Here is a 57,542-nt window from a genome sequence, read left to right on the forward strand (position 1 = left end):
CCCGGGCGCACGCCAATCGATGTCGAACCAGCCGGCATGGCGGCTGCGCCGGCCATGGGTGAGCACGTCCCACCACCACGGATTGCTCGGGTGGGTGGCCATGTGGTTGGGCACGATGTCCAGGATCAGGCCCATGCAGTGGCTGCGCGCGCGCTCGGACAGATGCAGCAGCGCCGGCTCGCCGCCGAGCTCGGGATTGACCTGGCGCGGGTCGGTGACGTCGTAGCCGTGGGTGGAACCGGGCACGGCGGTGCCGATCGGCGACAGGTACAGGTGGCTGACGCCCAGCCCGGCGTAGTACGGCACCTGCGCGGAGGCGTCGAGCAGGGTGAAACCGGCATGCAATTGCAGGCGGGCGGTGGCGCGCAGGGGAATCATGCGCATGCGTCGGCTCCTTGCGCGGCGGTGGCGGTGGTCTGGCGGGTCTGGGCGAAGGCGTCCAGGCGCGTGGCGAGGGTGGCGGCGGATGCGGCCGCATCGGGCGCGGGCAGGCGCCGGCGCCAGTTCGGATGGCCGTCGACGGTGCCGGGCAGGTTGGGTTGCTGGTCCAGGCCCAGCGCGTCCTCGGCCGGCAGCAGCGCCAGCGGCGACGGCGTGGCGGCGACGAAGCGCAGCGCGCCCAGTTCCGGGTCGGCGGCCTCGGCGGGCGGCAGCGCCGCGGCCACCGCCTGGTCCATGCGCGCGACGTCGTCGGTGCGTGCCTGGTGATCGGCACGTTGCTGCGTGGCGTCGCTCAGCTGCAGGCGCCGGCGCCAGTCGATGTCCTCGCCGCGGCGCCAGCCGCGCAGGGTCGGCAGGTCGTGGGTGGTGGTGGTGGCGAGGGCGTCGGGGCGCCACTGCGCCGGCGGCAGGAACGCGCCATCGCGGTCGCGGGTGAACAGCAGCACGTCGATGCCCATCACCCCGCGGCGCGACAGCTCGGCACGGATGCCGTCCGGCACCACGCCCAGGTCTTCGCCGATCACGATCGCGCGGTGCCGCCAGGATTCCAGCGCCAGCAGGCGCAGCAGGTCGTGCAGCGGATAGCGCAGGTACACGCCGGTAGACGAGGACGCGCCGCGCGGGATCACCCACAGCCGCAGCAGGCCGAGGATGTGGTCGATGCGCACGCCGCCGCGATCGCGCATCACCGCGCGCAGCAGTTCGATGAACGGCGCAAAGCCGCTGGCGCGCAGCGCGGTCGGTGCGTAGCCGCAGATGCCCCAGGCCTGGCCGTCGCCGTTGAACGCGTCCGGCGGCGCGCCCAGTTCCAGCCCCTGCAGCACCGCCTGCGGCCAGGCAGCGGCCTCGGCGCCCTGCGCGTCGAAGCCTACCGCCAGGTCGGCGATCAGGCCGATGCCCATGCCGTCGGCACGCGCCTGGCGTTGCACGTCGGCCCAACTGCGCGCGGCCAGCCACTGCGCGAACCGGTGCAGGCCTGGATCGGCATCGCCGAAATCCTGCGCGGCGAATGCGGCATGCGCATGCAGGGTGCTGCCGCCGTCGCGTTCGAACGCGGCCAGGTCGGCGCGCAGCGCCGCGTCGGCCTGGTCGAAATCGGCGTGCAGCTGCCGCAGCCACTGCCACTTCAGGGCGGCCGAGGCCGGCCAGTCGATCAGCGGCCGCGCCTGCGCCTCGGCGAAGGCCTGCGCCAGCCCGGCCGCGTCCAGTGCGCGCTGCGCGGCGTCGGCGCCGAGCACGCGCGCCGGCGCCGCCTGCAGCGGATCGAGGAAACGACGGTCGCTGGGCGAGTAGGGGCTGTAGTGCGCGCCGATCGGCCGCGCCGCATGCACGGGGCTCAGCGCGATGGCGTCGCCGCCGGCCGCGGCGATGCGCGTGGCCCAGGCAGCGGTGCCGTCGGCGTCGCCGATGCCGACATCGTAGGCGCCCGGCGCCGAATACACCTGCAGCGACAGGCCCCAGCGCCGCGGCTGCGCCGCGCCCACCGCGTCGGCGACGCCGTAGCAGCGCGGCGGCGCCACCGCCAGGGTGGTGCGGCGGTCGCCGTGCTGCAAGGTCCAGTAGCCGGCGGCCTCCGGCGCGACGAGGCGGCCCTGCGCGTCGCAGTGGCCGTGCAGCGCGCGGCCGTCTTCGCTGTCGAGCCGGTACGCCGCACCGGGTGCGGCGCCGATCTCGACCGGCGCGCCGGCGTCGGCGGTCAGCAGCGGCGGCAGTGCCGCGTCGGCCTGCAGCCGGCGCAGGCTGTCGCGGCAGGCGGCGGGGTCGCGCGCGTCCAGGCCCAGCGCGCCGAGCACGTGACGCAGGGTGTCGTCGCCGACGGTGCGCGGGGTGTCGCTGGCGTCGATCCAGTCGACCAGCAGGCCGGCGGCGTCGGCCAGGGTGTGCAAGGAAGTGTCGGTCATGGGCAGGGCGAACCGGGCTGCAAAGCGGAGGAAGTGGCGTCCGCCGCGCTCCCGCTCGCGCGCGCCGTCGGCGCGTGCGCGGCGGTGGGCAGCGAACGAGGCGGCCAGCGTGCCGGCTGCGCTGTCGCGATGGCGTCGCGACAGCGGGTGCTCATGCGGCGTTGCCGGGTCGGTAGCGCGCGACGAAGGCGTTGGGCGGCAACTGCGCGGCATCGCCGCCGGCGCTCTCCGCGTGCACGGTGCTGCCGGGCAGGTCCAGCGCCACCGGCGCGTCGCCGAAGTTGGCGGCCACGTGCCATTCGCCATCGCCCAGGCGCCAGCCCGCGGCGACCGCCCGCGGGCCGAGTACCCGCGCGCCCAGCGCACTGGCCTGGGTCAGCGCCGGCACCAGGTGCTCGCGGCGCAGCGCCAGTAGCGCCGCGAACCAGTCGCGCCAGCGCGCGCCCTCGCCATGGGTGGCATCGCTGATGTCGGCGATCGAGGCCTGGAAGGTGCTGGGCGCGTTGGGATCGGGGATGGTGGCGCGCTGCTCTGGATCGGCGAAGGCGGCGAAGTGCGCGAACTCGCGGCGCCGGCCCTCGCGCACCGCCTCGTCCAGCGGCGGCGCGAAATCGGTGAAGAACTGGAACGGGGCGCGGCTGCCCCACGGCTCGCCCATGAAGAACAGCGGGATCATCGGGGTCAGCGCGGTCAACGCCAGCGCCGCGCGCAGCGCTGGCTCGGTCACCTGGGTGATCAGCCGGTCGCCGCGGGCGCGGTTGCCGATCTGGTCGTGGTTCTGCGCGAAGATCACGAACTTGTGCGGCGGCAGGTGGCCGCTGGGCTCGCCGCGCGCGTGGCCGCGGTGGTCGGCCTGGCCCTGGAAGGCGAAGCCTTCGCCGAGTACCCGCGCCAGGTGCTGCGCCGGCGCATCGGCGAAGCCGGCGTAGTAGCCCTCGTGTTCGCCGGTCAGCAGCACGTGCAGGCTGTTGTGGAAGTCGTCGTCCCACTGCGCGCTGTAGCCGCGCTCCAGCACGCCGGCCTGGTTGGCCTCGTTCTCCAGCACCAGGTGCACGTGGCGCCCGTTGGCGACGCTGGCCATGATCGCCTCGCGCAAGGTGTCGAGGAAGGCGTTGGGCACGATCGCGTGCACCGCATCCAGGCGCAGGCCGTCGAAGCGATACTCGTGCAGCCACATCAGCGCGTTGTCGATGAAGTAGCGCTGCACCGGCGGCAAGCGGAAATCGATCGCCGCGCCCCACGGCGTCGGCGCATCCTCGCGGAAGAAGGTCGAGGCGTACTGGCCCAGGTAATTGCCATCCGGGCCGAAATGGTTGTAGACCACGTCCAGGAACACGCTCAGGCCCAGACCGTGGGCCTCGTCGATCAGCGCCTTGAGTTCGTCGGGATGGCCATAGGCCGAGGCCGGCGCGTATGGCAGCACGCCGTCGTAGCCCCAGTTGTGGCGGCCGGGGAATTCGGCCAGCGGCATCAGTTCGATCGCGGTGACGCCGAGCGCGGCCAGCGTCGGCAACTGCGCGCGCAGCCCGGCATAGCCGCCGCAGGTGCCCACGTGCAGTTCGTAGAACACGGTCTCGGCCCAGGGCCGGCCACGCCAGTCGCCGTGGCGCCAGGCATAGCCGTCGGTGGCCAGCACCGCGCTTGGGCCATGGACGCCGTCGGGTTGCCAGCGCGAGGCCGGGTCCGGCACCGGCGTGCCTCCGTCGATGGCGTAGCGGTAGCGGGTGCCGGGCGCGCACGCAAGGGTGGCGGCGAAGTAGCCGTCGCCGATCGCCTCCAGCGGCTGCCGCCGATCGTCGCCGAACACCAGCTCCACGCGCTCGGCATCCGGCGCCCACAGCGCGAAGGCGACCTCGCCGTTGGCGCCGGGCCAGGCGCCGGGGCGCAGCGCCGCGCGCGGTGCGGCGGAGGAATCGGTCGATACAGCAGTCGTGGCCATGGTCAAAGGTCCGGTTGCAGCCAAAGGGTGGACAGCGGCGGCAGGGTCAGCGCCAGCGATTGCGCATGCCCGTGCATCGGCTGCGGCAGGGTCGACAGCACGCCGCCGTTGCCTTGGTTGGAACCGCCGTAATAGCCGCTGTCGCTGTTGAGAAGCTCGCGCCAGCGTCCGCCACGCGGTACCCCCACGCGGTATTGGTGGTGTACGTTCGGCGTGAAATTGCTCACCGCCAGCAGCGGCGGCGCGGCGCCGTCGCGGTCGTGGCGGACGAAGGCGAACACGCTGTTGCGGGAGTCGTCGGCGATGCTCCATTCGAAGCCGTCGCTGCTGCGGTCGCTGCGGTACAGCGCCGGCAACGCGCGCAACTGCCGGTTGAGGTCGGCGACCAGCCGGGCAACGCCGCGGTGCTCGGGCTGTTGCGCCTGCGCCCAGTCCAGCGGCCGGTCGTGGTCCCAGTCCTGCCACTGCCCGAACTCGCAGCCCATGAACAGCAACTTGCGCCCGGGATGCGCCCACATGAAGGCCAGGTAGGCGCGCAGGTTGGCGAAGCGCTGCCAGGCGTCGCCGGGCATGCGCGCCAGCAACGAGCCCTTGCCGCGGGCCACCTCGTCGTGCGACAGCGGCAGCACGAAGTGCTCGGAGAACGCATACACCAGGCCGAAGGTCATCTCGCTGTGGTGGTGCTGCCGGTACAGCGGATCGCGCTGCAGGTAGCGCAGCGTGTCGTGCGCCCAGCCCATGTTCCACTTGTGGCTGAAGCCCAGCCCGCCCTGCTGCGTGGGCGCGGTGGCGCCCGGCCAGGCGGTGGATTCCTCGGCGATGGTGCGCACGCCGGGGAAGCGCTGCGCGATCTCGTCGTTGAGGCGGCGCAGGAAGGCGATCGCCTCCAGGTTCTCACGGCCACCGTGGGCGTTGGGGATCCACTCGCCGGCGTTGCGGCCGTAGTCGCGGTACAGCATCGCCGCCACCGCATCCACGCGCAGGCCGTCGACATGGAAGCGCTCGATCCACTCCAGCGCGCTGCCGATCAGGTAGGCCACCACTTCCGGGCGGCCGTAGTTGTAGACCAGCGTATTCCACTCGCGGTGCACGCCTTCGCGCGGGTCGGCGTGTTCGTACAGGGCGCTGCCGTCGAAGCGGTGCAGGCCGTGTGGGTCGTCGGGGAAGTGCGCGCCCACCCAGTCCAGCAGCACGCCGATACCGGCCTGGTGACAGGCGTCGACGAAGCGTGCGAAGCCGTCGGCGTCGCCGTGGCGCGCGGTCGGCGCGTACAGCCCCAGTGGCTGGTAGCCCCAGGAGCCGCCGAACGGATACTCGGCGATCGGCAGCAGTTCGATGTGGGTGAAGCCGAGCCCGCGCACGTAGGGAATCAGCTCGGCGGCCAGCGCATCCCAGTGCAGCGGCTGGCCGTGGCGGTCGTGGCGCCAGGAGCCGACGTGCAGTTCGTAGATGCTCAGCGGCTGCGCGCTGCCGGCCTGCGCCTCGCGTTGTGCCAGCCAGGCCGCGTCATTCCATGTATGGGTGTCGGTGGACGGCACCACCGAGGCGGTGGACGGCGCCAGCGCGCTGCAGCGCGCGACCGGATCGGCCTTGCGCGGCAGCACGCTGCCGTCGGCAGCCTGCAATTCGTAATGATAGTGCTCGCCGCCGTGCAGCCCGGGCACGAACAGTTCCCATACCCCGGATTCCGCATGAAGGCGCAGCGGATGCCGGCGCGCGTCCCAGCCATTGAAGTCGCCGACCAGCGCCACGCGCCTGGCCTGCGGTGCCCACACCGCGAAGCGCACGCCGTCCACCTCGCCGACACGGATGTGGTGCGCCCCGAGCGCGGTGCGCAGCGCGGCGCCGTCGCCGGCGGCCAGGTCCTGTAGCCAGGCCGGATCGAGCGTCGGCCCGAACGCATAGGGGTCGTCGCACTCCTGCACCGCGTCCGGCCACACGATGCGCAGCCGGTAGCGCATGGGCTGCTTCAGCTCGCCCTCGAACACACCCGCCGCCTGCGCATGCGCGCGCATGCGTGCGACCAGCTTGCCCTGCGCATCGAGCAGGCCCAGCGCCTCGGCGCCCGGCGCCAGCACGCGGACCCGGACCGTGCCGTCGGCCTGCGGATGCGGGCCGAGCCAGGCGAACGCATCGCCGGCCTCGCCGCGCGCCAGCGCCTGCAGCGCAAGGCCGTCGCCGTCGTCCTCCGTGTCCGCCGCCGGGTCCCGGCCGGCGGCCGGGTCCACGACGTGTTCCCGATCGCTCATGCGGCAGCCGTGGCGCCCGCCGCGGCCGGCGGCGTGGCGCCGGCCATCGCCGACACATGGCCGCTCGCCGCCACCGGGCCGGCGGTGCGCTCGTACAGCGCCATGTACTTGCGCCCGGCCAGTTCCCAGCCGCTGGGCCGCAGCATCGCCGCGCGGCGCATCGCCTGCAGCAGGCCCGGCAGGCGGAAGGTACGGAACACCCGCTGCAGGCAGCGGCGCAGGCCGTCGGCCGAGGCTTCCTCGAACAGGAAGCCGGTGACGCCGTCGTCCACCGTGTCGATCAGGCCGCCGGTGGCGTGGGCGATCGGCAGGCTGCCGAAGCGCTGCGCGTACATCTGGCTCAACCCGCAGGGCTCGAAGCGCGAGGGCATCAGCAGGAAGTCGGAGCCGGCGAACATGCGCCGCGCCAGCCGCTCCTCGAAGCCGATGTGCGCGCCGACATGGCCCGGGTAGCGCCGCGCCAGCGCCGCCACCGCCTGCTCGATCTGCGGCTCGCCGCCGCCGATGATCACGATCTGGCCGCCGGCCGCGACGATCTGCGGCGCCACCTCGCAGATCAGGTCCAGGCCCTTCTGGTGCACCAGCCGCGAGACCACCGCGAACAGCGGGCCGTCGCTGTCGAGCAGGCCGAACGCCTGGCGCACCTGCGCCGCGTTCTCGCGCTTGCCCTGGATCTGGCCGATCCCGAAGTGGGCCGGCAGGTGCGCGTCGGTGCGCGGGTCCCAGCTGGCGTCGATGCCGTTGACGATGCCGCTCAGGCGGCCGCTGGCGGCGCGTCGCGCCAGCAGCGTGTCCAGGCCGCAGCCCTGGGCCGGGCCGGTGATCTGCGCGGCGTAGCTGACGCTGACCGTGTTGACGTGGTCGGCGTGGACGATGCCCGCGCGCAGGAACGACATCTGCCCGTAGAACTCCAGGTCCTGCAGGCCCTCGGCGGGGATGCCGAGGGCACCGGCCATCGCGTACGGGAACAGGCCCTGGTAGGCCAGGTTGTGGATGGTCAGCAGGCACGGTGTGCGCCCGCCGGACCAGCGCACGTAGGCGGCGGCCAGCGCGCACGGCCAGTCGTTGAGGTGCAGCAGCTCCGGGGTCCAGTCCAGCCCCGCGCGGCCACCGGCGATCTGCGCGGCGGCATGGGACAGGGTGGCGAAGCGCAGTGCGTTGTCTTCCCAGTCGCGGCCTTCGCTGCTCACGTAAGGCGAGCCCTGCCGCTCGAACAGCTGCGGGCACAGCAGCACGTACACGCACAGGCCGTCCGGGCGCTCGGCCCGGCCCAGCGCGCAATCCGGCAACCCGGCGTGCGCGGCGATGTGGCCGACGATCTCCAGCGGCCCGGTCTTGCGCAGCACCGCCGGGTAGCCCGGGATCAGCACGCGAATGTCGCAGCTGCCGCGCAGCGCGCGCGGCAAGGCCGCGGCCACGTCGCCCAGGCCGCCGGCCTTGATGAAGTCGGCCATTTCCGAGGTCACGAACAGGCTGGTCCGGCGCGGCGCCGGGTTCAGCTTGACGGTCACCTCGGCATTGCGGACGAAGCGGCCGCGCGCGTCGCGGTAGCGGCGGCGCGGCGCATGCAGCACCGGATGGGTATCGCGTTGTCTATCGGTCAGGTCGGCGGGAGTGGGGGGCGACATGGCGGTTCCGTCTGGGAAGGGGGAGGACGGGGCACACGGAAAGCGACTGCCGCCGCGCGTCCTGGCGGGCGCGCGACGTGAAGCAAGGAAAGAGGCACAGCAGCGTCGAAACGGGACAGCGTTGTTGCAATGCGATAATGCAGGAGCAAAGTACGAATGGCGCGATAAAAGAGGCGTGAAGCGCGCGCTTGTCTACAGCGAAATTGCGAGAGCGGCGCATAGTGGATTCGCCGAACGTCAGGCGCCGCAGGCCTGCATCGCGGCCTGGGCGCCAATGAACCGTTTAGCTTTCATTGCCGCATGCGTGCCGCGCTTCGGTGCGACCGCGGCGGCCACCTCCGTTGTGCGAGCTTCATGCGGTCTATGGTGCAGTGTGCTCATGACAGTCCTGAAACCGCAGATGCGTCGCGAATTGGACGGCTTCGTCCTCGACGGCTTGCTGCGCGCGTGCCCGGATGGCGTGCTCGAGCCGCAGATCCGGATCACCGGCGACGATGGCGTGGTGCGCGGTCGGCACGCATTCGACGGGGTGTACTTCCGTGATGCGCACGCCGGCGCGTACTTCGTCGCCGAGCGCCTGGCGGCGATCCGTTCGGCACGGTACGGCAAGCTGGTCTTCGCCTGACCCCCCCCCATGTCGGGCATGCCGCGTGCGAGCGCCGCGGCAACGCATGCCGGCGCGTGCGCCAATCAGCTTCCGGTCTGCAGACGGTCCAACGCCGCCAACAGGTCGGTGCGGCGGTATGGCTTGGGCAGGAAGCCGGTGCGTGCAGGCAGCATCCAGGGTTCTGGCGCATGCATGCCGGACGTGAGCAGGGCGGGGATGACGATGCCGCGGCGGCGCAATTGACGCACCATGCTCAGGCCGTCGCAGCGGGGCATCTGCACGTCGCTGAAGATCAACTCCACGTCCGGGTGCCGCTCCAGCACCTCCAGCGCTTCCTGTGCGGTCGCCGCCGACAGCACCCGGTATCCATCGGCGGCCAGCATGGCGGCGGCTAACTCCCGTATCGTCTGGTCGTCCTCCACCAAAAGAATGGCGGTGGAGACGGATGTCGCGCGCATAATGCCGTTATCGCCCCGTGAGTGATCGTTGTCAGATTCACGATTCGGCAGTGAAGCGCTGGTGACGTTGTGTGAATCCCGATATTCTCGACCTTACTTACTGCGAGATGCAGCTTGACCACGCACGCCCACTATCGGCAGATCGTCGAGCTCTCACACGACTGCATCAAGGAAGTCGGCCGCGACGGCATCGTGCGCTCGATCAATCCCCACGGCCTTGCCCTGCTTGGCGTCTCCGATCCTGCCGATGTAGTCGGCCACCCCTGGGCCGAACTGTGGCCCGAGGACATGCGTTCGCTCACCCAGGCCGCCTTCGCCGCGGCGCTGGGCAATGAGCAGCGCGAATTCTGGGCGCAGCGCCCGTCGCTGGACGGACGGCAGCGCTGGTGGCACGTGATGGTCAGCCCGCTGGCCAATGCCGCGGCCCGGGTCGAAAGCGTGCTGGTGATCAGCCGCGACGTCACCCAGCAGCGCCAGGTCGAACAGGCCCTGCGCGCGCTCGGCCATCTTCCCCCGGTCGAGGGCGAGGGCAACGCGATCGAGGATGCCGATGCCGTCGCGCTGGGCCGCCGCTGGCAGGCCGAGCATTCGCAACTGCGCGGGCAACTGGACATCGCCCTGGCCGCGCAGCGCGTGGCCGAGCGCGCGATGACCCAGGCGCAGAAGGGCGAGGCGATCGGGCAGATGCTCGCCGGCGTGGTCCATGACTTCAACAACATGCTGCATACCGCCATGACCTCGGTGAGCATGGTCGCCGACCATCCGCAGCGCCTGCAGCCGGACCAGCGGCGGCTGCTCGGCATCGCCAACGAGGCCCTGCAGCACGGCGCGGGGATGACCCGGCGCCTGCTCGGCTTCGCCCGCGCGCATCCGGTCAAGCCGGCCTGGCTGGACCTGAACGCGTTGGTGACGCAGATGCAGCCGCTGCTGGCGCAGGCGCTGGGCGGCGAGATGCGCCTGCAACTCCTGCCCTGCGCCGAGGTGGCGACGACCTATGCCGATCGCAACGCGGTCGAGCAGGCGGTGATGAACCTGGCGCTGAACGCGCGCGACGCCAGCCGCCCAGGCGACGCGGTGACGATCCGCTGCAGCGCCCTGGAGGTGCAGCCCTCGCGCGCGGCGGCGATGCGCCAGCCCGGCCGCTACGTGACCCTGGCGGTCAGCGACCAGGGCGAAGGCATGTCCGACGAGGTGAAGTCGCGCCTGTTCGAGGCGTACTTCACCACCAAGCCCGAGGGCAAGGGCACCGGGCTGGGCCTGGCCCAGGTCTATGGCCTGGTACGCCAGGCGGGCGGCTTCGTCGACGTCGAATCGGAACTGGGATGCGGCACCACCATTACCCTGGCGTTTCCGTTCGTGCCGCGGCCGCTCGACGACGCGGGCGATGACCTGGTGCCGGCGGCGGAGTAGCCCCGCTCATCGACCCGCGCGCGCCGGCAGCCGCTCGCTGATGTGCACCGCGAACGCCTCGCGCAGCAGCCGCAGCGCCCGTTGCTGGCGCCCGGCGTCCAGCGCCGCGCAGCACGATGGCGGCACCTGCACCTGGAAGTCGCGCATGCGCGCGTCGATCGCGGTGGCCAGCACGCAGGCGTCGGTGGCGATGCCGGTGACCAGCAGGTGGGTGGTCTGCAGCCGCGCCAGCAGCAGGGCCAGGGCCGAGCCGAGGAAGGCGGAGTGCTTGGGCTTGAGGACGTAGTAGTCCTGCGGGCGCGGCGCCAGGCAGGCGGCGATGCGCGCGCCGCGCTGTTTCGGATCGGCGCACAGCGTCCACAGGCCTTCGAAATCGGTGCGCCAGTCGGCGAAGTTGTCGTTGGCGAACAGCACCGGCCAGCCACGGCGATGGAAGCGCGCGCGGACCTGGGCGATGCGCTCGGCCACCGGCAGCGCGGCGGTCGCCAGGCGCGCGCCGCCGGGGAAATCGAAACGGCTGATCATGTCCACGATCAGCAACGCCGGTTGGCCGGGCTGCGTCGGTGCCGCCGCGGCCGGCGATGGCCGTTGCTGGTCGTCAGGGGTGTCAGTGCGTCGCCGGGCCGGGTGCCGCATGCGCCGATCCTCCATTTCCGGACAGGGCTACATGGTCGGCGCGCGCGGTGAAACCAGGGTGAGCGCGAGTGAAGGCGTGGCTGAACGGACGGGCGGGCAGCGCCGCCATGGCGCCGATGGCCGCCTTCGCGAAAGCTTACTATTTAAGGTTTACATTGACAGGCGTCTTTGCCCGTCGACAGGAGAGCACGTGGTAGCAACTGGCGTACATGACAAGACGCGCGTGGCCGCAGCGGCATCCGCCGCGCCGGCCGCCCGCGGCATTTCCCGATGGCGCTGCGGCGCCGGATGCGATCGGCGGATCGCATGAGCGCGGTCGCCCCCACACCGGCCGTGCCCGTCGATACGCCCTTGGATGCCGGCCAGGCGGTCTTGCCGCCCGAAGCGCCACTGGCCATGCCGCTGCAGTCGCTGCAGGAAGGCAAGCTGCGCAACAAGCGCCTGCCCAGCACCCCGGTCGGGATCGGCTGGCGGCGCTTCTACGTGTTCGGCACGACCGCGGCGATGACCGCCTATGCCAGCTGGCTGATCTGCAAAGTGCTGCTGATCGGCGGCGTGAGCGTGCTCGAAGCCTGCTTGATGGTGCTATTCATCCCGTTGTTCGCCTGGATCGCGCTGTCCTTCGTCAGCGCCCTGGCCGGCTTCTTCACCCTGGTGTTCGGCAAGGGCCGCAAGCTCGGCATCGATCCGGACGCGCCGTTGCCGGTCGTGCGCAACCGCACCGCGCTGCTGATGCCCACCTACAACGAGGATCCGCACCGGCTGATGGCCGGCCTGCAGGCGATCTACGAGTCGGTGGAGGCCACCGGCCAGATCGAGCGCTTCGATTTCTTCATCCTCAGCGACACCACGCGCCCGGCGGTCGGCGCGGAAGAAGAAAAGGTATATGCCGAGCTGGTGGAGCGCGTCGGCGGCCACGGCCGGCTGTTCTACCGGCGCCGCGCCAGCAACGCCGGGCGCAAGGCCGGCAACATCGCCGACTGGGTGCGCCGCTTCGGTGGCGCCTATCCGCAGATGCTGATCCTGGACGCCGACAGCCTGATGACCGGCGACAGCATCGTGCGTTTGGCCGCCGGCATGGAGGCCAACCCCGACGTGGGCCTGATCCAGACCCTGCCGGAAGTGGTCAACGGCAATACCCTGTTCGCGCGCATGCAGCAGTTCGGCGGCCGCGTCTACGGCCCGGTGATCGCCTTCGGCGTGGCCTGGTGGCACGGTTCGGAAAGCAACTACTGGGGCCACAACGCGATGATCCGCACCGAGGCCTTCGCCGCGCAGGCCGGCCTGCCGTCGCTGCCCGGACGCAAGCCGTTCTGCGGCCACGTGCTCAGCCACGACTTCGTCGAGGCGGCGCTGATGCGCCGTGGTGGCTGGGCCATGCACATGGTGCCGTACCTGCAGGGCAGCTACGAGGAAGGCCCGCCGACGCTGACCGACCTGCTGGTGCGCGACCGCCGCTGGTGCCAGGGCAACCTGCAGCACTCCAAGGTGGTGCGCGCGCGCGGCCTGCACTGGGTCAGCCGCATGCACATGCTGATCGGCATCGGTCATTACTTCACCGCGCCGATGTGGGGCATGCTGATGCTGATCGGCATCGCCATTCCGCTGCAGAACGGCGGGTTCGACCTGGTCGCCTCGGTGATCTCGCCTTTCTCGCCGGCGCGCTACTGGCACCAGCAGGATTCCACGCGGGTGGCCTGGGTGTTCGCGGTGACCATGTTCGTGCTGCTGGCGCCCAAGGTGATGGGCTACTTCGCGATGCTGCTCAAGCCCGGCGAACGCCGCGGCTGCGGTGGCGGGCTGCGCGCCTTCGTGAGCATGCTGCTGGAAACGCTGCTGGCCGCGCTGATGGCGCCGGTGGTGATGTACGTGCAGTCGCGCGGCGTCGCCGAAGTGCTGGCCGGCAAGGATTCGGGCTGGGATGCGCAGCAGCGCGACGACGGCCGCATTTCGTGGTCGGCGCTGTTGCGCAGCTACGGCGGACTCAGCGCGTTCGGCCTGCTGATGGGCGGCATGGCCTATGCCGTGTCGCCGTCGCTGGCGGCGTGGATGGCGCCGGTGGTGATCGGCATGGCGCTGGCGGTGCCGGTGGTGGCGATCAGTTCCTCGCGGGCCGCCGGCCTGTGGCTGCGCAAGTTGCGCATCCTCGCCATTCCCGAGGAATCGCAGCCGCCGGCGGTGCTGCTGCGCGCGGCGGAACTGCGCCGCGAGGCCGCTGCGCGCCGTGCCGAGGCCGAGGCGCAGGCCCAGGGCTGACGCGGGCATACTAGCCGGCCTCCTCCATCGGGAACCGACATGCTGGAAACAGTGGAACACCAGACCGGCGCTGCGCCGGCCTGGACCGTCCTGTGGCTGCACGGCCTGGGCGCCGACGGCAATGACTTCGCGCCGCTGGTGCCGGAACTGCTGCGGCCGCACTGGCCGGCCATGCGTTTCGTGTTCCCGCACGCGCCGGTGCGGGCGGTGACGATCAACAATGGCGTGCGTATGCGCGCCTGGTACGACATCGTCAGCATGGATTTCTCCAATCGCGCCGACAGCGCCGGTGTCGCCGAATCGGTGGCCCAGGTCGAGGAACTGATCGCGCGCGAGGACGCGCGTGGGGTGCCGGCCGAGCGCCTGCTGCTGGCCGGCTTTTCCCAGGGCGGCGCGATCACCCTGGCCACCGGCCTGCGCCGCGAACGGCCGCTGGCCGGCCTGATCGGCCTGTCCACCTATCTGCCCGAACTGGAGAGCGTCGCCCGCTGGCACGCGCCGGCGGCCCTGCGGCAACCGCTGTTCATGGCCCATGGGCAGGGCGACCCGGTGATCCCGCAGACGTACGCCGAGCGCACCGCGCAGACCCTGCAGGCGCTGGGAATGCCGGTGCAGTGGCGGCGCTACCCGATGGCGCACCAGGTCTGCGCCGAGGAAATCGCCGACCTGGGCGACTGGATGGATGCCTGCCTCGCCGGCACCTGAGGCTGGTAGCCGCCTGGCGGCCTGATGCGATACCCGTGGCGGGCGCCCGGAACCGGGGCTAGTATCGGCCGCAGCGCACGCCAGCCGAGCGAGGGAGACCTGGGTGAAGGTGCTGATCGCCGACGACGAACCCCTGGCGCGCGAACGCCTGCGCACGCTGCTGGCCGCGCATGCCGGCGTGGAAGTGGTGGCCGAAGCCGACAACGGCATGGACGCGCTGCACGCCTGCGCCGCCGCGCAGCCGGACCTGGTGCTGCTGGACATTGCCATGCCGGGCCTCGACGGGCTGGAGGCCGCGCGCCACCTGGCCACCTTCGAGCCGCGCCCGGCGGTGGTGTTCTGCACCGCCTACGACGCGCATGCGTTGTCCGCGTTCGAGGCGGCGGCGATCGACTACCTGATGAAACCGGTGCGCGCCGAGCGCCTGGCCGCGGCCCTGCAGCGCGCCCGCACCTTCATGGCCGGCCGCGTCAACGGCGATGCCGCTGCGCCGGCGCCGCAGCGGCGCACCCACCTGTGCGCGCGCCTGCGAGGCAGCCTGCGGCTGATCCCGGTCGACGACATCCACTATCTGCAGGCCGAGGAAAAGTACGTGGTGGTGCACCACGCCCGCGGCGAGGACCTGATCGAGGAATCGTTGCGCGCGCTGGAGGAGGAGTTCGCCGAGCGCTTCGTGCGCATCCACCGCAACTGCCTGGTCGCGCGCCACGAACTGGTGGAGCTGCGCCGGCTCGGCGAGGGCCAGGTGCAGGCGGTGCTGCGCCATGGCAAGCAGCCGCTGGAGGTCAGCCGGCGCTGCGTGGCGCAGCTGCGCAAGGAGATCCACCAGCGTTGACGCCGGCCAGTTCGCACGGCGGCAGCGGCAGGCAGCGGCTTTCCGCGATAATGCGCGCATGAAGATCCTGCGCATCGCTACCCGCAAGAGTCCGCTCGCCCTGTGGCAGAGCGAGCATGTCGCCGCCTGCCTGCGCCGCGCGCACCCGCACCTGGACGTGGTGCTGGTGCCGATGAGCACCCGCGGCGACGAAGTCCTGGACCGCTCGCTGGCGGCGATCGGCGGCAAGGGCCTGTTCCTGAAGGAACTGGAGCTGGCGATGCTGCGCGGCGAGGCCGATTGCGCGGTGCATTCGCTCAAGGACGTGCCGATGGAGCTGGACCGGCCGTTCGTGCTGCCGGCGATCCTGCCGCGCGCCGATCCGGCCGATGCGCTGATCTCCAACCTCTACGCCTCGCTGGACGCGCTGCCGCTCGGCGCGCGCGTCGGCACCTCCTCGCTGCGGCGGCAGGCGCAACTGCGCGCGCGGCGCCCGGACCTGGAACTGCTGGATCTGCGCGGCAACGTCAACACGCGCCTGGCCAAGCTCGACAACGGCGGCTACGACGGCATCGTGCTGGCCTGCGCCGGCCTGCAGCGGCTGGGCCTGGAGGCGCGCATCACCCAGCGCCTGCAGGCGCCGGACTGGCTGCCGGCCCCGGCGCAGGGCGCGATCGCGGTGGAATGCCGCGAGGACGCCAGCGCCGCGCTGGCGCTGTTCGCCGCGCTCGACGACGCGCCGACCCGTCGTTGCGTGGAGGCGGAGCGGGCGATGAACCGCGCCCTGCACGGCAGCTGCCACGTGCCGGTGGCCGCCTTCGCGCAATGGCGCGGCGACGACCTGCTGCTGCAGGGCCTGGTCGGCGGCGTCGCCGACGGACGCCTGGTGCGCGCGGAGCTGCAGCGCAGCGCCCGGGACCCGGACGCCCTGGGCCAGGCCGTGGCCGAGGCCCTGCTGGGCGCCGGCGCGCGCGAATTGCTGGATGTCGACCTGCCGGTCTGATGGCGTGCGCGGTGCCGCGCCAGCGACTGGTAGAAGCGGCTTCAGGGCGCCTCTGACAACGACGAAAGGCCATTCGCAGGAGTGGCCTTGGCCGCAACGGCCGTACCGGAAATGCCCGTCGCGGCTGAAGCCGCTCCTACGACAAGAGGCGGATCAACGGGTCTCTGCGGCGCGGCAGCTCGCCGCACCCCGTGACTAATCCCGGATCCCCACTCCCAATTCCCGCTCACTTGAACTTGTAGACCAGGTTCATGGTGGTCAAGGTATCGGTCTTCTTCTTGTCGTCGCTGACGTCGCTGTTGTAGCGCGCCTGCCAGCCGGCCTTCAGCGCCAGGCGCTCGTTCATGCTCACCGAGATGCCCAGGTCGTTCTGCGCGAAGGTGTTGTATGCGCCGGATTCGACCAGCAGGGTGTTGCCCAGTTCGGTGTTGCTGGTCAGGCCGTACTTGAAGTCGACCAGGCCGCGGCCGATCAGGCCGGTCTCGGTGCGGTCCTCGACCACGTCGTGGGCGCGGCGCACGCCGGGACCGATCTGCACATCGATGCTGCGGCGGTCGCCGTCCATGATCCGGGTGCCGTAGCCGATGCCGATCGTGGCCAGGCGGTCGTAGGTGGCGAAGTCGTCGCGCTCGTAGCGCAGCGAGGCGGTGAGCTGGCGGTGTTCGCCGAGTTGCAGCGCGCTGCCGGCGCTGCCGGTGTAGCGGTTGGAGGTGGTCTGGCGCTTGCGCGTGGTGGTGCCGTCCGGATTGGTGTCGGTGTACTCGGCGCTGGCGTGCAGGGCGAGCAGGTCCAGGCTGTGGATCCAGTCGCCGTCCACGTACTGGCCCTTGAGCCGGCCGTTGAGGCTTTCGTTGGTGCTGTTGCCGTGCGAGGAGGCGAAGCCGAGTTCGCCCGATCCGCTCCACGGCGAACTGGCCGGGTCCGTGGTTGCCGACGAGGTGGCGACGTCGGCGGCCCAGGCCGGGGACGTGCTCAGCAGCAACGAGGCGATGGCGGATACGAGGGTGGCGCGGCGGGACATGGCTTCTCTCCGGGGGTGAGGACGCAGCCTTCGGCTAACGAAATGGAAACGATTTCATCATACCGGATCCACATGACACCCTGGCCGGCCCCGGGCGCCGGCTTCATCGACGGTTCGGGCGCGCTGCCGGCCGCCGCGCCGGACAGGCGTTTTCCGCCCGCGACTCAGACATAATCGAGGCCATGGACCGCTACGAACGCATCAACGCACTGCACCGCCTGCTCAAGTCCGCGCGCTACCCGGTGACGGTGGCGCGGCTGCAGGACGAACTGGGCTGCTCCCGCGCCACCGTCTACCGCGATCTGGCCTTCCTGCGCGATGCGCTGATGGCGCCGGTGGAGGGCGACGGCGAGGCCGGCTTCCGCTACGAATCCGGCGAGAGCGACCGTTTCGAGCTGCCGGGGCTGTGGCTGAGTTCGGAGGAACTGCATGCGCTGCTGGCCTCGCAGCAGTTGCTGGCGCGTACCGGCGGCGGGGTGCTGTCCTCGGTGCTGGCGCCGCTGCAGCAGCGCATCGAGAGCCTGCTCGCGGCCCAGGCGGGGGCGACCCATTGGCCGGTGGAGCGGGTGCGGGTGATCCCGCACCGCGGCCGCAAGCTCGACGAAGCCAGTTTCCGCACCGTCGCCTCGGCGGTGCTGGAGCGCAAGCGCCTGTCCTTCGACTACCGCGCCCGCTCCACCGACGAATCGACCAAGCGCACGGTGTCGCCGCAGCGCATCACCCACTACCGCGACAACTGGTACCTGGACGCCTGGGACCATGGCCGCGACGCGGTGCGCAGCTTCGCGGTGGACCGCATCAACCATGCGCGCCTGCTCGACCAGCCGGCGCAGGACGTGGCCGACGCCGAGCTGGATTCGCAGCTGGCGGCCAGCTACGGCATCTTCTCCGGCGCGCCCAAGGGCTGGGCCACCATCGTGTTCAGCCCCAAGGCGGCGCGCTGGGTCGCCGACGAGCACTGGCATTCCAAGCAGCAGGGCCGGTTCCTGGCCGACGGCCGCTACGAACTGAAGGTGCCCTACAGTGTCTCGCGCGAACTGCTGATGGACGTGCTGCACTACGGCTCGGACGCGGAGATCGTCGAGCCGCGGTCGCTGCGCGAACAGGCCAAGGCGCTGCTGTCGCTGGCGCTGAGCAACTACAGCGACGATTGAGGCGCCGCTGCGCGCTCTGCGATTTCCGTAGGAGCGGCTTCAGCCGCGACATGACGGAAAGCGTCGCGGCTGAAGCCGCTCCTACGTGGGAACTGGCGTGCCGCGGCGGCGTGCGCCGTAGCGTGCGGGATGCAGTCGTCTCCGGGCGACGCAGCGGCCGTCGTAGGAGCGGCTTCAGCCGCGACCGGGGCATTCCGCCGCTGACCGCTGCAGCCTGGAGATGGACGCCTAGGCCGCGTCCAGTGGCGCGCCGCCACCCAGGATCACGCCGATATTGCGCTCGATCCAGTCCACCAGCGCGTGCACGTGCGCCGCGGCTTCCTCGCCGAGCGGGGTCAGGTCGTACTCCACGTGCGGCGGCACCACCGGGTAGGCGGTGCGCTGCACCAGGCCGTCCGCCTCCAGCGCCTGCAGGGTCTGCGACAGCATCTTCTCGCTGACGCCTTCCAGGCTGCGGCGCAGGTCGCCGAAACGGTGGGTGCCCTTGCGCAGGGCGACCAGGACGAGCACGCCCCAGCGGCTGGTGACATGGCTGAGCACGGCGCGGGACGGGCAGTTCTGCGCGAACACCTGGCCGCGCAGCAGGGTGGCGTCCGCGCAGCCGCGGGGCGCTTCGTCGAGGGGTTCGGAAAGGACGCTGGCCAAGCGATGCACCTGTCTGTGGGGGAGGGCGCCCCGATCATACGGGCGGCGCCGGGCGCTTCGCTGAGCGGCGGGTGATCGTGGCGTCGCTCCCATGCCGGGCGTGCGATGGCGCGGCGGCGAGCGTTGGCAGCCGTGGGACGCTGCGGACCGAACGGCGTAAGGGCGGCACCGGGTGCGCCGGCGGCGCGGGCCGGGTCGTTCGTCGCGACCGGCCTGGCCCAGGGTGTTGCCTAGGGCTTGTTCGGCACTTCGAAGCCGAGCTTGCCGACCTGGTCGCGGCGTTGCGGCACGCGCTTGAGCTTGTCGATGTTGACCCCGTACTGGTGGTCCAGCTTGTCGACCAGTTCGCGGTATTGCTTGTGGCTCATGTTCGGCGAGCGTGCGAATACCCAGGCCAGGTCGCGGCCGGGGTAGTCGATCAGCGCCCAGGAATAGTCCGGCGCCACCTCCAGGATGCGGTACTTGGTGGGCACCATCCTGAAGAACCAGGTGGTCCAGCGGCGGTTGCCGGTGCCTTCCTTGACCGTGGCGCGGGAGTTGAGCTCCTTGACCGGTTCGTCGAAGCCGTTGCGGTACTCGTAGCGCACCGCGATCTTGCCGTCGTCCTTGAGGGTGTACTCGTCGCTGCTGGCGACGTGGCCGCGCTCGGCGAAGTACGGCACGTGGGCGATCACGTACCAGCGGCCCATGAAGCGTTGCAGATCGATCGGCGGCTGTGCCGGCTCCTGTTCCGGGTCCGGCGACTTGGCGCGGGCCGTCGCCAAGGGGACGGCCATGCCCAGCAGCAGCACGGAAGCGAACAGGGAAAGCAGGCGCATAGGAGGGTTCCGGGGCGAAGGGCGAATGCCGGTGAAGTATGCGCGTGCGCCATGTCAATGATGCGTCGCAGCCTCTGAGATGTCGCAGCGGCAACCTGCGCGCCTCGACTTCCAGGAACTGCCGCCATGCCGATCGTCTCGTCGTCCCCGCGCCACCACGTCCCGCACCCCGGCCTGCGTCGCCTGCTGCGCCAGGCGATCCTCGCCGGACTGGCCCTGGTCCTGGTGTGGCCGGCCGCGCGCGGCCACAGCGAATGGCTGGGTTGGCGGCCGCTGTGGCTGCTGGGCATGCCGCTGAGCGCCTGGTGGGCCCTGCATCGCTTCCCGCTGCCGCCGCTGCGCCGGCTGTGGGGGCAATGGCGGGCCCGGCCGCGGGCGCAGGCGCGGCGGCGCCGGCCGGCGCTGCGGAGCGCGCGCCCAGCCTGACCTTCGGCAGGGGAGGGCGGCGAGGCCGCATGCTACGGTGCGGCGCTGTCCTTCCCGGATCCGAACCATGTCCTCACTCGCACACGCCTGCCTGATCGCCGGCCTGCTCGCCGCCGGCACCGCCGCGGCCAAGGAAACCGCGATGCCCCAAGACCCCTATGCCTGGCTCGAAGACGTCACCGGCGCCAAGGCGCTGGACTGGGTCAAGGCGCAGAACGCCAAGACCGAGGCGCGTCTGGCCGACACCCCCGCCTTCAAGGCCCGCGAGGCCGGCATCCGCGAGGTGCTGGATTCCGACGCCAAGATCCCGGCCGTGCAGAAGATCGGCCCGTACTACTACAACCTGTGGAAGGACCGCGCGCACGAGCGCGGCCTGTGGCGCCGCACCACCCTGGACGAGTACCGCAAGCCCGAGCCGAAGTGGGAGACGGTGCTGGACCTGGATGCGCTGAACAAGGCCGAGGGCGAGAACTGGGTGTGGCACGGCGCCAACTGCCTGCGCCCAGAGTACCGCCGCTGCCTGATCGCGCTGTCGCGCGGCGGCGCCGACGCCGACGTCACCCGCGAGTTCGACCTGAGCAGCAAGCAGTGGATCAAGGACGGCTTCTTCCGTCCCGAGGCCAAGGGCGGGCTGAGCTGGATCGATGCCGACACCGTCTATCTGTACACCGACTTCGGCCCCGGCTCGCTGACCAGCTCCGGCTACCCGCGCGTCGTCAAGCAGTGGAAGCGCGGCACCCCGATGAGCAGCGCCACGCTGGTCTACGAGGGCAAGCCGGACGACATGTACATCGCGGCGATGCACGACGACACGCCCGGCTACGAGCGCGATTTCGTCAGCCGCACGCTGGCGTTCTACAACGATGAGATGTACCTGCGCGGCACCGATGGCCGCCTGACCAAGATCGACGTGCCCAATTCGGCCAACAAGGGCGTGCACCGCCAGTGGCTGACCCTGGAGCTGCGCGATCCGTGGACGGTGGGCGGCACGACCTACCCGGCCGGTGCGCTGCTGGCGACCAAGTTCGACGACTTCATGGCCGGCAAGCGCAACTTCCAGGTGCTGTTCACGCCGACCGAGACCGCGTCGCTGGCGTCCTTCGCCTGGACCAAGTCGCGGCTGGTGCTGAACGTGCTCGACGACGTCAAGAGCCGGCTGTGGGTGCTGACCCCGGGCGAGGGCGAGTGGGCGCGCACGGCGTTCCCGGTCGGTGACCTGGCCTTCGGCAGCACCAGCGTCGATGCGGTCGATGCCGACGAGAACGACCAGGTGTGGCTGACCTCCACCGACTTCCTGACCCCGACCACGCTGATGCTGGCCGATGTGCAGCGCGGGCCGCAGAGCATCGAGACGCTGAAGGCGATGCCGAGCTTCTTCGACGCGTCCAAGGACGAAATCGAGCAGCACTTCGCCGTGTCCAAGGACGGCACCAAGGTCCCGTACTTCCTGGTCCGGCCCAAGCAGCTCAAGGCCGACGGCAGCGCGCCGACCCTGCTGTATGCCTACGGCGGTTTCGAGATCTCGATGACCCCGTTCTACTCCGGCAGCCTGGGCCGCGCCTGGCTCGACCAGGGTGGCGTGTACGCGCTGGCCAACATCCGCGGCGGCGGCGAGTACGGCCCGCGCTGGCACCAGGCGGCGCTGAAGCAGAACCGGCACAAGGCCTACGAGGACATGGCGGCGGTGGCGCAGGATCTGGTCGCGCGCAAGATCACCTCGGCCAAGCACCTGGGCGTGCAGGGCGGCAGCAACGGCGGGCTGATGGCCGGCAACATGCTGATGCAGTACCCGCAGCTGTTCGGCGCGGTGGTGGTGCAGGTGCCGCTGCTGGACATGAAGCGCTACAGCCACCTGCTGGCCGGCGCCTCGTGGATGGCCGAGTACGGCAACCCGGACACCGACGACTGGAAGTTCATCCAGACCTTCTCGCCGTACCACCTGTTCGACCCGAAGAAGACCTATCCGCCGGTGATCTTCCTGACCTCCACCCGCGACGACCGCGTGCATCCGGGTCATGCGCGGAAGATGGCGGCGAAGATGATCGACGCCGGCAAGAACGTGACCTACTACGAGAACATCGAAGGCGGCCATGGCGGCGCGGCCAACAACGCGCAGGCGGCGCACATGCAGGCGCTGGCGTACAGCTTCCTGTGGGAGCAGCTGTCCAAGTGAATGGTGCGGTCCGCGTCCCGGTCGGGGCGCGGACCATTGCCTGGCCTGGTGCCTGCGAGCCAGTGAACGCGCGAGCCCACGCGCAGCGCGTCGCGTCGCGATCGCGTCGACGCCATGCCTGCTCTCTGCTCGATTTCAGGTCGCCGCCGCAGCGGGTGCTCAGGCGCCGCCGGCCAAAGGCTTGACCAAGGTCAGCGAACGGACCTCATAACCCAGTTCTTCGTACACGTGCAGCGCGTGCGTGTTGAAGGCCCAGACGTTCAGGCGCATTTCGACACCGCCACGCAGTGCCACCCAGTCGTGCGCACGCTGCATCAGCGCCGGGCCGATGCCCTGGCCCCGATGGCGGCCGGTGATGCCTATGCTGCCTACCCGGCCGAAGCGCATCGGCTGCAGCAGCGAGTGCGATTCCGTCACCATGCCGACCGTGACGAAGCCGACGAGAACGCCCTGTGTTTCGGCGACGAAGGTGGTGGCATCGTCCCGGCCAATGCTGCTGTTCCAGTGCGCCGCATCGCCGGCGCCGGCGAAGACGTGGGGAAATGCCTCATGGTGCAGCGCATTGACTTCTTCGCCGAGTGCGCAGATCGCACGCAGATCCGATTCCATGGCTTCGCGGTAGATGAGCATGCCAGGCTCCAGTCGCTGTCCCGTGCCGTTGTTGGTCGCCTCAGCGCGCCCAGCGCGTCAGTCCACGCGCAATCCGCTCCACCGCCTGTTCCAGCCGCGGCAGGCTCTGGGTGTAGGCGATGCGCACGTGCTGGCGGGCGCGGTGACGACCGAAATCCACGCCCGGGGTGAACGCGACGTGCTCGGTTTCCAGGAAGTGCGCGCAGAACGCCTGCGCATCGTCGGTGAAATCGGACACGTCGGCGTACAGGTAGAACGCGCCCTCCGGCTCGACGTCGATGCGGAAGCCGAGCGCGCGCAGCGCCGGCAGCAGGTAGTCGCGGCGCTGCGCGAACTCGGCGCGGCGCGCTTCCAGGATCTGCAGCGTTTCCGGCAGGAAGCAGGCCAGCGCGGCGTGCTGGGCGATGCTGGGCGCGCTGATGTACAGGTTCTGCGCCAGCTTCTCCAGCGACGGCACCGCCGCGCGCGGCGCCACCAGCCAGCCCAGGCGCCAGCCGGTCATGCCGAAATATTTGGAGAAGCTGTTGAGCACATAGGCGTCGTCGTCGACCTCCAGCACGCTGGGCGCGTCGATGCCGTAGCTCAGGCCATGGTAGATCTCGTCCACCACCAGGTGCCCGCCGCGGGCGCGCAGCGTCTGCGACAGCGCGGCCAGTTCGGCGCGCGACAGCACGGTACCGGTGGGATTGGCCGGCGAGGCCACCAGCGCGCCGACGCTGTCCGCGTTCCAGTGCCGCTGCACCAAATCGGGGGTCAGTTGGTAACGGCTGTCCGGGCCGACCGGCACCAGTTGCGCGGCGCCTTCGACCAGGCGCAGGAAATGGCGGTTGCACGGGTAACCGGGGTCGGCCATCAGCCAGGTGCGGCCGGGATCGACCAGCAGCGCGCTGGCCAGCAGCAGCGCGCCGGAGCCGCCGGGCGTGATCAGGATGCGTGCCGGGTCCAGGTCGACGTCGTGGCGCTGCCGGTAGAAGTCCGCCAGCGCCTGGCGCAGGGCCGGGAGGCCGCGCGCGGCGGTGTAGCGGGTATGGCCGGCGCCCAGCGCGGCCTGGCCGGCGGCGACGATCGGTGCGGCGGTGGTGAAGTCCGGTTCGCCGATCTCCAGGTGGATCACGTCGTGGCCGGCCTGCTCCAGTTCGTTGGCGCGGGCCAGCAGGGCCATCACGTGGAAGGGTTCGATCTCGCGGCTGCGCTGGCTGTAGCCAAGCGCGGCGGACGAGGCACTGAGGGTGTCGCCGGGAAGGGAAGCCATGTCGCCGATGATAGAGGAGGGTGCTGTCGCGCGTGTTAGCGATGTCGAGAGGACTGCGAAGCGCGGTGCCGTGCCAGGCGCCGCGTGCGCTGCACCCAGGCGGAACGCTCGTGCGGCGCGGTGCATGTGTCGGTCGGCGTGTCAGGCGTCGCGTTCCCCGCGAACAAGCGGTCGCGGCACGCCCCATGCGCCATGGCGCGAACGGCGGCATGCCGCAGCGCCATCGCGGCGCCGCGGGTCGCCGAGCCACGGAATGCCACGCCGTCCCGAACGCGCGGCCTCGGCACGCTTGCCACGGCGCGGCGTTGCAGGGAGACTCGGCCGGCACTGCGCGGCGCCCGCCCGCTGCCGCCGCCCGGCCGGGGCGGCGCGTCCCGTTGCGTTACCGCCGCCGGAGCCCCATTAGATGCCCCACCGCCCCTTGCTAGCGAGCCTTGTCCTGCTCATGACCGCCTCCTTCGCTTCCTCCGCCTCCGCCGCCGCGGCCACTCCGCCGCATCCGGCCAAGCAGCCGCACGCGGTCAAGGCGCCGTTCGGCGCCGTTCGCCAGGACGCCTACTACTGGCTGCGCGACGACACGCGCAAGAACCCGCAGATGTTGGCCTATCTCAACGCCGAGAACGCCTACGCCGACCAGGTGCTGAAGCCGCTCAAGCCGCTGGAAGACCGGCTGTACGAAGAGATCGTCGGCCGCATCAAGCAGGACGACAGCAGCGTGCCGTATCGCGAGCGCGGCTACTGGTATTACACCCGCTACGAGAGCGGCAAGGACTACCCGATCCAGGCGCGCCGCAAGGGCAGCATGGAGGCGCCGGAAGAGATCCTGCTCGACGTCAACATCATGGCCGCCGGCAAGGGCTATTTCAGCGTCGGCGATGCGGCGGTCAGCCAGGACAACCGCATTCTGGCCTGGACCGAGGACGAGGTGGGCCGCCGCCAGTACGTGGTGCGCTTCAAGAACCTGGACACCGGCGAGGTCTACGCCGATCGCATTCCCGGCGTGTCGCCGGACGTGGTCTGGGCCGACGACAACAAGACCCTGTTCTACGTCGAGAACGACCCGGAGACGCTGCTGACGGTGCGGGTCAAGAAGCACGTGCTGGGCACCCCGGCGGCGCAGGACGTGCTGGTGTACGAGGAAAAGGACGACAGCTTCTACATGGGCGTGGGCCGCACCCGCGACGACAAGTACATCGTCATCGGCGTCGAAAGCACCGTGTCCTCCGAGCAGCGCTACGCGCCGGCCGCCGATCCGCAGCGCTTCACCGTGCTGGCGCCGCGCGAGCGCGACGTCGAGTACCACGCCGACCACTTCGACGGCCGCTGGGTGATCCGCACCAACTGGAAGGCCAAGAACTACGCGCTGATGACCGCGCCCGACGGCGCCACGGCGCGCAGCCAGTGGCAGAGCTGGCTGCCCTACGACGAGAAGGTGTTCATCGACGGCTTCGAACTGTTCGACGGCTTCACTGCCATCGCCGAGCGCTCCGACGGCCTGGAGCGGATCCGTCTGCACTTCGCCGACGGCAAGGAGGAGTACGTCAAGGCCGACGAGCCGGCGTATTCGATGGGCCTGTCGATCAACGCCGAGCCGGACACGCCGTGGCTACGCTACAGCTACACCTCGCTGACCACCCCGGCCACCACCTACGAACTCAACACCCGCACCGGTGAGCGCAAGCTGCTCAAGCAGCAGCCGGTGATCGGCTACGACGCCAGCAAGTACCAGACTGAACGCGTCTGGGTGACCGCGCGCGACGGGGTCAAGGTGCCGGTGTCGCTGGTCTACAAGAAGGGCTTCAAGAAGGACGGCAGCGCCGCGCTGTACCAGTACGCCTACGGCAGCTACGGCATGTCCACCGACCCCGCGTTCAACCTGCCGGTGGTCAGCCTGCTCGACCGCGGCGTGGTCTATGCCATCGCGCACATCCGCGGCGGCCAGGAGATGGGCCGCGACTGGTACGACCAGGGCAAGCTGCTGCACAAGAAGAACACCTTCACCGATTTCATCGACGTCACCCGTGGGCTGGTGCAGCAGGGCTACGCCGCCCCGGACCGCGTCGCTGCGGCCGGCGGCAGCGCTGGCGGCCTGTTGATGGGGGCGGTGGCCAACATGGCGCCCAAGGATTACCGCGTGCTGGTGGCGCAGGTGCCGTTCGTGGACGTGGTCACCACCATGCTCGACCCGAGCATCCCGCTGACCACCAACGAGTACGACGAGTGGGGCAATCCCGAGCAGAAGGCGTACTACGACTACATGCTCAGCTATTCGCCCTACGACAACGTCACCCGCCAGGCCTACCCGGCGATGTACGTCGGCACCGGCCTGTGGGACTCGCAGGTGCAGTACTGGGAGCCGGCCAAGTGGGTGGCCAAGCTGCGCGAGAACGACACCGGCAGCCAGCCGATCGTGTTCCGCGTCAACATGGAAGCCGGCCACGGCGGCAAGTCCGGCCGCTTCCGTCGTTACCGCGAAATGGCCGAGTCCTACGCCTTCATGCTGGACCAGTTGGGCGTGGAGCAGCCGGCCAAGTGAGCGTGGCGCGCGTCGGCTGGCCTGCGGGTCAGCCGATGTGCCGATCCTTTGGGCGCGGTGCCGGGTCAGCCTGCGCTGAGGTCTGAAGGGACGTTGGCGTCGTTCGTCGCCATGACGGAACTCCCAAGGAGCGGCCTGGCGCACTCGGAAGAGCGGCATCAGCTGACCGATCGCCTTCCTCTTTGCGGTCTGGCAGGAAGCGCCGTCGCCGCGTAGGAGCGGCTTCAGCCGCGACGGGCATTCCCGGTAACGCGGGTCGCGGCTGAAGCCGCTCCTACGAAGGGCGGATCGCGTGTGTCTCGCGCGAGGGTCGGCCGTGGTGCTGATGGTCTGGTCACTCCCTGTGGGAGGGACTTCAGTCCCGACTGCAGTGAGACCAGATGCACCAGTGGCTTCGTGCGTCGCGGCTGAAGCCGCTCCTACGGTGGACGGTGGGCGGAACGCTTGATCACCGCGAGAGCAGGCAGCAGCGCTGGTGGCTTGGTCACTCCCTGTGGGAGGGACTTCAGTCCCGACTGCAATGAGTCGGATACGCCAATGGCTGCGCTCGTTGCGGCTCAAGCGGCTCCCACCGCCGCTGCCGCACGGCACCGCGATCGCCTCGGCAGGCGGTCGACGTCTGCCCGCGCCGGCGCGGGCTTATCATGGCGCGATGCGCGCGCACTCCCGTTTCCGCTGGGCCTGGTGGCTGCTGGCCTATGCCAGCCTGGCGACCGGTATCGTCGGCATCTTCGTGCCGGGGCTGCCGACCACGGTGTTCGTGCTGATCGCCGCCTATGCCGCCGCGCGCGGTTCGCCGCGGCTGCGCCGGCGCCTGCTGCGCGATCCGCGCTTCGGCCGCAGCATCCGCGACTGGGAACGGCATGGCGCGGTCAGCCGCCGCGGCAAGTGGATGGCGACGCTGACCATGGCCGCGTGCGCGCTGGTGCTGCTGCTGTTCGTGCACCGGCCGTGGGTGCAGGCGCTGGCGATCGGTTGCATGAGCGTGGTGGCGCTGTGGCTGTGGTGGCGGCCGGAACCGCCGCGCGAATGAGCGCGGCGCGGCCTGCGACCGCGGCACGGCCGGTTCATGCCGGTGTGGCTATACTCGGCGCATGAGCACATCGTCCTCTTCTTCGATCCGTCTCGTCCTCCCCGCCGCTGCGCTGCTGGCCCTGGCCGGCTGCGGCAACAAGGGGCCGCTGGTGATGCCGCAGAAGCCGGTGCCGGTGGAAGCCGCGCCCGCCACGCCCGCGCCCGATGCGACGCCGCCGGCGACCACCGATCCCGCCGGGCAGGCGCAACCGGTGGACGGCCAGCGCCCGCCGGCCAACGACACCACCATGCCCACCAATGGGAATGAGTGAGGCCCGCCGCGACGCGCGCCTGCGTTTCAGCAAGATGCAGGGCGCGGGCAACGATTTCGTGGTGCTCGACCTGCGCGACGGCACCCCGCCGCCGGACGCCGCACTGGCGATGCGTCTGGCCGACCGCCACTTCGGCGTCGGCTGCGACCAGATCCTGACCATCGAACCCCCGCACGCCGCCGACGCGGTGGCCAGCTACCGCATCTGGAACACCGACGGCAGTGCCGCCGGGCAGTGCGGCAACGGCGCGCGCTGTATCGCGGCCTGGCTGGTGCGCGACGGCAGCGCGCCGGCCGCGGACGATTTCGTCATCGAAAGCCCTGCCGGCAGTCATCACATCGCCCGCGGCGCCGACGGCGCGTTCGCGGTGGCGATGGGCGTGCCGCGCTTCGCGCCGGAGGACGTGCCGCTGGTCGGCTTCCCGCGCGCGCGCGATGAGTACGTGTTGCCGCTGCAGGGCGGCAGCGTGCGCTTCGGCGCGGTGTCGATGGGCAACCCGCACGCGGTGCTGGAAGTGGGCCTGGTCGATGCGGCGCCGGTGGACCGCCTGGGCCCGTTGCTGCAGCAGCACGCCTCGTTCCCGGATTCGGTGAACGTCGGCTTCGTGCAGGTGATCGACCGCGGTCACCTGCGCCTGCGCGTGTACGAGCGCGGCGTCGGCGAGACCCTGGCCTGCGGCAGCGGCGCCTGCGCGGCGGCCGCGGTGATGATGCAGCGCGGCCGGGTGGAGCGCGACGTGCGCGTCAGCCTGCCCGGCGGCGAGCTGCGCGTGCAGTGGCCGGACGACACCGCGCCGGTGGTGATGTCCGGGCCGGCGACGTTCGTCTTCGATGGAGAGTGGATCCGATGAGCGACAGCCAGGACAAGCTCGGTGCGCACGAGGTGGCCACGTGGCTGCGGCGCCATCCCGGCTTCCTCAAGCAGTTTCCCGATCTGGCGCTGACCCTGGTGGTGCCGCGCGACGACGGCCCCACCGCGTCGCTGGCCAGCTACCAGTTGGAAGTGCTGCGCGACAAGAACCGCGAACTGTCGCGGCGGCTGGCCGACCTGGCCGCCAACGCGCAGGTCAACGAACGGCTGGCGGTGCGTACCCACCAGTTGACCCTGGCGCTGATGCGCCAGCGCAGCGCCGCCGACAGCGTGCGCGCGATGGCGGCCTCGCTGCAGGAGGATTTCCAGGGCGACCTGGTCAGCATCGTGTTGCTGCAGCCCTTGCCGGGCCTGGAGCAGGCGCCGTGGCTGCAGGTGTTGGCGGCGGACGATTCGCGGCTGGCGCCGTTCCGCGATTGCCTGAAGGACGGCGAGCCGATCTGTGGCCGCCTGCAACCGGAAAAGCAGGCGCTGCTGTACGGTGAGCGCGTGGACGAAGTGCAATCCACCGCGCTGCTGCCGCTGCCCGGCCTGGGCCTGATCGCGGTCGGCAGCCGCGACCCGAACCGGTTCTATCCCGGCATGGGCACCTTGTTCCTGCGCATGATGGGCGAGGCGCTGGCGGTGGCGTTGCAGCGATGAGCACGGCCGGGACTCGGGGCACGGGACCCGGGGCCCGGGACAGCGCCGCAACCGGCGCTGCCGCGCACGCGAGCGCGGCGTCGGCGGCGGGCGCCGCGGCGTCTTCCGAATCCCCCGCGCCGACGCCCGAGTCCCGCTTCCTCGCCTATCTGCAGGTCGAGCGGCGCATGTCCGCGCATACCCTGGACGCATACCGGCGCGACCTGGCCGCGCTGTCGGCGTGGGCCGCGGACAACCTGCTTGGCGAGCCGGCCGCGCTCGACGCCGCGCAGTTGCGCCAGTTCATCGCCGCCGAGCACCGCCGCGGGCTGTCGCCCAAGAGCCTGCAACGGCGTCTGTCGGCGTGCCGCAGCTTCTACGCGTGGCTGCTCAAGCACGGCCACATCGCCAGCAGCCCGGCCGCGGCATTGCGCGCACCGAAGGCGCCACGCAAGCTGCCGCAGGTGCTCGACGCCGACGAGGCGGTGCGCCTGGTCGAAGTGCCGACCGATGCGCCGCTGGGCCTGCGCGACCGCGCGCTGCTGGAACTGTTCTATTCCTCCGGTCTGCGCCTGAGCGAGCTGTGCGCGCTGCGCTGGCGCGATCTGGATTTCGTCGCCGGCATGGTCAGCGTGCTGGGCAAGGGCAACAAGCAGCGGCTGGTGCCGGTCGGTTCGCACGCGCGAAAGGCCTTGCTGGAATGGCGCGAAGAAAGCCGGGGCGAGGCCACGGCACCGGTATTCCCCGGGCGCGGCGGGGCGCCGATCGGCGCGCGCGCGGTGCAGATCCGGATCAAGCAACTGGCCGGGCGCCAGGGCCTGTTCAAGCACGTGCATCCGCACATGCTGCGGCACAGTTTCGCCAGCCACATCCTGGAATCCTCCGGCGACCTGCGCGGCGTGCAGGAATTGCTCGGCCATGCCGACATCGCCACCACGCAGATCTACACCCACCTGGACTTCCAGCACCTGGCCAAGGTCTACGACGCCGCGCACCCGCGGGCCAAGCGCAAGTCCTGAGCGCTGGGTCGCGACCGCACGGTTGCTAGCGCACCCGCGCTTGTTCTGGATCAAGGCGAGTCGGCAAAGGCAGGACGACACTGTCCTCCCACGTCGTGACGGCTCACCGATGGCCAACCCCTTTCCGCTGGCGCCGCGCCACCCCGAACGGCTGTGCTGGAGTTGCGAGCGCGATTGCGCCGCGCACGATCCGGCTTGCGGGAACGGCGCCGCACGCGCCCTGCACCCGATCGAGACCGAGGGCAGGGATTGGCAGCTCGCTTGGGGCATCGGCGCCGATCCGGCGTGGCCGGCGCACGCCCGGCTCGGCGACGACCGGTCTGCGACCGACGACGCTTGAACCGCGCGTCGCCAGCCCCCACACCTGAGTCATCGCTCCGGAGGCCGCATGGATCCCAGTCAGAACCCCAATGTTTTCCACGCCACCACGATCCTGTCGGTGCGCCGCGATGGCCGCGTCGCCGTGGCCGGCGACGGCCAGGTGACCCTGGGCCACACCGTGATGAAGGGCAATGCGCGCAAGGTGCGCCGGCTCGGCCGCGAGGGCCAGGTGCTGGCCGGGTTCGCCGGCGCCGCCGCCGATGCGTTCACCCTGTTCGAACTGTTCGAGGCCAAGCTGGAGAAGCACGGCCAGCTGACCCGCGCCGCGGTGGAACTGGCCAAGGATTGGCGCACCGAACGCCGTCTCGGCAAGCTCGAGGCGCTGCTGGCGGTGGCCGACAAGGAGACCTCGCTGATCATCAGCGGCACCGGCGATGTGATCGAGCCGGAGGACGGCATCATCGCCATCGGCTCCGGTGGCTCGTACGCCCTGTCGGCGGCGCGTGCGTTGCTCGGCCACACCACGCTGGACGCGCGCACCATCGCCGTCGAAGCGCTGAACATCGCCGGCGACATCTGCATCTATACCAATCGCAACGTGGTGGTCGAAGAGCTGTGATTCGGGATTGGGGATTGGGGAATCGCAACTGCGGTTCTCGTCTCCGTCACCGATGACGCCTGCTTTCCGATTCCCGATTCTCCATTCCCGATTCCCTCTTCGATTTCCCGACCATGACCGATACCCATAGCACCATGACCCCGCGCGAGATCGTGCAGGAGCTGGACCGCCACATCGTCGGCCAGCACGAGGCCAAGCGCGCGGTGGCGATCGCGCTGCGCAACCGCTGGCGGCGCATGCAGTTGCCCGACGCGCTGCGCAACGAAGTGATGCCGAAGAACATCCTGATGATCGGCCCCACCGGCGTCGGCAAGACCGAGATCGCGCGGCGCCTGGCGACGCTGGCCAATGCGCCCTTCGTCAAGGTCGAGGCGACCCGCTTCACCGAGGTCGGCTATGTCGGCAAGGACGTGGAGCAGATCGTGCGCGACCTGGCCGACACCGCGGTCAAGCTGTACCGCGAGCAGGCCAAGACCCGCGTGCGCACCCAGGCCGAGGAGCGTGCCGAGGACCGCATCCTCGATGCGCTGCTGCCGCGGCGCAGCGCCGGCATCGGCTTCGATCCGGAGGCCGCGCGCAACGAGCCGTCGGCGCAGGACAGCGACACCCGCAGCAAGTTCCGGCGCATGCTGCGCGCCGGCGAGCTGGACGAGCGCGAGATCGAGCTGGACGTGGCGGTCAACGTCAGCATGGACATCATGACCCCGCCGGGCATGGAGGAAATGGGCCAGCAGCTGCGGCAGATGTTCTCCAACCTGGGCGGCGGCAAGTCGCAGTCGCGCAAGCTGACCATCAAGGCGGCGCGGCCGCTGCTGATCGAGGAAGAGGCCGGCAAGCTGGTCAACGAGGACGACGTGCGCGCCGCGGCGATCGAGGCCTGCGAGCAGCACGGCATCGTGTTCATCGACGAGATCGACAAGGTGGCCAAGCGCAGCGAGGCTGGCGCCACCGGCGGCGACGTCTCCCGCGAGGGCGTGCAGCGCGATCTGCTGCCGCTGGTGGAAGGCTCCAACGTCAGCACCAAGTACGGCACGGTCAAGACCGACCACATCCTGTTCATCGCCTCCGGCGCGTTCCACCTGGCCAAGCCCAGCGACCTGATCCCGGAACTGCAGGGCCGCTTCCCGATCCGGGTGGAACTGTCGGCGCTGTCGAAGGACGACTTCATCCGCATCCTCACCGAGCCGAAGGCGGCGCTGACCAAGCAGTACGAAGCACTGTTGCTGACCGAGGGCGTAAGCCTGCGCTTCACCGACGACGCCATCGCGCGCCTGGCGGAGATCGCGTTCCTGGTCAACGAGCGCCAGGAGAACATCGGTGCGCGGCGCCTGCACACCGTGCTCGAGCGCCTGCTCGACACGCTGAGCTACGAAGCCCCGGACCGCGACGGGCAGAGCGTCACGGTCGACGCGGCCTACGTCGATGCGCACCTGGGCGAACTGGTGCAGGATCCGGACCTGAGCCGGTACATCCTGTAAGACCCGGCGCGTGCTACAGCGGCAGGTGCGTTGCCCGCGCCTGCCGCTGTGCACCGATCCTGATAGCCATGCCGACGTCACGCACGTCGCAGTCGCGGCTTCAGCCGCGACCGGGCCTTCCCGGTAACGCCCCGTCGCGGCTGAAGCCGCTCCTACAACAGGCGGCTCCGCCGCAAAAACCGCACAGCGCGTGCGTCGCCCGCCCGCACCCGGCGCGAACTCAATACAGCGGCGTACCCGCCTTGTACGCCGCCACGAACGACTGCCAGTCCAGTTGCACCTGCGCCGCGTAGTCGAACGCGAACTGGCGCAGTTCCGATGTCAGGCCGCTCTTGCTGGTGACTGCCTGATCGATCTGCTTGTCGATGCTGTAGGGCACCACGTTCGGGTCGTAGTCCTGGTCGGCAAGCGCGTGCGCCGAGGCCAGGGCCTGGCCCAGGTAGGTGGCGGCGGTGGCGAGCTTGCCGGCGCTGTCCAGCGCGGCCGGGTCCAGGTCCTGCTGGAACGGCGACTTCTCGTGCACGTAGAACGGGGTGCCGTTGACGCTGGCGTAGCCGACCAGCACGTCGGCGTCGATGGTCTGCGCCTTGGCGGTGCGCGCGACCCGCGCGCCCTCGTTGTTGTCGTAGCTGGAGGCCGGCATCTGCGACGGCGCCGCCACCGCCACCACGCTGGCCGCTTCCTGCTTCCATTCCAGGATCACGTCGTCGCTGGTCGACGTGCTCGGGCCTTCGATCAGCACATACAGGCGCAGGCGGCCGAGGCTGCCGGTGCCCGAGCCCAGCTTCTGGTGCACGTCCTTGATGGTGTAGTAGCTCCACGCATAGCGCTTGGACGCAGAGATCGAGCCGAGGTAGCCGTTCATCGCCGCGGCCACCGCCGAGGCGGTGCTGGCGTCCACTGCGACCAGGTTGTCCAGGTCCTGGAACCGGCGCTTGCCGCCGTTGACCACGGTGTACTTGGACAGCAGGCTGCTGCGGCTCTTGCCGTCGGCGCTGTCGATGATCTTGGCGACGGCGCCGCTGGTGTTGCGCTTGCTCAGCTGGAAGCTCGCTTCGGCGTCGCTGCCGCGGAAATCGGCGATCTTGTCCAGGTAGGCGCCGACCATGGTGTCGATGGCGTCGCCGATGTCGCTGTCGGACAGACCGTTGTCGCGGCCGGCCAGGACCATGCTCGCGGCCAGCCGGCGCAGGTCCCACACGTACTGGCCCAGGTGGCCCTCGTCGAAGTCGGCGACCTTGAACACCGCCTTGCCGCTGCTGTCGCGCGCCGCATCGAAGTTGCCGAGGTGGGTGTCGCCGCCGAGCCAGGTGTAGCCGGTCTGCGGCGAGGTCCACAGCGAGCCCGGCAGGGTCTTCATGTCCTGGTAGAAGATGTGGTCGGTGCCGCGGTAGAAGGCGTAGGCGCTGGTGGCCATGGTCGCCATCTTGGTGTCCAGCTCGGTCTGCTGTGCGGCGTAGGGATGGTTGTAGTCGTGGATCTGCTGCACCACCCAGGCGTCGCGCTTGCTCGCCGCCGTCGCGCATCCGGCGCATGCGGCAAGGGTCAGACCGATCAGCAGCAGCGGCGGCAGGCGGGTGGACATCGCAGGTCTCCAGGCGCGGACGAAGGAAGCCGCAGTCGAGCACGCCGGCATTGCACGCAGATGAACCATCCCGGCCCTTCGTTAGAAGTAGCGCAGCCAGGCCAGGTCGCGGCGGCGCGCCTTCAGCCGCGCGAACGCGGCGGTGGGCCAGTACAGGGCCAGGCCCAACAAGGCGGCGATCGCCCACAGCGCGGCCACGCTGTCCACGCCGAACAGATCGCCCTGGTTGGTGCCCCACAGCGCCACCGCGGCCAGGTAGGCGAGCTTCAACACGTACAGGTGCAGCAGGTAGAAGAACATCGGCGCTGCGCCGATCGCCGCCAGCGGCGCCAGGGCGCGGGCCACGGTGGGGTGTTCGTACAGGCGCAGCAACAGCAGGCCCACGCCCAGGGTCAGCAGCAGGAACTGCAGCGACGGTGGGTATTTGGTGACGTTGAAGAAGCTCATCGCGGTATGCGCGAGGTCGTCCTGCACCTGCCAGGGCGCATCGCCGTAGCCGTTGTGCCAGCGCAGCAGGTGGAACCCGGCCAGTGCACCGAGTCCGCAGGCCAGCAGGCGCTGCTGGCGTTGCGCCGGGTCGGTGGCGGCGCCGTACCAGGGGCCGGCGGCGTAGCCGAGCGCGATCACCCCGATCCATGGCAGCACCGGGTAGGAGGTGCGCAGGCGCAGGTCGCCCAGCTCCAGCCAGCGCCGGTCGTGCAGCACGGCCCAGACGGCGGCCAGCGGGCCGTCGCCCTGGACCTGCACCTCGTCCAGCAGGTGGTGACCGGCGACCAGCGCCGCGCCCAGCAGCGCCAGCGCCGGCCGCGGCAGCCACAGCAGCGCGGCCAGGGCGAGCATGCTCAGGCCGATCGCCCAGATCACCTGCAGGTACAGCGCCTGCGGCGGAAAGGCACCGCTCCAGGCCAGGTTGACCAGGGTCAGCTCCAGCACGATCAGGAACAGGCCGCGCTTGAGCAGGAAGCTGGCGGCCGCCGCGCGGCCGTCCGCCTGCCGCGCCGCGTACAGCCAGGCCGACAGGCCGGTGAGGAACACGAAGACCGGCGCGCACAGGTGCGCCAGGGTGCGCGCGACGAACAGCGCCGGCGCCGTGCCCTCCACCTCCATCGGATCGCCGACCGGGTGATGCAGGTAGAAGGTCTCGCGCACGTGGTCCAGCAGCATCAGCAGCATCACCGTGCCGCGCAGCAGATCGATCGAGGCCAGCCGCGCGGCGGGCGTTGCGGGGACGGCGAGGGAGGCAGGCGAGGCGAGGGCGGCGGACGGCATGCAGTGCGATCGGTGTCGATATTGAAACAATATAACACTCGGTGCGCGCGCCCTCCCGGTGCCGCGGGTGGCAGGTGGGCGCTCAGGCCAGCGCCGTGCAGGCTTGCCGACGCGGTGCCGGCAAGTACGGGGCGGTGCGGGCCGCGCGCCCACCGGGCAACGTCGAAGCGCGGCCGCGGTTCGCCTGTGGGCGCGGCGGTGTGCCTGCTGCTCGCCGCGCCGACGCCCGCGGCACGCCGCTCAGTCCTCGCCGATATCCTCGTTCCACACGTCCGGGTGGGCGGCGATGAAGCCGCCGAGCAGGTCGATGCACTCCTGGCTGTGCAGGTCGATGACCTCCACGCCGCTCTCGCGCAGCCAGTCGATGCCGCCTTGGAAGGTCACCGATTCGCCGACCACCACCGTGCCGATGTTGAACTGCCGCACCAGGCCGCTGCAGTACCAGCACGGCGCCAGGGTGGTGACCATGATGGTGTCCTTGTAGCGGCGCTGGCGTCCGGCCTTGCGGAAGGCGTCGGTCTCGCCGTGTACGGACGGGTCGCCCTCCTGCACGCGGCGGTTGTGGCCGCAGCCGAGCAGGCGGCCGTCGCGGTGGTACAGGGCGGCGCCGATCGGGATGCCGCCCTCGGCCAGGCCCTGGCGGGCTTCGGCGATGGCGGTGTCGAGCAGGGCGCGGTAGTTGGGCGTGGTCAGCATGGAATGGCCTGCGGGAACGGGAGTCTGCCGGCAGTCTGGCCCAGGCGGCCGGCGGCTGTCATCCCGTGCGGCGCTTCACCGGCACGCAGCGGCCGGCAGTGCGATAATCCCGGCATGAGCGAATCTCCCTACAAGACCGGTACCACCCATTTCGGCTTCCGCGACGTCGCCGCCAAGGACAAGCAGAAGCTGGTCGGCGAGGTCTTCACCTCGGTCGCCGGCAACTACGACCTGATGAACGACCTGATGAGCATGGGCATCCATCGGGTCTGGAAGCGCTATTTCGTCGCCACCGCGCAGGTCAAACCGGGCGACCGCGTGCTCGACCTGGCCGGCGGCACCGGCGACATCGCCGCGCTGCTGAAGGACCGGGTCGGCGCCGACGGCGAGATCGTGCTGGGCGACATCAACGCCGGCATGCTCTCGGTGGGCCGCGACCGCCTCACCAACCGCGGCCTGGTCGCGGGCCTGGACTACGTGCAATGCAATGCCGAGGCGCTGCCGTTCCCGGACCAGAGCTTCGACCTGGTGACCATCGCCTTCGGCCTGCGCAACGTCACCGACAAGGACGCGGCGCTGCGCGAGATGTACCGCGTGCTCAAGGTCGGCGGCCAGGCGCGGGTGCTGGAGTTCTCCGAAGTCACCGCCGACTGGTTCAAGCCGCTGTACGACTTCCATTCGTTCAAGGTGCTGCCGCGCCTGGGCAAGCTGTTCGCCAAGGACGCCGACAGCTACCAGTACCTGGCCGAGAGCATCCGCAAGCATCCGCCGCAGGACGCGCTGAAGGGCATGATGGAAGAGGCCGGCTTCGCCCGCAGTCACTACAAGAATCTCACCGGCGGGATCGTGGCGATCCATTCGGGCTATAAGATTTAGAGCCGGGATTCGGGAGTCGGGATTCGGGAATCGTAAGAGCGCGTGATCGGTTGCTGACCGATCGCGGCGCTGGGCTGTCCTTGTGGGAGGGAGTTCAGTCCCGACGCGGGGTCCGGCGGTGCTGGTGCAAGCATCTGCCACAGAAGCCGGGATTGGGGAATCGCAAGAGCGGCGATCGGTGCTGACCGATCGCGGCGCTGTGCCGTCCTTGTGGGAGGGACTTCAGTCCCGACACGCGGTCCGGCGGCGCCGGCGCAAGCCTCCGCCACAGAAAGCCGGGATTGGGGAATCGAGATTCGGGAATCGCAAGAGCGGGCGATCGGTTGCTGACCGATTGCGGGTCTGTGCGGCCTTGTGGGAGGGACTTCAGTCCCGACACGCGGTCCGGCGGCGCCGGCGCAAGCATCCACCGCAGGACGCGAAGGCAAGGATGGAAGCAGCCGGCTTCGCCCGCAGCCACTACGAGAACCTTGCCGGCGGCATCGTGGCGATCCACTCGGCGACAAGATCTGAGTGGAGGCGGGATTGGGGACTGAAGATTCGGGAAGCGTAAGCGCGCTGGCTGTTCGCTGCTGCCAATCCCCAATCTCCCATTCCCAATCCCCGCTTGGATCGGAGATTCGGGATTCGTCAGCACGCGCGTACTGCTGTTGCGAATCCCCACTCCCGAATCCCCACTCCCGGCCTTCCGGTAAACTGCGGGTTTTCCTCGAACCGGTTACTGCCATGCGTTCCCCGTTCCTGTTGTTGTCCCTGGCCGCGATGGTCGCGTCCGGGTGTTCCCGTGAAGCGCCTGCGCCCGATGCAGCCGCATCTGCCGCCAAGCCGGCGCCCGCCGCGGCCAAGCCGGCCGACCGCAGCCACGACGAGACGTCCTACGCCGAGCCGTCCAAGGTCGTGATCAAGGACCTGGCCCTGGATCTGAAGCTGGATTTCGACAGCAAGCAGATCGGCGGCACCGCCACCTACACGCTGGACTGGAAGGACAAGAGCGCCAAGCAACTGGTGCTGGACACCCGCGACCTGACCATCGAGAAGGTGCAGGCCGACGACGGCAAGGGCCAGATGACGCCGCTGCAGTACGCGCTGGCGCCGGCCGACAAGATCTACGGCAGCAAGCTGACCATCGAGGCACCGACCCAGCCGCAGAAGATCAGCATCGCCTACCACACCGCGCCGACCGCCTCGGGCCTGCAGTGGCTGGAGCCGTCGATGACCGAGGGCAAGCAGCTGCCCTTCATGTTCAGCCAGTCGCAGGCCATCCACGCGCGTTCGTGGGTGCCGCTGCAGGACACGCCGAGCGTGCGTTTCACCTACAGCGCGCACGTGGTCTCGCGTCCGGACGTGATGGTGCTGATGAGCGCCGACAACGATCCCAAGGCGGTGCGCAACGGCGACTACCGCTTCAAGATGCCGCAACCGATCCCGTCCTACCTGCTGGCGATCGCCGCCGGCGACCTGGTGTTCAAGCCGATCTCGGCGCGCTCGGGCGTGTGGGCCGAGCCGGCGATGGTCGACAAGGCGGCCAAGGAGTTCGAGGACACCGAGAAGATGATCGTGGCCGCCGAGACGCTGTACGGCCCGTACCGTTGGGGCCGCTACGACATGCTGGTGCTGCCGCCGTCGTTCCCGTTCGGCGGCATGGAGAATCCGCGCCTGACCTTCGCCACGCCGACGGTGATCGTCGGCGACAAGTCGCTGGTGTCGCTGATCGCGCACGAGCTGGCGCATAGCTGGTCCGGCAACCTGGTGACCAACGCCAGCTGGAAGGACATCTGGCTCAACGAAGGCTTCACCACCTACGTGCAGGCGCGCATCACCGAGGCGCTGTACGGCCCGGAAGCGGCGGAGATGGAGCGCGAGATCGACCAGACCGACCTGCTGGCCGAGCTGAAGGGCATGAGCCCGGCTGACCAGGCGCTGGCGCTGCCGGCGCTGACCGAGCGCGATCCGGACGAGGCCTTGAGCCAGGTCGCCTACGTCAAGGGCGCGTGGTTCCTGCAGTTCCTGGAGCAGCGCTTCGGCCGCGACACCTTCGATCCGTTCCTGCGCGGCTGGTTCGACGACCACGCCTTCCAGAGCGCCAACACCGACCAGTTCGTCGCGTACCTGAAGACCCACCTGCTGGCCAAGAAGCCGAATGCGGTGACCGCGCAGGAACTGCATGCGTGGCTGGACGAACCGGGCATCCCGGCGTTCGCGCAGAAGGCGCGCTCGCGCAACTTCGCCATGGTCGACACCGCGCGCATCGCCTGGACCGGCAGCGGCACGCTGCCCGGCAAGCAGGTGACCGATGCGTGGAGCACCCAGGAGTGGACGCGCTTCCTCAGCGGCCTGGGCGAGAAGCTGACCCCGGCGCAGCTCAAGCAGCTCGACGACGCCTATCACTTCACCGGCACCGCCAACGGCGAGATCGCCATGCGCTGGTATCCGCTGGCGATCCGCAGCGGCTATGTGGACGCGCGCCCGGCCGCCGGCGAGTTCATCGCCCGCGTCGGCCGCCGCAAGCTGATCCTGCCGATCTACGCCGAACTGGTGAAGACCCCGGACGGGCTGGCCTTCGCCGAGGAAGTGTTCGCCAAGGCCAAGCCCGGCTATCACCCGATCACCACGGTGTCGGTGCAGGAGATGCTGGACAAGGCCAAGGCGGGCAACGCCGCGCACTGACGCGCACCGCCCGCGGCAGACCGCGCACACGGCGCCGGGAGCGATCCCGGCGCCGTGTGCGTTTGTGCGGCTGGCAGGTTGCGATGATCGCGCCGTGCTGGGGCCGAGGCGATCGTGGCGACGGATTGGGCGCGCGCGTTGCGCCATGTCACCGTGCGCGGCGTCGCATGCGCTTCCTTCGGGAGGCGCGCGCATGTCCACCACGGCGTTAACGAATTCCACACGCGCCGCTGCTGCTGAGCAGTGACCCGCTGCCACGCATTCGCGATATCCTCGGCAGTCCCGATGGTTCCCGGTCCATGCGTGCATGACATCGTCCGCCACCGCCGCCCCGGTCTCCGCCGCAAGCGCCATCGCCCCGGCAGACGGCGGCCGGCGCCGATGCAAGCGGACCCACCTGCGTTCGTCGAGGCGGTGAGATGAGCGACGCCCGCGTCCTGTCCGGTTCCCTGCTGGCCGCGTTGCCCGATGCGCGTGGCGGCGAAGTCTTCACCGAATTGCTCCGGCGCTCCGGTTGCCGTGTGGAGCGCATCGTCTCGCACGGGCAGACCACGCCGCCGGATTCGCCCTACCAGCAGGCGCACGACGAATGGGTGGTGCTGCTGCGCGGTAGCGCGCGCGTGGCGCTATGCGAGCGCGAGGTGACGCTGGCGCCGGGCGACCATCTGTTCATCCCGGCCGACACGCCGCATTGGGTCACCTTCACCGATCCCGAGCAGCCGACCGTGTGGCTGGCCCTCCATCTCGGCGAAGCCGACGTGGTGGTGTGAGCGCATGACCTGGATCCGCCTCCCGGTGTCGCCGTGCTGGTGCTGACCATGGCCTGGCTGCTGCTGGCCGGGGTGCTGCTGGTGGTGGCGGCGCTGATCGGCGTGGTGCTGGTGCTGCGCGATCCGTTCCTGCTGGTGCGTTTGGAGAGCCTGCGCCAGCGGCGCGGCAGCGGACTGCAGCGCCGCCAGGTGCAGGTCGCCGGGCATGCCTGGACCTATCTGGTGCGCGCCGCGGCCGATCCCGCCGCGCCGACCCTGCTGCTGGTGCACGGCTTCACCGGCAGCAAGGAGAACTGGCTGCCGCTGGCGCGCGCGCTGGGCACGCGCTATCACCTGGTGATCCCGGACCTGCCCGGCTGGGCCGAGAGCCAGCGCATCGCCGGGCAGGACTACGGCTTCGTCGCGCAGGCCGAGCGCGTGGCCGCCTTCGCCGCGCAATGCGCGCGCCGTGCGGGCAGCGACTGCGTGCTGCTCGGGCATTCGATGGGCGGCGGCATCGCCGCGCTGGCCGCGGCGCGCCATCCGGCGGTATTCGACCGGGTCGGCCTGTTCAACGCCGCCGGCGTGCGCTTCGCCGACAACGCCTTCGGCCAGGCGGTGCTGGATGGGCACAATCCGTTCGCGGTGCACGATGCCGCATCGTTGCAGCGCTACATCGACACCGTGTTCCTGCTCGACCGCGCCAAGCCGCGCATCCCGCGCTGGGCGGTGCCGGCGGTGGTGGCCTGGCGCCGCCGCGAGGCCGCGTTCGAACAGCAGGTGCTGGCGCGCATCGGCCGCGGCGAGGAGGCGTTCCTGCCGTTCGAGGAGGCTGCGCACATCCGCCAGCCGGCGCTGCTGCTCAATTGCGTGCAGGACGCGGTGATCGACGCCAGCGCGCTGGCGCTGTACGCGCAACGCCTGCCGCAGGCGATCCAGGTGCTGCTGGACGGCAGCGGCCACATGTCCATCGTCGAGAAGCCCGCCGAGGTCGCGCAGGCCATCGACACCCTGATCCAAAGAGGAACCCCACGATGAAACGCATCCTGCTCGGCGCGCTGTGCGCCGTCGCCCTGGCCGCTTGCGGCGATCACGAGGCCGAGCGCAAGGCGCAGGCCGCCGCCGAAGCGCAGGCCAAGGCGCAGGCCGCCGACGACCTGGCCAAGCAGTATGACGCCGCGGTGAAGTCGGGCAACTGGGATTTGGCGCGGATCCACGGCGCGGCGCTGCTGCAGCAGTATCCCGGGTCGGACGCGGCCGAACGCATCCAGCCCGGCTACGCCGAGGTCAAGGCCAAGGGCGAGGCGGCGCGCGAGCTGCGGCGCATGCAGGCGGCCTGGCAGTACTCGCAGGTGCCGGCCGGCAAGGGCGTGCAGCGCTCGGCGATGCTGTACAGCCGCGACAAGGTCGACGTGGACGGCAGCGGCCCCAAGCCGGTGCAGCTGGTGTTCCGCGACCATCCGGAATGGAAGCGCAGCGCCTACCTGGTGCTGCAGTCCGGCGATTTCCGCTGCGCCGGCGGCTGCAAGGTGGAACTGAAGGCCGACGACGCGCCGCCACGCGCGGCCGCGGCCTGGCGGCCCAAGACCGACGAGGCCATCGCCATGTTCATCAGCGACGACAAGGCGCTGTGGAAGCTGGCGCGCAAGACCACGGTGCTGCAGATCACCTTCCCGGTGAAGGCCGGCGGCACCCGCACCGCGGTGTTCGAGACCGGCGGCCTGGACGGCGCGCAGATGCCGGGTTGGGATTGAGCGCGATGCACGCTGCGATACCGCCATCGGCCGAGGCCCTGCGCCAGGTGCGCCACTGGGTGTTCGACATGGACGGCACCCTGACCCGCGCCGTGCACGATTTCGCGCTGATCCGCCGCGAACTGCAGATCCCGCCGCAGGCCGACATCCTGCACCACCTGGCGGCGCTGCCGGAGGCGCAGCGCGCCAGCAAGCACGCCTGGCTGCTGGAGCACGAACGCGTGCTGGCCCAGGAGGCCACCGCGGCCAACGGCGCGCCGGCGCTGCTGCGCACCCTGCACGCCGCCGATTGCCGGCTGGCGGTGCTCACCCGCAATGCGCGCGAACTGGCGCAGCTGACCCTGGAAGAAATCGAGGTCGACGACCTGTTCGAGGAGGTGACCATCCTCGGCCGCGACGAAGCCCCGCCCAAGCCGCATCCCGGCGGCCTGCTGCAGCTGGCCGAACACTGGGGCGTGCCGCCGCAGGCGCTGGCGATGGTGGGCGACCACGCCTACGACCTGCAGTGCGGGCGCCATGCCGGCGCCACCACCGTGCTGCTGCATCCGGATAATCCCTGGCCGGCGCTGGCCGACCTGCACTTCGCCGATTGCGCCGCGCTGCTGGCGTGGTGGCAGGACCACGCCGGGCCGCAGCCGCACTGACCGTTGCTCCGCGGCGGCTGCGCGCCGCCGCGCGTCCACCCGATTCTCCCGTCCCACGCAGCGACGGCGGGCGTGCCGCGTGCGCGCTCCCGCCGCGCGTTGCGCCGTGCGCATCCGCGTGGGCCGGCGCCGCGTGCGCGCCGATGGCACAGGCGATGCCCCGCGCGCATGCCGGCACTGCGCCAATCGCGATGCAAGGGCATGGCACAAAGTGTCACGTTCTCGAGACGTCTTCGATCGCGATGCGTGCAGTGCTGGGACGACCACCGATGGTGTGATCCGCCCGTCAAGGGATGTTGCATCGCAGCGGCGCGATGGCATGGACGTTGCTCGTAGACACCCACGCTTCAGGTTCCGTGGCACACGCCCACCAGGTGCAGCTGTCGCGGCTCTTCAACGAGGGGAGTAGAACGATGCACAGTCATTCACGTCGTACCCGGGCTTGTACATTGCTCGCACTGGCCACTGCGTTGGCGCTGGCGGGTTGCAAGAAGCAGGAAGAGGCCGCGGCGCCGGCCGCCGCGCAGCAACCGCCCGCCGCCGCGCCGGCCGCGGTCGCCGATACCGACAGCGAGTTCGCCAGCAATGCCGCCAACCCCGACAACTGGGGCGGCGTCGGCCGCGATTTCGGCCTGACCCGGCACAGCCCGCTGGCCGAGATCAACCGCGACAACGTCAAGAACCTGAAGATGTCGTGGGAGATGAAGACCGACGCCACCCGCGGCCACGAAGGCCAGCCGCTGGTGGTGGGCAGCACCATGTACATGGTCAGCGCCTATCCGAACAACGTGTTCGCGATCGACCTGTCGCAGGAAGACAACGGCAAGGTGCTGTGGAAGTACACCCCGCAGCAGGACGAGCGCGCGGTGGCGGTGGCTTGCTGCGACACGGTCAACCGCGGCGCCTCCTACGCCGACGGCAAGGTGGTGTTCGGCAGCCTCAGCGGCGACGTGATCGCGCTCGATGCCAAGACCGGCAAGGAAGTGTGGAAGCAGAAGCTCGCCTATCCGGAGAAGGGCGAGACCATCACCATGGCCCCGATCATCGCCGACGGCAAGGTCGTGGCCGGCATCAGCGGCAACGAGTTCGGCGTGCGCGGCCGCGTCGCCGCGTATGCGCTGGCCGACGGCAAGCAGGCCTGGTCCTGCGAAGCCACCGGCACCGACAAGGACATCTGCCTGGGCCCGGACTTCAACAAGGCCAATCCGCAGCACGGCCAGCTCGGCGACCTTGGCCAGAAGACCTATCCCGACGAAGGCTGGAAGCGCGGCGGCGGCGCGGCGTGGGGCTGGTACAGCTACGACCCGAAACTCAAGCTGGTCTATTACGGCACCGGCAATCCCGGCCTGTGGAGCCCGTCGTACCGCTGCGGCAAGACCACGCAGAAGGAGTGCGACACCGGCGAGTACGACAACAAGTGGTCGATGACCCTGTTCGCGCGCAAGATCGACACCGGCGAAGCGGTGTGGGGCTACCAGAAGACGCCGTTCGACCAGTGGGACTACGACGGCATCAACGAGCCGATCCTGGTCGACCTGACCATCGACGGCAAGCAGGTGCCCTCGGTGGTGCAGTTCGATCGCAACGGCTTCGCCTATGTGCTCGACCGCCGCGATGGCACGCTGCTGCGCGCCAACAAGTTCGTGCCGGCCAACTGGGCCGAGCGCATCGACATGAAGACCGGGCGCCCGGTCAAGGTCGCGGCGCATTCGCCGCTGGAGCGCGGCCGCAAGGTCGAGGCGTTCCCCTCGGCGATGGGCGGCAAGGACCAGCAGCCGTGCTCGGTGGATCCGGCCAACGCGGCGGTGTTCTTCTGCGGCACCAACAACTGGCACATGGAGCTGGACCCGCAGGAGCGCGGCAACACCATGATGGGCCTGCCGTACGTGTTCGCCAACGTGCTGATGAAGCCGAACGAGCCCGGCGCGCTGGGCATCGTCAAGGCATTCGACGTGGTCGAGGGCAAGTCCAAGTGGGAGATCAAGGAGAAGTTCCCGGTGTGGAGCGGCACCCTGGTCACCGATGGCGGGCTGGTGTTCTACGGCACGCTGGACGGCTGGTTCCGCGCCGTGGACAAGGACACCGGCAAGAAGCTCTGGGAGACCAAGTTGCCCTCGGGCATCATCGGCAACCCGATCGCCTACAAGGCCAACGGCCACCAGTACGTGGCGGTGTTCTCGGGCATCGGCGGCTGGATCGGCCTGCCGGTCGCCGCCGGCCTGGATCCGGGCGATCCGTACGGCGCGCTGGGGGCCGCCGGCCTGGCCTTCAGCAACGGCTTCGACAAGATCCCATTGGGCGGCATGGTGCACACCTTCCGCATCGACGGCGCCGGCAAGACCGTCACCCCCACCACGACCGCCACCGCGGCCGCTGGCGGCGGCAGCGCGGCGGTCGCCGCCAAGACGGTGCGATGAGCCGGCGGCGCCGCGTCCAGGAGGCGAGCGGGGGCCGCATGGCGCCCGCTGCGTGGCGCCTGCCTGCGGGCGCGCGCGCCGTGTTGCTGTGGTGCAGCCTCGGACTCGTCGCCGCAGGCTGCACGCGCGAGCCGTCGTCCACGGCGGCTCGCGCTCCTGCGGCCCCGCCCCCTGCCGCGACGCCGGCTTCCGCTGCGCCCGCCGCCACGCTGCCGGCCGATGCGCCGGTACTGCGGGTCTGCGCCGATCCCGGCAACATGCCGTTGTCCGATCGCGCAGGCGAGGGCTTCCAGAACAAGATCGCCCAGGTGGTGGCCGCGGAGATGGGCCGGCGCCTGGAGTACGAGTGGCGCAGCTACTACCAGCGCGGCCTGGCGCGCAGCACGATCAACGCCGGGCGTTGCGATGTGCTGATGGACATGAACAGCGATTTCGAGATGGGCCTGCCCACGCGCCCGCTGTATCGCTCCACCTATGTGCTGGTCACCCGCAAGGGCCTGGAGCTGCGGCCGGCCTCGCTCGACGATCCGGCGTTGAAAAAACTCAAGGTCGGCGTGTTCCAGAGTTCGCCGGCGCGGCAGGCGCTGTTCGACCATGGCGTGCAGGGCGAGGTGCAGTACCTGTTCTACGACTCGGCCAGCGCGCCGCAGGAGCATCCCGGCAAGCTCGCCGAGCAGGTCGCCGCCGGCAAGCTCGATGCCGCCGAATCCTGGGGGCCGGTGGCCGGCTACTACGCCGCGCGCGGCGGCCTCGGCGTGGTGCCGTTGAACGTCATCGACAACGAGGTGCTGGAGTACTCGATGGCATGGGCGGTGTCGCGCAAGAACGCGGCACTGCGCGATGCGCTGAACGCGGCGATGCAGCGCAGCGCTGGCAAGATCGGCGCGATCCTGCGCGACTACCACGTGCCGCTGGTGGCCTGCGCCGATTGCATCGTCGCCGGCGACCTGCGCTCGCACGGCCCCTATCCGGCGCCTGCCGATCAGGACGACACGCCGAGCGCGCAGGCCTCCTCGGACATGCTGGCGCAACTGCAGCTGCGCATCGCCGGTGGCGCCGATCCCAACGAGGAACTGGCGCATGCGCTCGACGCCGGCGATGGCGTGCGCGTGGCCTGGCTGCTGCGTCACGGCGCCAGCGCCGACCAGCCCAACCGGCTCGGCGAGCCGCCGCTGCAGCAGGCGATCCGCAACCAGGCGCCGCTGCTGGTCGGCGAACTGCTGGCCGCCGGTGCCCAGGTCGAACGCCGCGACAGCAATGGCTGGACGCCGCTGATGAAGGCGGCCTGGTCCAACGACGGCAAGAGCGTCGCGCAGTTGCTGGCGCATCGCGCCAAGGTCGAGGCCGTGTCCACCGATGGCTGGACGCCGCTGGACCTGGCGATCTCCTACGCCGACGCCGACGTGGTGCAGGCGTTGCTCGACGCCGGCGCCAGCGTGCGCCGCGCCAATCCGGCCGGCTTTACGCCGGTGATGTTCGCGGTGGCGCGCAACGATCCGCAGATCCTCGACCTGCTGCTCGAGCGCGGCGCCGAGGCCGACCGTGCGAACCGCGCCGGCGTCACCCCGTTGATGCTCGCCGCCGCGGCCGGGCGCGAGGACAGCGCCCGGCGCCTGCTCGCCGCCGGTGCCAGCGCCGATGCGCGCGACGCCGACGGCAAGACCCCGGCAGTGCTGGCCCAGCAACGCGGCAATGCCGAACTCGCCCACTTGCTGACGGAGGCCCAGCACCGCCGCACGCAATGACCGCTTCCTGCCGTCCCGCACACGCCGCTCGCGCGGCCTGTTCTTCCCATCGAGCACTCCGCAAAGGTGTTGTCCCCATGCGTCCTGCCTCCATCCGTCGTCGCACCGCCTCCCTGCTGTTCCCCGTGTTCCTGTTCGCTTCGCTCCTGTTGTTGCCCGCCTGCGGCAAGCAGGAAGCGCCGCCTGCGCCGGCGGCCACCCCCGCACCGGCCGCGCCTGCCGCGGCGCCCGCGTCTGCGCCTGCCTCCGCCCCGACGGCGGCAGCGCCCGCCGCACCCGCTGCCGCCGCACCGGCACCGGCTGCGGCGGTGACGCCGATTCCGAAGGGACCGCCGGTCAAGGTCACTCCGGAACTGGTCGCCGAGGGCAAGGCAATCTTCAACTCCGCCGGCTGCACCGCCTGCCACGGCGGCACCGGTGGCGGCGGCATGTGCCCGCCGCTGACCAACGACATCTGGGTGTACGGCAACGACGACGACACCTTGCGCGCGCTGATCACCGAAGGCACCGCCGGCATGGCCGCGCACGGCAAGACCCGGATCGGCCACGAGAAGGTGGTGGGGCAGATGCCGCCGTTCGGGCCGGTGCTCAAGCCGGGCGATACCGAGAAGCTGCTGGCCTTCATCCACTCCATCAACAAGACCGCGGGCGCCACGCAATGAGGAACGTGTTGCGCCTGTCCGCCGTCGTCGCGCTGTCGCTGTTCGCCGCGGCCTGCCAGCGCACGCCTGCGCCGGCGGCCGGCACCGATGCCGCGGCGGCCGCACCGGCGCCTGCGGCCAGCGCGGCGGCGCTGGCCTACGTCCCGAACCAGCGCAGCGGCACTATTTCGGTGATCGACACCGGTAGCGCCCGCGTGGTGCGCACGCTGTCGGCGCAGGGCCAGCTCGGCAAGCGCCTGCAGCAGGTGGTGCCGGGGCCGGCCGGGCATCTGTACGTCATCGACGCGCAGGGCCATCGCCTGCTAGAGCTGGATACCGTGCAGGACCGCGTGCTGCGCAGCGTCGACATCGGCGAGAACGCCGAAGGCGTCGCGGTGGCGCCGGATGGTCACCAACTCGCGGTGTGCGTGGAAGGGCAGAACCAGGTGATGCTGATCGACCCGGCCAGCTTCGCGATCGGCGCGCACATCGCCACCCGCGGGCAGGCCCCGGAACACTGCGTCTACACCCCGGACGGTGCGTTGTTGCTGACCAGCAACGAAGGCTCCAACGACCTGGACGTGATCGACGTGCAGGCCGGTACGTCCACCGGCGTCATCGCCACCAGCGGGCATCCACGCGGCATGGCGTTCGCGCCCGACGGCAAGACGGTCTACGTGGCGCAGGAGTCGGCCAACGTGGTCGACGTGATCGATCTGGCGGCGCGCAAGCGCGTGGCCAGCATCCAAGCCGGTCAGCGCACCGCCGGCATCGCCATCGCCCGCGACGGCAGCCGCGTGTACGCGTCCAACGGTGCCGGTACGGTCAGCGTGATCGACACCGCCGCGCGACGCACGCTGGCCGAGATCCCGGTCGGGCAGCGGCCATGGAATCCGGCGCTGAGCGCGGACGGCAAGACGCTGTACGTGGCCAACGGCCGGTCCAACAGCGTCAGCGTCATCGATACAGCGGCGATGAAGGAGATCAAGCAGATCGCGGTGGGCGAGATGCCATGGGGTGTGGTCGTGGCGCAATGACGTGAGGCCAGCGGCGCCAGTGGGTGCCGCGACGGGGAGGCGGGGAGAGCCGGAATGAAGACGCGAGCCGCGGTCGCCTGGGCGGCGAACCAGCCGCTGGCCATCGAGGAGGTGGATCTGCAGCCGCCCAAGGCCGGCGAGGTGCTGGTGCGGATGGTCGCCAGCGGCATCTGCCACAGCGACGAGATCGCCTTGTCCGGCATCGATGCCGAGGCGGCGTTCCCGGTGATCCTGGGCCAGGAAGGCGCCGGCGTGGTCGAAGAGGTCGGCATCGGCGTGACCAGCGTGCGCCCCGGCGATCACGTGATCCCGCTGTACATGCCCGAGTGCGGCGTGTGCAAGTACTGCCGTTCCAACCGCACCAACCTGTGCCAGGCGATCCGCAGCAGCCAGGACCGCGGGCTGATGCCCGACGGCAGCAGCCGCTTCTCGCTGCACGGGCGCCCGCTGCTGCACTACATGGGCACCAGCACCTTCGCCGAATACACGGTGCTGCCGGAGATCGCGGTGGCCAGGATCCACCCGTCCGCGCCGTTGGACAAGGCCTGCCTGCTCGGCTGCACGGTCACCACCGGCATCGGCGCGGTGCTCAACACCGCGCGGGTGCGGCCGGGCGAGAACGTGGCGGTGTTCGGGCTGGGCGGGATCGGCCTGTCGGTGGTGCAGGGCGCGGTGATGGCGCGCGCCGAACGCATCATCGTGGTCGACATCAACCGCGACAAGTTCCCGCTGGCGCGCGCGCTGGGCGCCACCGACTGCCTGGACCCGAAGGATTTCGGCGCGCCGGTGCAGCAGGTCATCGTCGACCTCACCGACGGCGGCGCCGACCACAGCTTCGCCTGCGTCGGCGACGTGCGCGCGATGCGCGCGGCGCTGGAGTGCTGCCACAAGGGCTGGGGCGAAAGCATCATCCTCGGCGTGGCGCCGAGCGCGCAGGAGATCAGCACGCGGCCGCTGCAACTGGTCACCGGGCGCGCCTGGCGCGGCAGCGCGTTCGGCGGGGTCAAGGGGCGCAGCGAATTGCCGGCCTATGCCGAGCGCTACCTGGCCGGCGAGATCCGCATCGACGAACTCATCAGCGAAACCCTGCCGCTGGACCACATCAATCGCGGCTTCGAGACGCTGCGCGCAGGCCGTGGCATCAAATCGATCGTCCTCTACTGAGCCTCAAGGAACCGGCATGACTCTGACTCCAGGATGCAGCACCCCGCCGGCGAGCCTGCTCGCGCTAGCCGTCGTCACTGCCATCGGCCTGCTCGCCGCACCGGCGCGCGCGCAGACCACGGTCAACGCCGACGATGCGCAGATCACCGCGCTGGACCGGGTCGAGGTCACCGCCACGCCGATTCCCGGCACGCTGATCGATGCCGACCTGCTGCCGTACACCGTGCAGACCGCCAATGCCGACGACATCGCGCGCAGCCAGGCCGGCAACCTCACCGACTTCCTGCTGCGCGAGATGAACGGCGTGGACACCAACGAGGTGCAGGGCAGCCCGTTCCAGACCGATCTGACCTTCCGCGGCTTCCGCGCCTCGGCGCTGCCCGGCGCCTCGCAGGGCGTGTCGGTGTACCTGGATGGCGTGCGCATGAACGAGCCGTTCGCCGACATTGTCAGCTGGGACATGATGCCGGAGGCGGCGATCCGCAGCGTCGCGCTGATGCCGGGCTCCAACCCGTTGTTCGGTCCCAACACGCTGGGCGGCGCGCTGGCCTTCACCACCCAGTCCGGCCTGACCGCGCCGGGCCTGCGCGCCGACCTGTCGGTGGGCAGCGGCGCGCGCAAGCGCCTGGACGCGTCCTACGGCTACGCCGGCCCTGACGGCCTGCATGCCTTCGTCGCGGCCACCGGCTTCGACGAGAACGGCTGGCGCGACGCCTCCGCCGGCCGTCTGGGCACCGTGTTCGGCAAGTTCGGGCGGCAGGGCGAGCGCACCGATTGGGACGTGTCGCTGCTGCACGGGCGCAGCCGCCTGGTCGGCAACGGCCTGCTGCCGAGCTTTCGCTATACCGACGCGGGTACCGAGCCCGGCCTGTACGAGGCCGACCGTGCCGCGGTCTATACCTCGCCGGACCTGACCCGCAACCGCAACACCTTGCTGACCGGCCAGTTCGACCATCGCTTCGACGAACGCACCGCGCTCCATGTGCTGGCGTACTACCGGCAGGGGCGCCGCGACACCGTCAATGGCGACATCAACGACGACTACGAGGACTTCGTCGACGACTGCGCCGACGGCTACGCTGCCGATGGCACGCCGCTGGAGGCGGGTTGCACGGTCGCACGCGCCGATGCCGACGCGCTGCACAGCGGCGTGCTCAACACCACGCAGATGCGCCAGCATGCCGAGGGCGTGGCGCTGAATCTCAGCCGCCAGGCCGGCGCGCATGCGCTGAGCATCGGCGCCACCTACGACCGCAACCGCGTGCGCTACCGGCAGTACGCGCAGGACGCGTTCGTGCAGGACGACCGCTCGGTGGTCGCCGATCCGGACGAGGACCGCACGTTCTTCTCCGGCGTCGACGGCCGCAGCAGCACCCTGGGCCTGTTCGCCGCCGATACCTGGGAGTTGAGCGAGGCCACCCATGTCAGCGGCGCGCTGCGCTGGAACCGCGTCGCCGTCGCCAACACCCTGTCCACCGGCGACGACGGCGTGTTGCCGCGCGAGCGCTTCGTGTTCGCCAAGGCCAACCCGTCGCTGGGCATCACCCAGCGCCTGGGCGGCGGCGTCACCGCGTTCGCCTCGGCCTCGCAGAACAGTCGCGCGCCGACCGCGATCGAACTCGGCTGCGCCGACCCGGAGCAGCCGTGCCGGTTGCCGACCGGGCTGCAGGCCGACCCGCGCCTGGAGCAGATCGTCTCGCGCACCTACGAACTCGGCCTGCGCTGGAACCCGTCGCCGGCGCAGGCGCTGAACGCCTCGTTGTACCGCGCCGACAACCGCGACGACATCCTGTTCCTGCGCGCGCCCAATACCCAGCAGGGCTATTTCGACAACGTCGGCCGCACCCGCTACCAGGGCGCCGACCTCAGCTACCGCGGCAGCCACGGCGCGCTGCGCTGGTTCGCCGGCTACAGCTACCTGGACGCCACCTACCGCAGCGTCGGCGAACTGCTCTCGGGCGAACGCAGCGTGGCGCTGCGCCCGGGCACGCGCATCGCCGGGCTGCCGCGCAACACACTGAAGCTGGGCGTGTAATGGCAGGCGCTGGCGCAGCTGGCGCTGGGCGCGGACCTGCGCGCGGTGTCGCGGCGCGTGGCCAGCGGCAACGAGGACGGCCTGGTGGAGGATCCCGAGGACGGCGAGGCGCCCGCGCGTCACGACCTGTCCACCGGCGGCTACGCCTTGCTCGACCTGCATGGCACCTGGGAACTCGCCGACGGGCTGTCGCTGTACCTGCGGATCAACAACGTGTTCGACCGCCGCTACGAGACCTATGCGGCGATCGCCGAGGACCTGTTCCCGGGCGGCGCCCTGGCGCGCCCACAGGACGCTGCGGTGGAGGACGGCCCCTCGCGCTTCGTCGCGCCTGGCGCCCCGCGGCAGTATCAGGTCGGCCTGCGCTGGCGTTTCTAGCGGGCGCGGTGTGGCGGGGCGCTGCGTGGGGCTCATCGGCTTCGTATCCTCGCCTTGTCCACCGGCCGGAAGCTGGTCGGCTCCGGCGGCGGTCGCGGCTGAAGCCGCTCCTACAGAAGCGCTACGCCGGTGACGAAGCGCGACCCGGTAGCAGCGGCTTCAGCCGCGACCTAGCAGCCGTGGAGCATTCGGCTTCGGCAGCAGTCGGGACTGAAGTCCCTCCCACAGGGTGTGTCGCCCAATCGGCTTGCCTGCTGTTGTCGTAGGAGCGGCTTCAGCCGCGACCGCGAGGCCGAAAAGCTTCTGGCTTCGACACAGCCGGGACTCAAGCTTCCGCCGCAGGTTGCGCGGTCTCACCGACTCGCCGGCTGTTGCGGGAGCGACTTCCGTCGCGACATCGAAGCCAGGCATCTTCCAGCCGTCTCAGCGGTCGGGATGCGAATACCGGCAGCACTCACGCCGCTACCGAATGGCAAGTCGCGACAGACGAGCCTGCATTCGCGATGCGCAGCAAGGTCCGCAAGGGCGCGACACTGCCGCGGCTCACACCGTCGCCAACCCATGCTTGCGCAACTTGCGATACAAGGTGTTGCGGCTGATGCCCAGCGCATCGGCGGTGCGGCTGACGTTCCAGCGGTGGCGCTCGAGTTGCTGTTGCAGCACGCTGCGCTCGGCGCTGTCCAGGGCGACGCGGCCGGGTACGCCGTCGGCGGCGTGCGCATCGTCGCCGAGCAGGCACGGCCCGCTGTCGGCGTCGACGATCTCCTGCGGCAGGTTGGGGATGCGGATGACACCGTCGGCGCACAGCACGGCGGCGGTGCGCAGCACGTTGCGTAGCTGCCGCAGGTTGCCGGGCCAGGCATAGCTGAGCAGCTTGTGCAGGGCGTCCTCGCTGATGCGCACCGGTTGCTCGCCGCTCTCCTCGCGCAACAGGGTGCGGATCAGTTCGGCCTTGTCGCTACGCTCGCGCAGCGGCGGCAGGTGCAGCACCACGCCGTTGAGCCGGTAGTACAAATCCTCGCGGAAGCCGCCGGTGCCCACCATCTGCGCCAGGTCGCGGTGGCTGGCGCTGATCACGTGCAGTTCCAGCGGCATCGCGCGGTCGCTGCCCAGCGGCGTCACGCTCTGTTCCTCCAGCACGCGCAGCAGGCGCGTCTGCAAGGGCAGTGGCATGTCGCCGATCTCGTCCAGGAACAAGGTGCCGCCGCTGGCCTGCAGCAGCTTGCCGTGGCGTCCTTCGCGCGCGGCATCGGTGAAGGCGCCGCGCGCGTAGCCGAACAGTTCGCTCTCGATCAGCGCTTCGGGAATCGCCGCGCAGTTCACCGCCACGAACGGCCGGTCGGCCCAGGGCGAGCTGCGGTGCACCGCCTTGGCGAATTCTTCCTTGCCGGTGCCGGTGGCGCCGCACAGCAGGATCGACACGCGGTGCTTGGCCAGCTTCAGCGCATTGTCCAGGTTGTGCAGCACGCGCGGATCGGAGCCGACATGGTCGTTGGCCCGTGCAGCCTGGCCATCCTCGCCGGCGGCGCGCGTTCGGCCGGCAGCGATGCGCGCGCGCGGCGGCTGCGCCAGGGCGAAGAAGCGGCGGCCGTGGCAGGCGCAGCGGATCGACCACAGGGTGCTGGCATCGTTGCGCGCGCGCTGCTCCAGCGTATCGAAATCCAGCTGCATCACCTGGGCGATGTCGCGCCCGACCAGTGCGGTGCGATCGGGCTTGCCCAGCTGTTCCAGCGTCGCCTCGTTGACCGCGAGCACGCGGCCGTCGCCGCCGACCGCGATCAGCGCCTCGTGCAGCAGCCCGGCGAACTCCGGACGGCTATGGAAGCGCAGGATCCACGCATGCCGGTACTGCTCCAGGAAATACGCGCGGGCGATCTGCGCCGCCGACATGCGCACCAGCGCGCCGGTATGGCATTGCACCAGCTTGGTGTCGCGCGCATCGGGCGTGGACGCGTCCAGTACCGCCAGCAGGTGGCCCTGCGGATCCAGGATCGGCGCACCGCTGCACGACAGCGGCAGATGCCGCTCCAGGTAATGCTCGCCCCTGTGCACGCTCAGCGCGCTGCACTCCACCGCGCAGGTGCCGATGCCGTTGGTGCCCTGGTAGCGTTCGGCCCAGCTGGCGCCGCAGAACAGCCCGGTCTCGCGGAACGCGCGCAGCAGCGCCGGATCCTGCACGCTGTGCAGCACGGTGGCCTCGGTATCGGCGAACACCACCGCGTAGCTGCCGCCGGCGATCTGTTCGTAGAGATTCTCCATCTCCACCTTGGCGATGCGCAGTAGCGCCTCCAGCCGCTGCTGGCGCTCGCGCAGCTGGCCGTTGTCGTGGACCATCGGCAAGGGATGGGTGTCCGGGTCCAGGCCGTAGTCGTCGAGGCAGCGCCGCCAGGAGCGCGCCAGGGCAGGCGGCAACGGATCGATCTGGCGGAACCGGCGCATCCGCGCCAGCAAGGCGGACTCGGCCTCGGCGGCCGATGGCGCCGAGGCCGCGGCCTGCGGGAGGTTGGCTACAGTCAACTCCGACACGTGGCGCCCCTCGATCCGACCCCGGATCAGGCCGCCAGTGACGCACAATCGGGTGCCGGGCTCAAACCGCAGTGCAGCAAAAGCGGGGATTGGGGAGTCGGGATTGGGGAATGGCAAGAGCGGCTTGGCTGGTGTGGATACCGTTCGCGCTGCGGCCAAAACGAAAAAACCGCGCGAGCGCGCGGTTCTTCGTGGCTTCAAGGCGCCGGCTTCCTGCTTTTGCGACTCCCCAATCCCGACTCCCGGCTTTTCAGCAGCCGAATGGCTGATCATCCCTGCCTTACAACGCGTAGCCGAACTGCTGCTTGAACTGGTCGTTGAATTCGTCGAAGTCGAAGCGCTGGTTCTGCGTGCCCGGGTGCTCGACCTTCAGGGCGCCCATCAGGTTGCCCATGCGGCCGATGGTCAGCCAGTCGCAGCCGCGCTGGATGCCGAAGATCAGGCCGGCACGGAAGGCGTCGCCGCAGCCGGTGGGGTCGACCACGCGGCGCTCGTGCGCCGGCGGGATGTCGTAGGTCTTCTCGGGGGTGTGCACCAGCGCGCCCTTCGGGCCCTGGGTGGTGATGTAGGCCTGCACGCGCGAGACGATGTCCTTCTCGTCCCAGCCGGTGCGCTCCTGCAGCAGGTTGGACTCGTAGTCGTTGACCACCACGTAGTCGGCCTGCTCGATGAACTGGCGCAGCTCCGGGCCGTTGAACAGCGGCATGGCCTGGCCGGGGTCGAAGATGAACGGCACGCCGCCGGCGCTGAATTCCTCGGCGTTCTGGATCATGCCCTCGCGCCCGTCCGGGCCGACCAGGCCCAGGGTCACGCCCGGCACGTCCTTCACGTGGTTCTCGTAGCTGCGCATCATCGCCCCGGGGTGGAAGGCGGTGATCTGGTTGTTGTCGTGGTCGGTGGTGATGAACGCCTGCGGGGTGAACAGTTCCTCGATCACCTTGACCCGCGACAGGTCGATGCCCAGCGCCTGGAAATGCTCGCGGTACGGGCCGAAGTCCTGGCCCACGGTGCCCATCGGAATCGGGTGCCCGCCCAGCAGGTGCAGGTTGTAGGCGATGTTGCCGGCGCAGCCGCCGAATTCGCGGCGCATCCGCGGCACCAGGAACGACACGTTCAGGATGTGCACCTTGTCCGGCAGGATGTGGTTCTTGAACTGGTCCGGGAACACCATGATGGTGTCGTAAGCGAGAGAACCACAGATCAGTGCAGACATCGGGCAGGCCTTGGCGGAGGGATGAGCCCGCATTCAGGCGGGCGAGGGGCGGGGTCGCCGCGGCGCAAAGGGTAACGGCTGCGGCCCGGCAGGGCCAGAACCACGATCCGCGGCGGTCCCGGCAATGCCGCGCAACGCTCGGTTTTAGCGAGAATTTTCCTTGCCCGCACCCAGGCGGATTGCTAGGCTAGCGGACTTCGTTTTCTGCCCATTTTTTCGCCATTCTGGCGACGGCGCGCGCCCCAGGACCCAATCCCCCGATGTTCAAGAAACTCCGCGGCATGTTCTCCAACGACCTGTCCATCGATCTGGGCACGGCCAACACCCTCATCTACGTGCGTGGCCAGGGCATCGTGCTGAACGAACCGTCGGTGGTGGCGGTGCGCCAGGACCGGGCGATCGGCGGCACCCGCTCGGTGGCCGCGGTGGGCGCGGAGGCCAAGCAGATGCTCGGCCGCACGCCGGGCCACATCACCACCATCCGCCCGATGAAGGACGGCGTCATCGCCGACTTCACCTACACCGAGGCGATGCTGAAGCATTTCATCAAGAAGGTGCACAAGTCGCGCTTCCTGCGCCCCAGCCCGCGCGTGCTGGTGTGCGTGCCGGCCGGCTCCACCCAGGTGGAGCGCCGCGCGATCAAGGAATCGGCCGAGGAGGCGGGCGCCCGCGACGTGTATCTGATCGAGGAACCGATGGCCGCGGCGATCGGCGCCGGCATGCCGGTGACCGAGGCGCGCGGCTCGATGGTCATCGACATCGGCGGCGGCACCACCGAGGTGGCGGTCATTTCGCTGAACGGCATCGTCTATTCGCAGTCGGTGCGCATCGGCGGCGACCGCTTCGACGAGTCGATCACCAACTACGTGCGCCGCAACCACGGCATGCTGATCGGCGAGGCCACGGCCGAGCGGATCAAGCTGGAGATCGGCTGCGCCTACCCGCAGGCGGTGGTGCAGGAGATGGAGATCTCCGGCCGCAACCTCGCCGAGGGCGTGCCGAAGATGATCAAGATCAACTCCAACGAAGTGCTGGAAGCGCTGCACGAGCCGCTGTCGGGCATCGTCTCGGCGGTCAAGCTGGCGCTGGAGCAGACCCCGCCGGAACTGTGCGCCGACGTCGCCGAGCGCGGCATCGTGCTGACCGGCGGCGGTGCGCTGCTGCGCGACC

45 protein-coding genes and 4 pseudogenes (2 of these 49 cut by a window edge) are annotated in these 57,542 nt (G+C 70.3%); 32 read left to right on the forward strand and 17 right to left on the reverse strand.

Annotated features, from left to right (window positions below):
* The 5 genes from treY to glgA form a co-directional block, all read right to left on the reverse strand.
* Positions 1-378 carry the beginning of a malto-oligosyltrehalose synthase gene (gene treY, locus M3U25_RS10390; protein WP_355499265.1) on the reverse strand. 2,238 nt of this gene lie to the left of the window's left edge, so 378 of the gene's 2,616 nt are visible here — the first part of the coding sequence; the start codon lies at positions 376-378; its stop codon lies off the left edge, out of view.
* A complete protein-coding gene (gene malQ, locus M3U25_RS10395; RefSeq protein WP_355499035.1) occupies positions 375-2,342 on the reverse strand; it encodes a 4-alpha-glucanotransferase in 1,968 nt (655 codons plus the stop codon). The genes treY and malQ overlap by 4 nt, the downstream gene beginning before the upstream one ends.
* 151 nt (positions 2,343-2,493) lie before the next feature.
* Positions 2,494-4,281, reverse strand: coding sequence for a malto-oligosyltrehalose trehalohydrolase (gene treZ / locus M3U25_RS10400; RefSeq protein ID WP_355499032.1), 1,788 nt, complete (start codon positions 4,279-4,281; stop codon positions 2,494-2,496).
* Positions 4,282-4,283: 2 nt separating this feature from the next.
* Positions 4,284-6,509 (reverse strand): 1,4-alpha-glucan branching enzyme, encoded by a 2,226-nt coding sequence (locus M3U25_RS10405; protein WP_355499262.1) that lies wholly within the window; start codon positions 6,507-6,509, stop codon positions 4,284-4,286.
* A gap of 17 nt (positions 6,510-6,526) precedes the next feature.
* Positions 6,527-8,158 carry a glycogen synthase GlgA gene (glgA, locus tag M3U25_RS10410; RefSeq protein WP_160945484.1) on the reverse strand — a complete coding sequence of 544 codons (1,632 nt, stop codon included), beginning with the start codon at positions 8,156-8,158 and terminating at the stop codon, positions 6,527-6,529.
* 175 nt (positions 8,159-8,333) lie between these two features.
* Here glgA and M3U25_RS10415 point away from each other — a divergent pair, with 175 nt between their 5' ends.
* Entirely contained in the window at positions 8,334-8,783 is a 450-nt protein-coding gene (locus M3U25_RS10415) for a hypothetical protein (RefSeq protein WP_355499028.1), read from the forward strand.
* Between the two features lie 65 nt (positions 8,784-8,848).
* Here M3U25_RS10415 and M3U25_RS10420 read toward each other — a convergent pair whose 3' ends face one another.
* A complete protein-coding gene (locus M3U25_RS10420) occupies positions 8,849-9,223 on the reverse strand; it encodes a response regulator (protein WP_019796007.1) in 375 nt (124 codons plus the stop codon).
* Between the two features lie 114 nt (positions 9,224-9,337).
* On the opposite strand from M3U25_RS10420, the gene M3U25_RS10425 reads away from it, so the two are divergent.
* Positions 9,338-10,633 (forward strand): ATP-binding protein, encoded by a 1,296-nt coding sequence (locus M3U25_RS10425; RefSeq protein ID WP_355499024.1) that lies wholly within the window; start codon positions 9,338-9,340, stop codon positions 10,631-10,633.
* A gap of 6 nt (positions 10,634-10,639) precedes the next feature.
* Here the strand turns inward: M3U25_RS10425 and M3U25_RS10430 are convergent, their stop codons facing one another.
* Positions 10,640-11,269 carry an isochorismatase family cysteine hydrolase gene (locus tag M3U25_RS10430; RefSeq protein WP_355499021.1) on the reverse strand — a complete coding sequence of 210 codons (630 nt, stop codon included), beginning with the start codon at positions 11,267-11,269 and terminating at the stop codon, positions 10,640-10,642.
* A 306-nt stretch (positions 11,270-11,575) separates the two neighbouring features.
* Here M3U25_RS10430 and mdoH point away from each other — a divergent pair, with 306 nt between their 5' ends.
* The 4 genes from mdoH (at position 11,576) to hemC (ending at position 16,047) form a co-directional block, all read left to right on the forward strand.
* Entirely contained in the window at positions 11,576-13,525 is a 1,950-nt protein-coding gene (gene mdoH, locus M3U25_RS10435) for a glucans biosynthesis glucosyltransferase MdoH (protein ID WP_355499019.1), read from the forward strand.
* 39 nt (positions 13,526-13,564) lie between these two features.
* Positions 13,565-14,230, forward strand: a complete 666-nt coding sequence (locus M3U25_RS10440; protein ID WP_355499017.1) for an alpha/beta hydrolase — start codon at positions 13,565-13,567, stop codon at positions 14,228-14,230.
* 103 nt (positions 14,231-14,333) lie between these two features.
* Entirely contained in the window at positions 14,334-15,065 is a 732-nt protein-coding gene (locus M3U25_RS10445; protein WP_242081969.1) for a LytTR family DNA-binding domain-containing protein, read from the forward strand.
* Positions 15,066-15,123: 58 nt separating this feature from the next.
* The gene (hemC, locus tag M3U25_RS10450; protein WP_160945478.1) at positions 15,124-16,047 is read left to right on the forward strand and encodes a hydroxymethylbilane synthase; all 924 of its coding nucleotides are present in this window, start codon (positions 15,124-15,126) and stop codon (positions 16,045-16,047) included.
* A gap of 226 nt (positions 16,048-16,273) precedes the next feature.
* Here hemC and M3U25_RS10455 read toward each other — a convergent pair whose 3' ends face one another.
* A complete protein-coding gene (locus M3U25_RS10455) occupies positions 16,274-17,068 on the reverse strand; it encodes a DUF481 domain-containing protein (protein WP_160945477.1) in 795 nt (264 codons plus the stop codon).
* 182 nt (positions 17,069-17,250) lie between these two features.
* On the opposite strand from M3U25_RS10455, the gene M3U25_RS10460 reads away from it, so the two are divergent.
* Positions 17,251-18,222: a YafY family protein gene (locus M3U25_RS10460; RefSeq protein ID WP_010341069.1), complete on the forward strand. Its 972-nt coding sequence runs from the start codon at positions 17,251-17,253 to the stop codon at positions 18,220-18,222.
* A 228-nt stretch (positions 18,223-18,450) separates the two neighbouring features.
* Here the strand turns inward: M3U25_RS10460 and M3U25_RS10465 are convergent, their stop codons facing one another.
* Complete coding sequence (locus M3U25_RS10465) at positions 18,451-18,867, reverse strand: helix-turn-helix domain-containing protein (protein ID WP_160945476.1); 417 nt, start codon at positions 18,865-18,867, stop codon at positions 18,451-18,453.
* Positions 18,868-19,097: 230 nt separating this feature from the next.
* Positions 19,098-19,643 (reverse strand): lipocalin family protein, encoded by a 546-nt coding sequence (locus tag M3U25_RS10470; RefSeq protein WP_242082090.1) that lies wholly within the window; start codon positions 19,641-19,643, stop codon positions 19,098-19,100.
* A 168-nt stretch (positions 19,644-19,811) separates the two neighbouring features.
* Here M3U25_RS10470 and M3U25_RS10475 point away from each other — a divergent pair, with 168 nt between their 5' ends.
* On the forward strand, positions 19,812-20,111 hold the full coding sequence (locus tag M3U25_RS10475) for a hypothetical protein (protein WP_160945474.1): 300 nt from the start codon (positions 19,812-19,814) through the stop codon (positions 20,109-20,111).
* A gap of 67 nt (positions 20,112-20,178) precedes the next feature.
* Entirely contained in the window at positions 20,179-22,284 is a 2,106-nt protein-coding gene (locus M3U25_RS10480; protein WP_160945473.1) for a prolyl oligopeptidase family serine peptidase, read from the forward strand.
* A 159-nt stretch (positions 22,285-22,443) separates the two neighbouring features.
* Here M3U25_RS10480 and M3U25_RS10485 read toward each other — a convergent pair whose 3' ends face one another.
* Both M3U25_RS10485 and M3U25_RS10490 read right to left on the reverse strand, forming a co-directional pair.
* Positions 22,444-22,914, reverse strand: coding sequence for a GNAT family N-acetyltransferase (locus M3U25_RS10485; RefSeq protein ID WP_355499008.1), 471 nt, complete (start codon positions 22,912-22,914; stop codon positions 22,444-22,446).
* Positions 22,915-22,954: 40 nt separating this feature from the next.
* Positions 22,955-24,166, reverse strand: coding sequence for a pyridoxal phosphate-dependent aminotransferase (locus M3U25_RS10490; protein WP_355499006.1), 1,212 nt, complete (start codon positions 24,164-24,166; stop codon positions 22,955-22,957).
* A gap of 445 nt (positions 24,167-24,611) precedes the next feature.
* On the opposite strand from M3U25_RS10490, the gene M3U25_RS10495 reads away from it, so the two are divergent.
* The 9 genes and pseudogenes from M3U25_RS10495 (at position 24,612) to hslU (ending at position 32,976) form a co-directional block, all read left to right on the forward strand.
* A complete protein-coding gene (locus tag M3U25_RS10495) occupies positions 24,612-26,702 on the forward strand; it encodes a S9 family peptidase (protein ID WP_184502642.1) in 2,091 nt (696 codons plus the stop codon).
* A gap of 652 nt (positions 26,703-27,354) precedes the next feature.
* On the forward strand, positions 27,355-27,735 hold the full coding sequence (locus M3U25_RS10500) for a YbaN family protein (RefSeq protein WP_355499002.1): 381 nt from the start codon (positions 27,355-27,357) through the stop codon (positions 27,733-27,735).
* 61 nt (positions 27,736-27,796) lie between these two features.
* Entirely contained in the window at positions 27,797-28,048 is a 252-nt protein-coding gene (locus M3U25_RS10505; protein ID WP_355499000.1) for a lipoprotein, read from the forward strand.
* Complete coding sequence (gene dapF, locus M3U25_RS10510) at positions 28,041-28,898, forward strand: diaminopimelate epimerase (protein ID WP_355498997.1); 858 nt, start codon at positions 28,041-28,043, stop codon at positions 28,896-28,898. The genes M3U25_RS10505 and dapF overlap by 8 nt, the downstream gene beginning before the upstream one ends.
* On the forward strand, positions 28,895-29,560 hold the full coding sequence (locus tag M3U25_RS10515; protein WP_242160108.1) for a DUF484 family protein: 666 nt from the start codon (positions 28,895-28,897) through the stop codon (positions 29,558-29,560). Before dapF ends, M3U25_RS10515 begins: the two co-directional genes overlap by 4 nt.
* Before the next feature lie 137 nt (positions 29,561-29,697).
* A pseudogene (xerC, locus tag M3U25_RS10520) lies at positions 29,698-30,558 on the forward strand (tyrosine recombinase XerC); the annotation flags it as partial.
* Positions 30,559-30,667: 109 nt separating this feature from the next.
* A complete protein-coding gene (locus M3U25_RS10525; protein WP_355498993.1) occupies positions 30,668-30,898 on the forward strand; it encodes a DUF3079 domain-containing protein in 231 nt (76 codons plus the stop codon).
* A gap of 48 nt (positions 30,899-30,946) precedes the next feature.
* Positions 30,947-31,498 carry an ATP-dependent protease subunit HslV gene (hslV, locus tag M3U25_RS10530; protein WP_010341232.1) on the forward strand — a complete coding sequence of 184 codons (552 nt, stop codon included), beginning with the start codon at positions 30,947-30,949 and terminating at the stop codon, positions 31,496-31,498.
* Between the two features lie 113 nt (positions 31,499-31,611).
* Positions 31,612-32,976, forward strand: coding sequence for an ATP-dependent protease ATPase subunit HslU (gene hslU / locus M3U25_RS10535; protein ID WP_017912058.1), 1,365 nt, complete (start codon positions 31,612-31,614; stop codon positions 32,974-32,976).
* Between the two features lie 220 nt (positions 32,977-33,196).
* Here hslU and M3U25_RS10540 read toward each other — a convergent pair whose 3' ends face one another.
* The 3 genes from M3U25_RS10540 to M3U25_RS10550 all read right to left on the reverse strand — a co-directional run bounded on the left by M3U25_RS10540 (position 33,197) and on the right by M3U25_RS10550 (position 36,526).
* On the reverse strand, positions 33,197-34,561 hold the full coding sequence (locus M3U25_RS10540) for a DUF2252 family protein (RefSeq protein WP_355498989.1): 1,365 nt from the start codon (positions 34,559-34,561) through the stop codon (positions 33,197-33,199).
* 81 nt (positions 34,562-34,642) lie between these two features.
* Positions 34,643-35,830, reverse strand: coding sequence for a heparan-alpha-glucosaminide N-acetyltransferase domain-containing protein (locus M3U25_RS10545; RefSeq protein WP_355498986.1), 1,188 nt, complete (start codon positions 35,828-35,830; stop codon positions 34,643-34,645).
* 240 nt (positions 35,831-36,070) lie between these two features.
* A complete protein-coding gene (locus M3U25_RS10550; protein WP_355498983.1) occupies positions 36,071-36,526 on the reverse strand; it encodes a nucleoside deaminase in 456 nt (151 codons plus the stop codon).
* Between the two features lie 114 nt (positions 36,527-36,640).
* Between M3U25_RS10550 and ubiE the strand changes: the two genes are divergently transcribed.
* The 13 genes and pseudogenes from ubiE (at position 36,641) to M3U25_RS10615 (ending at position 52,633) form a co-directional block, all read left to right on the forward strand.
* A complete protein-coding gene (gene ubiE / locus M3U25_RS10555; protein WP_160945464.1) occupies positions 36,641-37,402 on the forward strand; it encodes a bifunctional demethylmenaquinone methyltransferase/2-methoxy-6-polyprenyl-1,4-benzoquinol methylase UbiE in 762 nt (253 codons plus the stop codon).
* 397 nt (positions 37,403-37,799) lie between these two features.
* A pseudogene (locus tag M3U25_RS10560) lies at positions 37,800-37,955 on the forward strand (class I SAM-dependent methyltransferase); the annotation flags it as partial.
* 173 nt (positions 37,956-38,128) lie between these two features.
* Positions 38,129-40,069, forward strand: coding sequence for a M1 family metallopeptidase (locus M3U25_RS10565; RefSeq protein ID WP_355498979.1), 1,941 nt, complete (start codon positions 38,129-38,131; stop codon positions 40,067-40,069).
* A 419-nt stretch (positions 40,070-40,488) separates the two neighbouring features.
* Positions 40,489-40,839 (forward strand): cupin domain-containing protein, encoded by a 351-nt coding sequence (locus tag M3U25_RS10570; protein ID WP_355498976.1) that lies wholly within the window; start codon positions 40,489-40,491, stop codon positions 40,837-40,839.
* Positions 40,840-40,872: 33 nt separating this feature from the next.
* Positions 40,873-41,856: an alpha/beta fold hydrolase gene (locus tag M3U25_RS10575; RefSeq protein ID WP_355498974.1), complete on the forward strand. Its 984-nt coding sequence runs from the start codon at positions 40,873-40,875 to the stop codon at positions 41,854-41,856.
* On the forward strand, positions 41,853-42,572 hold the full coding sequence (locus M3U25_RS10580; protein WP_160945460.1) for a hypothetical protein: 720 nt from the start codon (positions 41,853-41,855) through the stop codon (positions 42,570-42,572). Before M3U25_RS10575 ends, M3U25_RS10580 begins: the two co-directional genes overlap by 4 nt.
* A 5-nt stretch (positions 42,573-42,577) precedes the next feature.
* Positions 42,578-43,216, forward strand: a complete 639-nt coding sequence (locus tag M3U25_RS10585) for an HAD family hydrolase (RefSeq protein ID WP_355498971.1) — start codon at positions 42,578-42,580, stop codon at positions 43,214-43,216.
* Positions 43,217-43,629: 413 nt separating this feature from the next.
* A complete protein-coding gene (locus M3U25_RS10590; RefSeq protein ID WP_355498968.1) occupies positions 43,630-45,633 on the forward strand; it encodes a methanol/ethanol family PQQ-dependent dehydrogenase in 2,004 nt (667 codons plus the stop codon).
* A gap of 80 nt (positions 45,634-45,713) precedes the next feature.
* A pseudogene (locus M3U25_RS10595) lies at positions 45,714-47,378 on the forward strand (quinoprotein dehydrogenase-associated putative ABC transporter substrate-binding protein); the annotation flags it as partial.
* A gap of 77 nt (positions 47,379-47,455) precedes the next feature.
* Positions 47,456-48,040 (forward strand): c-type cytochrome, encoded by a 585-nt coding sequence (locus M3U25_RS10600; protein WP_355498965.1) that lies wholly within the window; start codon positions 47,456-47,458, stop codon positions 48,038-48,040.
* Positions 48,037-49,056 (forward strand): beta-propeller fold lactonase family protein, encoded by a 1,020-nt coding sequence (locus tag M3U25_RS10605; RefSeq protein ID WP_355498962.1) that lies wholly within the window; start codon positions 48,037-48,039, stop codon positions 49,054-49,056. Before M3U25_RS10600 ends, M3U25_RS10605 begins: the two co-directional genes overlap by 4 nt.
* A gap of 54 nt (positions 49,057-49,110) precedes the next feature.
* Positions 49,111-50,220 (forward strand): S-(hydroxymethyl)glutathione dehydrogenase/class III alcohol dehydrogenase, encoded by a 1,110-nt coding sequence (locus M3U25_RS10610; RefSeq protein WP_355498959.1) that lies wholly within the window; start codon positions 49,111-49,113, stop codon positions 50,218-50,220.
* Between the two features lie 16 nt (positions 50,221-50,236).
* A pseudogene (locus M3U25_RS10615) lies at positions 50,237-52,633 on the forward strand (TonB-dependent receptor).
* Between the two features lie 543 nt (positions 52,634-53,176).
* Here the strand turns inward: M3U25_RS10615 and M3U25_RS10620 are convergent.
* Together M3U25_RS10620 and M3U25_RS10625 are read right to left on the reverse strand one after the other, a co-directional pair.
* A complete protein-coding gene (locus M3U25_RS10620) occupies positions 53,177-55,159 on the reverse strand; it encodes a sigma-54-dependent Fis family transcriptional regulator (protein ID WP_355498957.1) in 1,983 nt (660 codons plus the stop codon).
* A 280-nt stretch (positions 55,160-55,439) separates the two neighbouring features.
* Entirely contained in the window at positions 55,440-56,372 is a 933-nt protein-coding gene (locus M3U25_RS10625; RefSeq protein WP_010343691.1) for a carbohydrate kinase family protein, read from the reverse strand.
* A 260-nt stretch (positions 56,373-56,632) separates the two neighbouring features.
* Here M3U25_RS10625 and M3U25_RS10630 point away from each other — a divergent pair, with 260 nt between their 5' ends.
* Positions 56,633-57,542: the 5' portion of a rod shape-determining protein gene (locus tag M3U25_RS10630; RefSeq protein ID WP_010343692.1), read on the forward strand. 137 nt of this gene lie beyond the right edge of the window; 910 of the gene's 1,047 nt are visible here — the first part of the coding sequence; it begins with the start codon at positions 56,633-56,635; the stop codon falls past the right edge of the window.

Source organism: Xanthomonas sp. PPL134 (assembly GCF_040595915.1).
GTDB classification, from domain to species: Bacteria; Pseudomonadota; Gammaproteobacteria; order Xanthomonadales; family Xanthomonadaceae; genus Xanthomonas_A; species Xanthomonas_A indica.

What these genes read in the sequence shown, in the direction of transcription:
- malQ (WP_355499035.1), bottom strand. Translation starts at nt 2,342, where the DNA reads ATGACCGACACTTCCTTGCACACCCTGGCCGACGCCGCCGGCCTGCTG.
- treZ (WP_355499032.1), bottom strand. Translation starts at nt 4,281, where the DNA reads ATGGCCACGACTGCTGTATCGACCGATTCCTCCGCCGCACCGCGCGCG.
- glgA (WP_160945484.1), bottom strand. Translation starts at nt 8,158, where the DNA reads ATGTCGCCCCCCACTCCCGCCGACCTGACCGATAGACAACGCGATACC.
- M3U25_RS10420 (WP_019796007.1), bottom strand. Translation starts at nt 9,223, where the DNA reads ATGCGCGCGACATCCGTCTCCACCGCCATTCTTTTGGTGGAGGACGAC.
- M3U25_RS10430 (WP_355499021.1), bottom strand. Translation starts at nt 11,269, where the DNA reads ATGCGGCACCCGGCCCGGCGACGCACTGACACCCCTGACGACCAGCAA.
- mdoH (WP_355499019.1), top strand. Translation starts at nt 11,576, where the DNA reads ATGAGCGCGGTCGCCCCCACACCGGCCGTGCCCGTCGATACGCCCTTG.
- M3U25_RS10440 (WP_355499017.1), top strand. Translation starts at nt 13,565, where the DNA reads ATGCTGGAAACAGTGGAACACCAGACCGGCGCTGCGCCGGCCTGGACC.
- hemC (WP_160945478.1), top strand. Translation starts at nt 15,124, where the DNA reads ATGAAGATCCTGCGCATCGCTACCCGCAAGAGTCCGCTCGCCCTGTGG.
- M3U25_RS10455 (WP_160945477.1), bottom strand. Translation starts at nt 17,068, where the DNA reads ATGTCCCGCCGCGCCACCCTCGTATCCGCCATCGCCTCGTTGCTGCTG.
- M3U25_RS10460 (WP_010341069.1), top strand. Translation starts at nt 17,251, where the DNA reads ATGGACCGCTACGAACGCATCAACGCACTGCACCGCCTGCTCAAGTCC.
- M3U25_RS10470 (WP_242082090.1), bottom strand. Translation starts at nt 19,643, where the DNA reads ATGGCCGTCCCCTTGGCGACGGCCCGCGCCAAGTCGCCGGACCCGGAA.
- M3U25_RS10475 (WP_160945474.1), top strand. Translation starts at nt 19,812, where the DNA reads ATGCCGATCGTCTCGTCGTCCCCGCGCCACCACGTCCCGCACCCCGGC.
- M3U25_RS10480 (WP_160945473.1), top strand. Translation starts at nt 20,179, where the DNA reads ATGTCCTCACTCGCACACGCCTGCCTGATCGCCGGCCTGCTCGCCGCC.
- M3U25_RS10485 (WP_355499008.1), bottom strand. Translation starts at nt 22,914, where the DNA reads ATGCTCATCTACCGCGAAGCCATGGAATCGGATCTGCGTGCGATCTGC.
- M3U25_RS10490 (WP_355499006.1), bottom strand. Translation starts at nt 24,166, where the DNA reads ATGGCTTCCCTTCCCGGCGACACCCTCAGTGCCTCGTCCGCCGCGCTT.
- M3U25_RS10495 (WP_184502642.1), top strand. Translation starts at nt 24,612, where the DNA reads ATGACCGCCTCCTTCGCTTCCTCCGCCTCCGCCGCCGCGGCCACTCCG.
- M3U25_RS10500 (WP_355499002.1), top strand. Translation starts at nt 27,355, where the DNA reads ATGCGCGCGCACTCCCGTTTCCGCTGGGCCTGGTGGCTGCTGGCCTAT.
- M3U25_RS10505 (WP_355499000.1), top strand. Translation starts at nt 27,797, where the DNA reads ATGAGCACATCGTCCTCTTCTTCGATCCGTCTCGTCCTCCCCGCCGCT.
- dapF (WP_355498997.1), top strand. Translation starts at nt 28,041, where the DNA reads ATGAGTGAGGCCCGCCGCGACGCGCGCCTGCGTTTCAGCAAGATGCAG.
- M3U25_RS10515 (WP_242160108.1), top strand. Translation starts at nt 28,895, where the DNA reads ATGAGCGACAGCCAGGACAAGCTCGGTGCGCACGAGGTGGCCACGTGG.
- M3U25_RS10525 (WP_355498993.1), top strand. Translation starts at nt 30,668, where the DNA reads ATGGCCAACCCCTTTCCGCTGGCGCCGCGCCACCCCGAACGGCTGTGC.
- hslV (WP_010341232.1), top strand. Translation starts at nt 30,947, where the DNA reads ATGGATCCCAGTCAGAACCCCAATGTTTTCCACGCCACCACGATCCTG.
- hslU (WP_017912058.1), top strand. Translation starts at nt 31,612, where the DNA reads ATGACCGATACCCATAGCACCATGACCCCGCGCGAGATCGTGCAGGAG.
- M3U25_RS10540 (WP_355498989.1), bottom strand. Translation starts at nt 34,561, where the DNA reads ATGTCCACCCGCCTGCCGCCGCTGCTGCTGATCGGTCTGACCCTTGCC.
- M3U25_RS10545 (WP_355498986.1), bottom strand. Translation starts at nt 35,830, where the DNA reads ATGCCGTCCGCCGCCCTCGCCTCGCCTGCCTCCCTCGCCGTCCCCGCA.
- M3U25_RS10550 (WP_355498983.1), bottom strand. Translation starts at nt 36,526, where the DNA reads ATGCTGACCACGCCCAACTACCGCGCCCTGCTCGACACCGCCATCGCC.
- ubiE (WP_160945464.1), top strand. Translation starts at nt 36,641, where the DNA reads ATGAGCGAATCTCCCTACAAGACCGGTACCACCCATTTCGGCTTCCGC.
- M3U25_RS10565 (WP_355498979.1), top strand. Translation starts at nt 38,129, where the DNA reads ATGCGTTCCCCGTTCCTGTTGTTGTCCCTGGCCGCGATGGTCGCGTCC.
- M3U25_RS10570 (WP_355498976.1), top strand. Translation starts at nt 40,489, where the DNA reads ATGAGCGACGCCCGCGTCCTGTCCGGTTCCCTGCTGGCCGCGTTGCCC.
- M3U25_RS10580 (WP_160945460.1), top strand. Translation starts at nt 41,853, where the DNA reads ATGAAACGCATCCTGCTCGGCGCGCTGTGCGCCGTCGCCCTGGCCGCT.
- M3U25_RS10585 (WP_355498971.1), top strand. Translation starts at nt 42,578, where the DNA reads ATGCACGCTGCGATACCGCCATCGGCCGAGGCCCTGCGCCAGGTGCGC.
- M3U25_RS10590 (WP_355498968.1), top strand. Translation starts at nt 43,630, where the DNA reads ATGCACAGTCATTCACGTCGTACCCGGGCTTGTACATTGCTCGCACTG.
- M3U25_RS10600 (WP_355498965.1), top strand. Translation starts at nt 47,456, where the DNA reads ATGCGTCCTGCCTCCATCCGTCGTCGCACCGCCTCCCTGCTGTTCCCC.
- M3U25_RS10605 (WP_355498962.1), top strand. Translation starts at nt 48,037, where the DNA reads ATGAGGAACGTGTTGCGCCTGTCCGCCGTCGTCGCGCTGTCGCTGTTC.
- M3U25_RS10610 (WP_355498959.1), top strand. Translation starts at nt 49,111, where the DNA reads ATGAAGACGCGAGCCGCGGTCGCCTGGGCGGCGAACCAGCCGCTGGCC.
- M3U25_RS10625 (WP_010343691.1), bottom strand. Translation starts at nt 56,372, where the DNA reads ATGTCTGCACTGATCTGTGGTTCTCTCGCTTACGACACCATCATGGTG.